This is a genomic window from Janthinobacterium sp. GMG1 (assembly GCF_034427795.1).
In the GTDB taxonomy this organism is placed as follows: domain Bacteria; phylum Pseudomonadota; class Gammaproteobacteria; order Burkholderiales; family Burkholderiaceae_D; genus Janthinobacterium.
On record NZ_JAXQNT010000004.1, the window covers coordinates 57,672 to 112,356 of the forward strand.

At 62.3% G+C, this 54,685-nt stretch carries 55 protein-coding genes and 1 tRNA gene (2 of these 56 only partly in view); 39 read left to right on the plus strand and 17 right to left on the minus strand.

Annotated elements, in window-relative coordinates:
• The 12 genes from SJI03_RS12140 to SJI03_RS12195 all read left to right on the plus strand — a co-directional run.
• Nucleotides 1-357: the 3' end of a LysR family transcriptional regulator gene (locus tag SJI03_RS12140; RefSeq protein ID WP_322427363.1), read on the plus strand. Its footprint begins 570 nt before the window's first position; only the last 357 of its 927 coding nucleotides appear in the window; its start codon lies off the left edge, out of view; its stop codon occupies nucleotides 355-357.
• Nucleotides 358-504: 147 nt separating this feature from the next.
• Complete coding sequence (locus tag SJI03_RS12145; protein ID WP_322427364.1) at nucleotides 505-1,176, plus strand: DUF4286 family protein; 672 nt, start codon at nucleotides 505-507, stop codon at nucleotides 1,174-1,176.
• Between the two features lie 108 nt (nucleotides 1,177-1,284).
• Nucleotides 1,285-2,613: an MFS transporter gene (locus SJI03_RS12150; RefSeq protein ID WP_322427365.1), complete on the plus strand. Its 1,329-nt coding sequence runs from the start codon at nucleotides 1,285-1,287 to the stop codon at nucleotides 2,611-2,613.
• 7 nt (nucleotides 2,614-2,620) lie between these two features.
• Nucleotides 2,621-3,298, plus strand: coding sequence for a DUF2848 domain-containing protein (locus SJI03_RS12155; protein WP_219311135.1), 678 nt, complete (start codon nucleotides 2,621-2,623; stop codon nucleotides 3,296-3,298).
• Between the two features lie 5 nt (nucleotides 3,299-3,303).
• Entirely contained in the window at nucleotides 3,304-4,653 is a 1,350-nt protein-coding gene (locus SJI03_RS12160) for an amidase (RefSeq protein WP_322427366.1), read from the plus strand.
• Nucleotides 4,654-4,781: 128 nt separating this feature from the next.
• Nucleotides 4,782-6,074, plus strand: coding sequence for a paraquat-inducible protein A (locus SJI03_RS12165; RefSeq protein WP_416208745.1), 1,293 nt, complete (start codon nucleotides 4,782-4,784; stop codon nucleotides 6,072-6,074).
• Nucleotides 6,067-7,698 (plus strand): intermembrane transport protein PqiB, encoded by a 1,632-nt coding sequence (locus tag SJI03_RS12170; RefSeq protein WP_322427367.1) that lies wholly within the window; start codon nucleotides 6,067-6,069, stop codon nucleotides 7,696-7,698. The genes SJI03_RS12165 and SJI03_RS12170 overlap by 8 nt, the downstream gene beginning before the upstream one ends.
• On the plus strand, nucleotides 7,695-8,291 hold the full coding sequence (locus SJI03_RS12175; protein WP_322427368.1) for a PqiC family protein: 597 nt from the start codon (nucleotides 7,695-7,697) through the stop codon (nucleotides 8,289-8,291). The genes SJI03_RS12170 and SJI03_RS12175 overlap by 4 nt, the downstream gene beginning before the upstream one ends.
• Nucleotides 8,292-8,338: 47 nt before the next feature.
• Nucleotides 8,339-8,749, plus strand: coding sequence for a DUF2946 domain-containing protein (locus SJI03_RS12180; RefSeq protein ID WP_233516250.1), 411 nt, complete (start codon nucleotides 8,339-8,341; stop codon nucleotides 8,747-8,749).
• Nucleotides 8,750-8,826: 77 nt separating this feature from the next.
• Entirely contained in the window at nucleotides 8,827-10,950 is a 2,124-nt protein-coding gene (locus tag SJI03_RS12185; RefSeq protein ID WP_322427369.1) for a TonB-dependent receptor family protein, read from the plus strand.
• 8 nt (nucleotides 10,951-10,958) lie between these two features.
• On the plus strand, nucleotides 10,959-12,293 hold the full coding sequence (locus tag SJI03_RS12190; RefSeq protein ID WP_322427370.1) for a PepSY-associated TM helix domain-containing protein: 1,335 nt from the start codon (nucleotides 10,959-10,961) through the stop codon (nucleotides 12,291-12,293).
• Nucleotides 12,294-12,383: 90 nt separating this feature from the next.
• The gene (locus SJI03_RS12195) at nucleotides 12,384-12,767 is read left to right on the plus strand and encodes a hypothetical protein (protein WP_099379345.1); all 384 of its coding nucleotides are present in this window, start codon (nucleotides 12,384-12,386) and stop codon (nucleotides 12,765-12,767) included.
• A 6-nt stretch (nucleotides 12,768-12,773) separates the two neighbouring features.
• Here SJI03_RS12195 and SJI03_RS12200 read toward each other — a convergent pair whose 3' ends face one another.
• Nucleotides 12,774-13,688 carry a LysR family transcriptional regulator gene (locus tag SJI03_RS12200; protein ID WP_225243502.1) on the minus strand — a complete coding sequence of 305 codons (915 nt, stop codon included), beginning with the start codon at nucleotides 13,686-13,688 and terminating at the stop codon, nucleotides 12,774-12,776.
• A gap of 102 nt (nucleotides 13,689-13,790) precedes the next feature.
• Here SJI03_RS12200 and SJI03_RS12205 point away from each other — a divergent pair, with 102 nt between their 5' ends.
• The 4 genes from SJI03_RS12205 (at nucleotide 13,791) to SJI03_RS12220 (ending at nucleotide 17,538) form a co-directional block, all read left to right on the plus strand.
• Nucleotides 13,791-14,900: a muconate/chloromuconate family cycloisomerase gene (locus SJI03_RS12205; RefSeq protein ID WP_322427371.1), complete on the plus strand. Its 1,110-nt coding sequence runs from the start codon at nucleotides 13,791-13,793 to the stop codon at nucleotides 14,898-14,900.
• Between the two features lie 9 nt (nucleotides 14,901-14,909).
• Complete coding sequence (gene catC / locus SJI03_RS12210) at nucleotides 14,910-15,200, plus strand: muconolactone Delta-isomerase (protein WP_322427372.1); 291 nt, start codon at nucleotides 14,910-14,912, stop codon at nucleotides 15,198-15,200.
• Nucleotides 15,201-15,211: 11 nt separating this feature from the next.
• Nucleotides 15,212-16,009, plus strand: coding sequence for a 3-oxoadipate enol-lactonase (gene pcaD / locus SJI03_RS12215; protein WP_099379348.1), 798 nt, complete (start codon nucleotides 15,212-15,214; stop codon nucleotides 16,007-16,009).
• Between the two features lie 131 nt (nucleotides 16,010-16,140).
• Nucleotides 16,141-17,538, plus strand: coding sequence for a sodium:solute symporter family protein (locus tag SJI03_RS12220; protein ID WP_099379349.1), 1,398 nt, complete (start codon nucleotides 16,141-16,143; stop codon nucleotides 17,536-17,538).
• Between the two features lie 2 nt (nucleotides 17,539-17,540).
• Here SJI03_RS12220 and SJI03_RS12225 read toward each other — a convergent pair whose 3' ends face one another.
• The 4 genes from SJI03_RS12225 to SJI03_RS12240 form a co-directional block, all read right to left on the minus strand.
• Nucleotides 17,541-18,464, minus strand: coding sequence for a Na/Pi symporter (locus SJI03_RS12225; protein ID WP_322427373.1), 924 nt, complete (start codon nucleotides 18,462-18,464; stop codon nucleotides 17,541-17,543).
• 34 nt (nucleotides 18,465-18,498) lie between these two features.
• Nucleotides 18,499-19,893 (minus strand): GntP family permease, encoded by a 1,395-nt coding sequence (locus SJI03_RS12230; protein WP_322427374.1) that lies wholly within the window; start codon nucleotides 19,891-19,893, stop codon nucleotides 18,499-18,501.
• 128 nt (nucleotides 19,894-20,021) lie between these two features.
• A tRNA-Pro gene (locus SJI03_RS12235) sits at nucleotides 20,022-20,098 on the minus strand.
• Between the two features lie 52 nt (nucleotides 20,099-20,150).
• Complete coding sequence (locus SJI03_RS12240; RefSeq protein ID WP_322427375.1) at nucleotides 20,151-22,244, minus strand: AsmA family protein; 2,094 nt, start codon at nucleotides 22,242-22,244, stop codon at nucleotides 20,151-20,153.
• 134 nt (nucleotides 22,245-22,378) lie between these two features.
• Here SJI03_RS12240 and SJI03_RS12245 point away from each other — a divergent pair, with 134 nt between their 5' ends.
• From SJI03_RS12245 to arsH, 3 genes are read left to right on the plus strand one after another with little or no spacing between them, the layout of a single operon-like run.
• On the plus strand, nucleotides 22,379-22,750 hold the full coding sequence (locus SJI03_RS12245) for a metalloregulator ArsR/SmtB family transcription factor (RefSeq protein ID WP_322427376.1): 372 nt from the start codon (nucleotides 22,379-22,381) through the stop codon (nucleotides 22,748-22,750).
• Nucleotides 22,747-23,169: an arsenate reductase (glutaredoxin) gene (arsC, locus tag SJI03_RS12250; protein ID WP_099379353.1), complete on the plus strand. Its 423-nt coding sequence runs from the start codon at nucleotides 22,747-22,749 to the stop codon at nucleotides 23,167-23,169. The genes SJI03_RS12245 and arsC overlap by 4 nt, the downstream gene beginning before the upstream one ends.
• Nucleotides 23,170-23,895, plus strand: a complete 726-nt coding sequence (gene arsH / locus SJI03_RS12255; RefSeq protein WP_099379354.1) for an arsenical resistance protein ArsH — start codon at nucleotides 23,170-23,172, stop codon at nucleotides 23,893-23,895. It abuts the gene before it with no gap.
• A gap of 59 nt (nucleotides 23,896-23,954) precedes the next feature.
• Here the strand turns inward: arsH and ispB are convergent, their stop codons facing one another.
• Nucleotides 23,955-24,944 carry an octaprenyl diphosphate synthase gene (ispB, locus tag SJI03_RS12260; protein ID WP_322427377.1) on the minus strand — a complete coding sequence of 330 codons (990 nt, stop codon included), beginning with the start codon at nucleotides 24,942-24,944 and terminating at the stop codon, nucleotides 23,955-23,957.
• A gap of 304 nt (nucleotides 24,945-25,248) precedes the next feature.
• On the opposite strand from ispB, the gene rplU reads away from it, so the two are divergent.
• The 5 genes from rplU (at nucleotide 25,249) to proB (ending at nucleotide 28,665) form a co-directional block, all read left to right on the plus strand.
• A complete protein-coding gene (rplU, locus tag SJI03_RS12265) occupies nucleotides 25,249-25,560 on the plus strand; it encodes a 50S ribosomal protein L21 (protein ID WP_034754730.1) in 312 nt (103 codons plus the stop codon).
• 40 nt (nucleotides 25,561-25,600) lie between these two features.
• Nucleotides 25,601-25,873, plus strand: coding sequence for a 50S ribosomal protein L27 (gene rpmA / locus SJI03_RS12270; protein ID WP_010395157.1), 273 nt, complete (start codon nucleotides 25,601-25,603; stop codon nucleotides 25,871-25,873).
• A gap of 113 nt (nucleotides 25,874-25,986) precedes the next feature.
• Nucleotides 25,987-27,096, plus strand: a complete 1,110-nt coding sequence (obgE, locus tag SJI03_RS12275) for a GTPase ObgE (RefSeq protein ID WP_099379356.1) — start codon at nucleotides 25,987-25,989, stop codon at nucleotides 27,094-27,096.
• 12 nt (nucleotides 27,097-27,108) lie between these two features.
• Nucleotides 27,109-27,519 carry a hypothetical protein gene (locus SJI03_RS12280; protein ID WP_099379357.1) on the plus strand — a complete coding sequence of 137 codons (411 nt, stop codon included), beginning with the start codon at nucleotides 27,109-27,111 and terminating at the stop codon, nucleotides 27,517-27,519.
• Nucleotides 27,520-27,546: 27 nt separating this feature from the next.
• Nucleotides 27,547-28,665: a glutamate 5-kinase gene (gene proB, locus SJI03_RS12285; protein WP_099379358.1), complete on the plus strand. Its 1,119-nt coding sequence runs from the start codon at nucleotides 27,547-27,549 to the stop codon at nucleotides 28,663-28,665.
• Between the two features lie 142 nt (nucleotides 28,666-28,807).
• Here proB and nth read toward each other — a convergent pair whose 3' ends face one another.
• Genes nth through SJI03_RS12300 form a run of 3 tightly spaced genes read right to left on the minus strand, consistent with a single transcriptional unit; the run spans nucleotide 28,808 to nucleotide 30,500 of the window.
• Nucleotides 28,808-29,455, minus strand: a complete 648-nt coding sequence (nth, locus tag SJI03_RS12290; protein ID WP_099379363.1) for an endonuclease III — start codon at nucleotides 29,453-29,455, stop codon at nucleotides 28,808-28,810.
• A complete protein-coding gene (gene rsxB, locus SJI03_RS12295) occupies nucleotides 29,452-30,183 on the minus strand; it encodes an electron transport complex subunit RsxB (protein WP_099379364.1) in 732 nt (243 codons plus the stop codon). The genes nth and rsxB overlap by 4 nt, the downstream gene beginning before the upstream one ends.
• Nucleotides 30,180-30,500 (minus strand): hypothetical protein, encoded by a 321-nt coding sequence (locus tag SJI03_RS12300; protein ID WP_158301286.1) that lies wholly within the window; start codon nucleotides 30,498-30,500, stop codon nucleotides 30,180-30,182. Before SJI03_RS12300 ends, rsxB begins: the two co-directional genes overlap by 4 nt.
• Nucleotides 30,501-30,543: 43 nt before the next feature.
• On the opposite strand from SJI03_RS12300, the gene SJI03_RS12305 reads away from it, so the two are divergent.
• The 3 genes from SJI03_RS12305 to SJI03_RS12315 all read left to right on the plus strand — a co-directional run bounded on the left by SJI03_RS12305 (nucleotide 30,544) and on the right by SJI03_RS12315 (nucleotide 34,695).
• Nucleotides 30,544-31,284, plus strand: coding sequence for a substrate-binding periplasmic protein (locus SJI03_RS12305; protein WP_099379365.1), 741 nt, complete (start codon nucleotides 30,544-30,546; stop codon nucleotides 31,282-31,284).
• A 126-nt stretch (nucleotides 31,285-31,410) separates the two neighbouring features.
• Complete coding sequence (locus SJI03_RS12310) at nucleotides 31,411-33,975, plus strand: TonB-dependent receptor (protein WP_322427378.1); 2,565 nt, start codon at nucleotides 31,411-31,413, stop codon at nucleotides 33,973-33,975.
• Between the two features lie 42 nt (nucleotides 33,976-34,017).
• On the plus strand, nucleotides 34,018-34,695 hold the full coding sequence (locus SJI03_RS12315) for a DOPA 4,5-dioxygenase family protein (protein ID WP_099379367.1): 678 nt from the start codon (nucleotides 34,018-34,020) through the stop codon (nucleotides 34,693-34,695).
• A gap of 65 nt (nucleotides 34,696-34,760) precedes the next feature.
• On the opposite strand, the gene SJI03_RS12320 is transcribed toward SJI03_RS12315, so the two are convergent.
• The 4 genes from SJI03_RS12320 to SJI03_RS12335 all read right to left on the minus strand — a co-directional run bounded on the left by SJI03_RS12320 (nucleotide 34,761) and on the right by SJI03_RS12335 (nucleotide 38,694).
• On the minus strand, nucleotides 34,761-35,981 hold the full coding sequence (locus SJI03_RS12320; RefSeq protein ID WP_070260064.1) for a polyhydroxyalkanoate depolymerase: 1,221 nt from the start codon (nucleotides 35,979-35,981) through the stop codon (nucleotides 34,761-34,763).
• 274 nt (nucleotides 35,982-36,255) lie between these two features.
• Nucleotides 36,256-36,579: a ferredoxin FdxA gene (gene fdxA, locus SJI03_RS12325; RefSeq protein WP_034782458.1), complete on the minus strand. Its 324-nt coding sequence runs from the start codon at nucleotides 36,577-36,579 to the stop codon at nucleotides 36,256-36,258.
• A gap of 332 nt (nucleotides 36,580-36,911) precedes the next feature.
• A complete protein-coding gene (locus SJI03_RS12330) occupies nucleotides 36,912-37,199 on the minus strand; it encodes a protealysin inhibitor emfourin (RefSeq protein ID WP_099379369.1) in 288 nt (95 codons plus the stop codon).
• A gap of 97 nt (nucleotides 37,200-37,296) precedes the next feature.
• A complete protein-coding gene (locus tag SJI03_RS12335; RefSeq protein ID WP_322427379.1) occupies nucleotides 37,297-38,694 on the minus strand; it encodes a hypothetical protein in 1,398 nt (465 codons plus the stop codon).
• 200 nt (nucleotides 38,695-38,894) lie between these two features.
• Between SJI03_RS12335 and SJI03_RS12340 the strand changes: the two genes are divergently transcribed.
• The 4 genes from SJI03_RS12340 to proX all read left to right on the plus strand — a co-directional run bounded on the left by SJI03_RS12340 (nucleotide 38,895) and on the right by proX (nucleotide 43,162).
• Nucleotides 38,895-39,179: a polyhydroxyalkanoic acid system family protein gene (locus SJI03_RS12340; RefSeq protein ID WP_322427380.1), complete on the plus strand. Its 285-nt coding sequence runs from the start codon at nucleotides 38,895-38,897 to the stop codon at nucleotides 39,177-39,179.
• Between the two features lie 579 nt (nucleotides 39,180-39,758).
• Entirely contained in the window at nucleotides 39,759-40,991 is a 1,233-nt protein-coding gene (proV, locus tag SJI03_RS12345; protein WP_099379417.1) for a glycine betaine/L-proline ABC transporter ATP-binding protein ProV, read from the plus strand.
• Nucleotides 40,988-42,094: a glycine betaine/L-proline ABC transporter permease ProW gene (gene proW, locus SJI03_RS12350; protein WP_035825112.1), complete on the plus strand. Its 1,107-nt coding sequence runs from the start codon at nucleotides 40,988-40,990 to the stop codon at nucleotides 42,092-42,094. Before proV ends, proW begins: the two co-directional genes overlap by 4 nt.
• 9 nt (nucleotides 42,095-42,103) lie before the next feature.
• Nucleotides 42,104-43,162: a glycine betaine/L-proline ABC transporter substrate-binding protein ProX gene (gene proX / locus SJI03_RS12355; protein WP_322427381.1), complete on the plus strand. Its 1,059-nt coding sequence runs from the start codon at nucleotides 42,104-42,106 to the stop codon at nucleotides 43,160-43,162.
• Between the two features lie 91 nt (nucleotides 43,163-43,253).
• On the opposite strand, the gene SJI03_RS12360 is transcribed toward proX, so the two are convergent.
• From SJI03_RS12360 to SJI03_RS12370, 3 genes are all read right to left on the minus strand, one after another.
• Nucleotides 43,254-43,724 (minus strand): GNAT family N-acetyltransferase, encoded by a 471-nt coding sequence (locus tag SJI03_RS12360; RefSeq protein ID WP_099379418.1) that lies wholly within the window; start codon nucleotides 43,722-43,724, stop codon nucleotides 43,254-43,256.
• A gap of 47 nt (nucleotides 43,725-43,771) precedes the next feature.
• Nucleotides 43,772-44,026 carry an acyl-CoA-binding protein gene (locus tag SJI03_RS12365; protein ID WP_034760268.1) on the minus strand — a complete coding sequence of 85 codons (255 nt, stop codon included), beginning with the start codon at nucleotides 44,024-44,026 and terminating at the stop codon, nucleotides 43,772-43,774.
• A 199-nt stretch (nucleotides 44,027-44,225) separates the two neighbouring features.
• A complete protein-coding gene (locus SJI03_RS12370; protein WP_034760263.1) occupies nucleotides 44,226-44,582 on the minus strand; it encodes an FKBP-type peptidyl-prolyl cis-trans isomerase in 357 nt (118 codons plus the stop codon).
• A 197-nt stretch (nucleotides 44,583-44,779) separates the two neighbouring features.
• On the opposite strand from SJI03_RS12370, the gene SJI03_RS12375 reads away from it, so the two are divergent.
• From SJI03_RS12375 to SJI03_RS12405, 7 genes are all read left to right on the plus strand, one after another.
• Nucleotides 44,780-45,751: a cytochrome D1 domain-containing protein gene (locus SJI03_RS12375; RefSeq protein WP_322427382.1), complete on the plus strand. Its 972-nt coding sequence runs from the start codon at nucleotides 44,780-44,782 to the stop codon at nucleotides 45,749-45,751.
• Between the two features lie 11 nt (nucleotides 45,752-45,762).
• Nucleotides 45,763-46,605, plus strand: a complete 843-nt coding sequence (locus SJI03_RS12380; protein ID WP_322427383.1) for a polysaccharide deacetylase family protein — start codon at nucleotides 45,763-45,765, stop codon at nucleotides 46,603-46,605.
• Entirely contained in the window at nucleotides 46,602-47,642 is a 1,041-nt protein-coding gene (locus tag SJI03_RS12385) for a sterol desaturase family protein (RefSeq protein WP_322427384.1), read from the plus strand. The genes SJI03_RS12380 and SJI03_RS12385 overlap by 4 nt, the downstream gene beginning before the upstream one ends.
• The gene (locus tag SJI03_RS12390) at nucleotides 47,642-48,469 is read left to right on the plus strand and encodes an EI24 domain-containing protein (RefSeq protein ID WP_322427385.1); all 828 of its coding nucleotides are present in this window, start codon (nucleotides 47,642-47,644) and stop codon (nucleotides 48,467-48,469) included. The genes SJI03_RS12385 and SJI03_RS12390 overlap by 1 nt, the downstream gene beginning before the upstream one ends.
• A 31-nt stretch (nucleotides 48,470-48,500) precedes the next feature.
• Nucleotides 48,501-49,286, plus strand: coding sequence for a competence/damage-inducible protein A (locus SJI03_RS12395; protein ID WP_322427386.1), 786 nt, complete (start codon nucleotides 48,501-48,503; stop codon nucleotides 49,284-49,286).
• Between the two features lie 363 nt (nucleotides 49,287-49,649).
• Nucleotides 49,650-52,766: a transglycosylase domain-containing protein gene (locus SJI03_RS12400; protein WP_322427387.1), complete on the plus strand. Its 3,117-nt coding sequence runs from the start codon at nucleotides 49,650-49,652 to the stop codon at nucleotides 52,764-52,766.
• Nucleotides 52,767-52,831: 65 nt separating this feature from the next.
• Nucleotides 52,832-53,212: a hypothetical protein gene (locus tag SJI03_RS12405; protein ID WP_322427388.1), complete on the plus strand. Its 381-nt coding sequence runs from the start codon at nucleotides 52,832-52,834 to the stop codon at nucleotides 53,210-53,212.
• Here the strand turns inward: SJI03_RS12405 and SJI03_RS12410 are convergent.
• Complete coding sequence (locus SJI03_RS12410) at nucleotides 53,209-53,814, minus strand: glutathione S-transferase (RefSeq protein ID WP_322427389.1); 606 nt, start codon at nucleotides 53,812-53,814, stop codon at nucleotides 53,209-53,211. The two genes, SJI03_RS12405 and SJI03_RS12410, sit on opposite strands and share 4 nt — an antisense overlap.
• 131 nt (nucleotides 53,815-53,945) lie before the next feature.
• On the opposite strand from SJI03_RS12410, the gene SJI03_RS12415 reads away from it, so the two are divergent.
• Nucleotides 53,946-54,685: the 5' portion of a TAXI family TRAP transporter solute-binding subunit gene (locus SJI03_RS12415; RefSeq protein ID WP_322427390.1), read on the plus strand. Its footprint extends 613 nt past the window's final position; only the first 740 of its 1,353 coding nucleotides appear in the window; it begins with the start codon at nucleotides 53,946-53,948; its stop codon lies beyond the right edge, outside the window.

Below are 54,685 nucleotides of genomic sequence, written 5' to 3' on the forward strand. Positions count from 1 at the left end.
ATCACCATGAACCGGGGCTCGCAGCCGCATTCCGCCTTGAAGGCGTTGTGCCAGGATGAGGGCGTGCAGTTGGGCCGCGTCCACTGCGTCAGCTCGATCTCCGCCATCGTGCGCCTGGTCAAAGCGGGTTTCGGCATCGCCGTGCTGCCGCTGGCACCTTTGCGCGAGGAAATCGAGCAGGGCCACATTGCCCTGATTCCCTGCACCAGCAGCCTTGCACCGCAGCGCATCGTCATCAGCTACAGCGAAGACCTCACGACGGAAGCGATCCAGTTGGTGGCCATGCTGGCGTGCGAGGAGGCGGCCAGGTTCACTCTGGGACTGGGTGAGGAATATGGCGCCGGTGCCCGGGCGTGACAATTAAATTGCTGTTATAAGTTGCTGCCACCTCGGCGACCCACAAGAAAAACTTATCAGTCGCGTTCAGAATAACCCGTTTGCCAAGTGATGGCGCGCCACCTATTCTGGGTTGGCACACCCCCCATAACGCAGAACGGAACCATCATGACGACGTCCCCCACCTTGCCAGGCATGCTGTTTGTCTGGACCAGCGCCGACCCCGAACACGAACGCGATTTCAACCGCTGGTACGACCGCGAACACGTGGAAGAGCGCGTGCGCATTCCCGGTTTTGTCAGCGGCACGCGCTACCAGAATGTGCGCGGTCCCCGCAAGTACCTGGGCCTGTACTGCACCGATTCGCTGGGCGCTTTCCAGACTCCCGACTATTTCAAGGCTTTCGGCCAGCAGACGCCATGGTCGCTGACGAATCTGCAGCGCATGGTTGACCCGATGCGCCGCGTCTGCGCCATCGAGGCGGAAACGGGCATGGGCACGGGCGCCTGGCTGGTCGTGCTGCGCCTGGGCGCGCCCGCCATTGGCCAGGATGCGCAAGCCGTGGCAGGCTTGGCGACGCTGGGAACAAAGCTGTTGCAGATCGACGGCGTCATTGCCACGCGCCTGCTGACACCTGACGCGAAGCTGTCCGGCCCCCTGCCTGCGGAGCAGAAGGAGGGCCGCGTGCTCGATCCGATTTTCCTGATCGACGCCTCGTCGGAAAGCGCCGCCGCGGCGGCCGCCGATGCCGCCAGCGCGGCGCTGGGCCTTGATGGCGCCGAGGCGGCCATCCTGCAACTGTCCTGGCAACTGCGCGAGGCCGACCTGCACGCGGCCTGACATCGCCGCGCGCATCTTGCCGGCACGGATAACACGAGACACGGGCCACGGCGCAGGGCAAAGCATCCTGCGCCGGGCCTGCAATAAAACTGACGAGAGAGGTAGGCAATGAGCACATATACGAACGCTGCGCATCCGGCGGCCCAGGCACCGGGCGAGAAGGCTACGACGGCCAAGACGGGCCGCCTGGCCACGGCCAGCATGGTCGGCACGACCCTGGAATGGTATGACTTCACCGTCTACAACACCATGGCCGCACTGATCTTCAACCACCTGTTCTTTCCCTCGTTCGACCCGCTGACGGGCACCATCCTGGCCTTTTCCACATATGCCGTCGGCTATATCTCGCGTCCCATCGGCGGCGTGATCTTCGGTCACCTGGGCGACAAGCTGGGACGTCGCTGGGTGCTGGTGGTGACCCTGATGCTGATGGGCGTGACAACGGGCCTGATGGGCCTCTTGCCGACTTATGCGACGGCCGGCATCTGGAGCCCCATCCTGCTGGTGGCGTTGCGCTTCGTCCAGGGCATCGCCTTGGGTGGCGAATGGGCGGGCGCCGTACTGATCTCCGTCGAACACGGCGCGCCGGACAAGCGGGGCCGCAACGCTTCGTGGACGCAGGTGGGACCATCGTTCGGCACCTTGCTGGCGACCGGCTGCATTGGCCTGATCACCTATCTGCTGCCGCATGAAGCATTCATGGACTGGGGCTGGCGCATGCCATTCATCGCCAGCCTGCTGCTGCTGGCGTTCGGCATGTGGATACGCAGCGGCATCGAGGAAACTCCGCTGTTCAAGGAACTCGATCAGCAGGATGCGAAGGCGGAAGCGCCGATCGGTGACGTGCTGCGCCTCTATTGGCGCCGTTTGCTGATCGCCGGCGGCGTGCGCATCGGCTCGGACGTGCTGTATGCACTGGTGGTGGTGTTCACCCTGACGTACGTGACGACGGTGCTGCACCTGTCGTCGACGCTGGCACTGACCGCCATCATGATCGGCACGGCCTGCAATGCATTGGCGGTGCCCGTGTTTGGCGCGCTGTCGGACAAGATCGGCCGCCGTCCCGTGTATGCGCTGGGCGCCATCCTGGGTCTCGTGTGGGCGTTTGCCTTCTTTACCTTGTTAGACACGGCCAGCCCGGCCGCCATCGTCACGGCCGTCGTCGTGGGCCTGGTCATCCACGCCATCATGTACGGTCCGCAGGCCGCCTTCGTCATCGAGCAGTTCCCTACCAAGGTACGCTATGCGGGGTCTTCGCTGGCCTACACCCTGGCCGGCGTCATCGGCGGCGGTTTCGCGCCGCTCGTCATCGCCAGCCTGTATCGCTCGTACAACAGCACCATGGCCGTCTCGCTGTATGTGGCGGCCGCCTTGCTGATCACCGGCGCCGCCGTCTTTGCGGCCAGAGAAACGGGCCGCGGCCCCCTTGAGGAATAAGAAAATCATGACCACCCATACCTTCAACCTGGCCGGCCACGGCCCCGTCACCTTCGACATCGATCACCTCATCATCGCCGGCTGGACGGGCCGCGACATGGCGATGGTGGAGCACCATATCGCCGAACTGGAAGCCATCGGCGTGGCGCGTCCGAAAAGCGTGCCGACGTTTTACCGGGTCTCTGCGGCCCTGCTCTCCAGCGACGCTGCCATCGAAGTGCCGGGCAGCGATTCGTCCGGTGAGGCGGAATTCGTGCTGTTTTCCACGGCATACGGCCTGCTGGTGGGCATCGGCTCCGATCATACGGACCGCAAGGTGGAAAGCTATGGCGTGACGGTGTCCAAGCAGATGTGCGGCAAGCCCGTAGGCGACACCCTGTGGCGCTATGCCGACGTGGCCGGCCACTGGGACCAGTTGCAGATGCGCTCCTGGCGCGAGCGCGCCGGCGTGCCGGCCCTGTACCAGGATGGTCCCGTGACGCGCATGCTGTCGCCGGAAGACCTGATCTTGCGCTACACGGGGCAGGCGACCCTGCCGGTGGGCAGCGCCATGTTCTGCGGCACGCAGCCCATCATCGGCGAGATGGGCCATGGCGACGCCTTCGAACTGGAGCTGTATGATCCAGCTTTGCAGCGCCGCCTGCAGCACCGCTATGCCGTGCAAACCCTGCCCGTGGAAGGATAAATGCAATGACCAAGACCATCCGTGAACTGGCCGCCGACCTGGCCGCCGGCCGCATCACCAGCGTGGAACTGACGCAACGCATGCTGGCACGCGCCGAGGCGCACCAGGCGCAGGGCGGCCATGCCTATGTCAGCCTTGATGGAGAGCAGGCGCTGGCCGAGGCCCGTGCCAGTGATGCGGCACGCGCCGCAGGCCTGGTGCCTTCGCCACTGGCCGGCGTGCCCATCTCGATCAAGGATCTGTTCGACGTCAGGGGGCAGGTCAGCAGCGCCGCCTCGCTGGCGCTGGCTGACGCCCCGCCCGCCGCTGCCGATGCGCTTGCCGTGGCGCGCCTGCGCGCGGCCGGCGCCATCCTGCTGGGCCGCACCAACATGAGCGAATTCGCGTTTTCTGGCCTGGGCTTGAATCCCCATTACGGCACGCCGCGCAATCCGCACGACCGCGAACGGGTCGCGGGCGGCTCCACCTCGGGCGGCGCCGTGACGGTGGCGTTGGCGATGGCGGCCGGTGCGCTGGGTACGGACACGGGCGGCTCGATCCGCATCCCGTCCGCCTTTTGCGGCCTGACGGGTTTCAAGCCGACGGCGGCTTCCGTGTCGCTGGCCGGCACGGTGCCTCTGTCGCGCTCCCTCGATTCGGTCGGCCCCATCGCGCACAGCGTCGACTGCTGCGCCATGTTGTACGCGGCCTTGTCTGGCCATGACATCGGCGCGCAGGCGCCAGCACTGAAAGGCTTGCGCTTCGGCTTTACCCTTGACTACGTCGGCACGCATGTGGCGCCGCAAGTACAGCAGGCTTTCGATGCCGCGCTGGACAAGCTGCGGCAAGCCGGCGCCCTGGTGGAGCAGTTCGACTTTCCCGAATTGCTGGAGCTACCGACGATCAATGGCGGCGGTGGGCTGGTGGCGGCGGAAGCCTGGCACTGGCACAAGGTGTTGCTGGAAGAGAAGGGCGCGCAGTACGACCAGCGCGTGGCGGCGCGCATCCGCCGTGGCCAGCAGCAGGGCGCGGCTGACTACATCGACTTGCTCGATGCGCGCGCGCGCCTGATCGCCATCGCGAAGCAGCGTCTGGCGCCATTCGACGCCTGGCTGATGCCCAGCGTGGCGATTCTCGCGCCGGAAGTCGCGCCGCTGGAAGCGGATGACGCCACCTTCTTTGCCACGAATGGCCTGGTGCTGCGCAACGCCAGCGTGATCAACTTCCTCGACGGCTGCGCGCTGTCCTTGCCATGCCATGCAGAGGGTGGGCTGCCCGTGGGCCTGGGCATCTGCGGCCTGGCGGGCGCCGACGATCGGGTACTGCAAATCGGCCGCGCCGTGGAGGCGCTGTTGCGGGGGAGTAAAAAAGAATAGTGCCGTAGTGCAGGAAAATGCCAACTCTGTCATGATGGCTGGCATTAACATGGGAAAGTCGCGCTTCGGGCGCCGGCAAACTTCATACTGTGCACCGATACGACCTGATTAGCTGTCATGACTGCGGCGTGCTGTACCGCAAACGTCCGCTGCGTCCACGCGAAAAGGCGCGCTGCATCCGTTGCCGCTCGGTGTTGTATCGCGGCGCCCACGCGCGGGGCGCATCGGCGGAATTGAGCAAGGTGGTGGCGCTGACCCTGGGCGCCGCCTTTGTCTTCCTGATCGCCCAGTTTTTCCCCATCGTCGAACTCGACGTCAACGGCCTCACTTCCAGCGCCACCTTGCTCGGTTCCATCCGCGTGCTGTGGTCCGAGCAGATGCACATCGTCGCGACGATGGTCTTCCTGTTTACCATCCTCTTTCCCGCCATCGAACTCGGTTCGCTGCTGTATGTGGCGCTGGGCTTGCGCGGCGGCGTCAAGGTGCCGGGCTTTAACCGCGTGCTGCGCGCCGTGCAGACGGCGCGCGAGTGGGGCATGACGGAGGTGCTGATGATCGGCATCCTGATCACCGTCGTCAAGATGACCAGCCTGGCCACGGTGCTGCCGCAACCGGGCTTGTTCGCGTTTGGCGCGCTGACCCTGATGCTGGCCATCGTCGTCTCGTTCGACCCCAAGGCCCTGTGGAACCTGGGCGACGACCTGACCCGCCAGGCGCTGCCCGGCATCCGCTACAAGGCCTTCGCACCGGGTGAAAAAGTGTTGCCCTGCCATGCCTGCGGGCTGGTGGCACCGCCCCGGAGCAAGGGCAAGCACCTGGCGTGCGTGCGCTGCGGCACGGCCCTGCACGTGCGCAAACCGGACAGCATCAACCGCACTTGGGCCCTGCTGATCGCCGCCATGATCCTCTACATTCCCGCCAACCTGCTGCCCGTGATGGTGACGCAATCGCTGTTCGGCGCGCAGGACGACACCATCATGAGCGGTGTGGTGCTGTTCTGGACCAGCGGCTCGAAAGGCCTGGCCATCATCATTTTCATCGCCAGCGTGGTCGTGCCGATGCTGAAACTGGGCGTGCTGGCGCTGCTGGCGTTTACGGCGCAGCGGCGCTCGCGGTGGCGGCCGCGCCAGCGCACCATCTTGTACCGCATGGTCGAATTCATCGGCCGCTGGTCCATGCTCGACATCTTTGTTGTCACCCTGACGGTGGCGCTGGTGCGCTTCAAGTCGCTGGCCGTGATCACGGCCGGACCCGGCGCGTTGGCCTTTGGCGCCGTGGTGGTGCTGACCATGCTGGCGGCGATGCAGTTCGACCCGCGCCTGATCTGGGACCCCGTCGACGACAAGGCGGCCGAGGATGAAAAACGCAGCAGTGCAGCAAATACCGGAAACAATACAGTGATTGGAGAACAGCATGGCTGACAAAGAAACGGGCGACCTTGCCGAAACCGGCGCGCGGCCTCTGCCCGAACCCGATGTGGACCCGGCCAGCCGCTGGCTGCCGTCGCTGGTATGGCTCATTCCGCTGCTGGCCGCGCTGATCGGCGCCGGCCTGGCCGCCAAGTCCATCCTCGACCAGGGACCCACGGTGACGGTCAGCTTCAAGAGCGCCGAAGGACTGGAGCCGGGCAAGACCAAGGTCAAATACAAGGATGTCGATATCGGCCAGGTGCGCGCCATCACCCTGGGCGAGGACTTGAGCAAGGTGCTGGTGACGATCGACATGAGCAAGGAAGCGCGCCGCTTCGCCACCGCCGATTCGCGCTTCTGGGTGGTGCGCCCGCAGATCGGCGCCAGCGGCGTGACGGGCCTGGGCACCTTGCTGTCGGGCGCCTACATCGGCGTCGATACGGGCAAGTCGGAAGCCAAAAAGGAGAATTTCCTCGGCATGGAGAGTCCGCCCGCCGTGGCCGGTGACCAGAAGGGCAAGCTGTACACCCTGCATGCGGACAGTCTCGGCTCCGTCGACGTGGGCTCGCCCCTGTTCTTCCACCGCCTGCGCGTGGGCAAGGTGGTCAGCTTCGCGCTGGACAAGGATGGCAACGGCATCACCATGTCCGTCTTCGTGAATGCGCCGTACGACCAGTTCGTCGGCAAGAATGCGCGCTGGTGGCATGCCAGCGGCGTCGACGTGCGCTTGGATTCCAACGGCTTCAAATTGAATACGCAGTCGCTGGCGGCGATGCTGGTGGGCGGCATCGCCTTCGAGGCGGAAAATGGCCGCAAGCCGGAGGAGCCGGCGCCGGCCAATACCAATTTCCGCCTGGCGGCCGACGAGGCCAGCGCCATGCGCGAACCCGATGGCGAGGCGATCACCACCGTGTTCTATTTCGACCAGTCGCTGCGCGGCTTGCAGCCTGGCGCCACGGTGGACTTCCGCGGGATCGTGCTGGGCGAGGTGCGTTCGGTGGGCATCGAGTTCGATCCTGTGAAGAAGAACTTCCGCATGCCCGTCACCGTCAATCTGTATCCGGCTCGCCTGGGCATGCGCTTCAAGGCCGCTGTCGACGATGAGGAAGGCTCGGCCGGTCACCAGCTGCTCGAACGCATGGTCAGCCGTGGCTTGCGCGCGCAGCTACGCACGGGCAACCTGCTGACCAGCCAGTTGTATATCGCGCTGGACTTCTTCCCGAAAGCGCCGAAGGTGACGCTGGAGTCGAACAAGTATCCGCTGGAAGTGCCGACCGTGCCGAATACCCTCGATGAATTGCAGACGCAGATCGCCAGCATCGCCCGCAAGCTGGACCAGGTGCCGTACGCGGAGATCGGCAGCAACCTGAACGCCACCATCAAGCAAGCCAATACCCTGTTCAAGCAGCTCGATGGCCAGGTGGTGCCGGAGATGCGCGATACCCTGACGGCGGCGAAACAGACCTTCGGTACGGCCGAACAGGTGCTGCAAAAGGATTCGCCGCTGCAGTCGGACGTGCGCCAGGCCTTGCAGCAGCTGACGCAAACCCTGCAATCGCTGAACGCGCTGTCGGACTACCTGGAACGTCATCCCGAGTCCCTGATCCGCGGTAAAAAAGGAGATGAAAAAAAATGATGAAGCCAATTTTTTCCGCGCTGCTGGCGGCCAGCCTGCTGGGCGCCTGCTCTACGCCACAGCCCGAGCATTTCTATACGCTCAGTGGCGGCGCCGACGCGCAGCCGGCCAAACCCGTCAAATACTATGTCGAGGTGCTGGCCGTCAGCGTGCCGCAGCAGGTGAGCCGCAACCAGTTTGTTGTGACGGCGCCATCGGGCCGCATCGAATTGCTGGAGCAGCAGCGCTGGGCGGGGCCGCTGGCCGGCGAGATCGGCCAGGCCCTGTCGACGGCGGTGACGAGCGATCTGGGCGCCATCGATGTATTCCGCACGCCGCATCCGGACAACTTGCCCGTGTACCGCATCAGTACCAACGTGCAGCGTTTTGAATCGGTGATGGGACAGTACGCGCTGATCGACGCCGTGTGGAGCGTGCGCCAGCTGGCCAGCAGCAAGGTAGTCACTTGCCGCACGATAGCCAATGAAAAAGTGGGTGCCGGCTACGATGAACTGGTGCTCGGTCATCGCCGCGCCGTGAGCCGCATCGCCGCCGATACGGCGAGCGTGGTGCGCGCTTTTGACAACGGCAACGCCGCCTGCCCGGCCGCCTGAGCCGCTTTCCGCTACCCAGTCCCGGCGGCCGCTGGTAAAATGCGGCCATGGGAATGACCTTGTTCACGCGCCGCTTCGCCGCCTGGATCGCCTGCTTTGCGATCCTGCTGGCGGCGCTCGCGCCATCGATTTCCCAGGCCGTCGCCAACGCCAAGCAGGAGTCCGGCTCCGGCTGGGCCGAAATCTGCTCGGTGGCCGGCATCCGCTTCGTTCAGCTTGTGCAGGCCGATGATGACGGCGCTGCCGACGAAAAATCCGGCGGCAAGGCCATGCAGATGGAGCATTGCGCCTTCTGTTCCACGCATGCGGGTTCCGTCGGCCTGCCGCCGACGAACCCCGTGCTGCCGCTGCCTGTGGCCAGCGGCACGGCCATTTTCCCGGCACTGTACTACCAGTCCCCATCCCCCCTGTTCATCTGGTCCACCGCGCAATCGCGCGCGCCGCCCGCCCTCGTTTAAGTTTTTGCATTTTCAATGTTGGCGCTGTCCACCTTGCGATGTGACGCGCCGCATCCGCACACTTAAACGAGAATCACATGAACAAGACATTATTGGTGCTGGCCGTCGCCATCACCGTGGCTTACCCCTGCGCGCGGGCGCAGCAAACTGATCAAGCCGACCACGCCATCGACACCGTCGTCGTTTCCGGCTCGCGCGCGCAATCGTGGCTGTCCGAGACGCCGCAGGCCATCGGCGTGGTCAACGCCAAAAACCTGGAACGCGACAAGCCCAAGACCATGGGCGATATCCTCAACCGCATCGCCGGCGTGTACTGGAATGACCTGGGCAACGAGCAGCACAGCATGAGCATCCGCCAGCCGATCGGCACGAATGCCGTCTATCAGTACCTGGAAGACGGCATTCCCATCCGCCCGCTGGGTGTCTTCAACCATAACTCGCTCAACGAGATGAACATGGCGGGCGCCAGCGGCGTGGAAGTGGTGAAGGGCGCCGCATCCTCGCTGTATGGCAGCAACGCCGTCGGTGGCGCCGTCAATTTTCTCACGGCCGGCGCCAGCGCGACGCCTACGGCCAAGGTCGGCGTGCGACGCGACAGCGTGGCTGGCTTTACCCGCTACGATACGTCCGCCAGCGATACCTGGGGGCCGCTGGGATTGCGCTTTTCCCACTACAGTTCGCGCCGCTCGCGCGACAACTGGCAAGAGTACAGCTATGGCGACAAGGATTCGTTCTCGCTGCGCGCCGACTATGCGCTCAGCCCCACCTCGCAGCTGCGCGCCACCATCGTCCACACGGATCTCGATGCGGCCATGACGGGCAGCCTGTTCGAGAATGATTACCGCAGCAATCCTGGCAAGAGCCTGAACACGTTCACCTACCGCAAGGACAAGACCACGCGCATGAATCTGGCGTGGGAAGGCGCGACGACGGCCAATGGCACGAGCACCGTCACCGTGTTTACGCGCAAGAACGACCATGGGCAGATTCCCGCGTACTCCATCGGCAGCTGCGCGGGCATGCTGTGCAAGGGCGTCATCAACAACAACCACGTCGATTCGCTGGGGCTGGACGTGAAACACCAGCAGGAATTCGCGTGGCTGCGTTCGCGCCTGATTGCCGGCGTGTATGTCGACAAGAGCGACAATCCCTTTGTCAGCGATAACCTGTCCATCGTGCGCGATGCGGCCACGGGCCGCTATCTGCGCTATTCGCTGGCCAATGCGAGCAACCCGCAGGGCGTGCGCGACTACCAGACGGATATCCTCAATACGGCCGTCTTCGCGCAATGGGAATTTACGCCGCTGGCCGGTACGCGCGTGGTGCTGGGCGGGCGCTCGGACGCCATCCGCTACGACTACCATAACAAGCTGGCGCCCGGCGGCAGCGTCAATTACGGTGCGCCCGACGAGTCGCGCAGCTTTTCGCATGTGAGCCCGAAGCTGGGCGCCACCTACGCCATTGGCCATGCGGGCAGCGCGTATGCGAACGTCAGCCAGGGCTTCACGCCGCCCGAGGTGAGCCAGCTGTATGGCAAGACGGGCATCGCCGATTTGCAGCCGTCCGTCTACAACAACTATGAACTGGGCTTGCGCTGGGCCTTTTTGCAGGGCCGCTTGAAACTCGACACGGCCCTGTACCGGCTCGACGGGCGCGACACCATCGTCAGCTACACGCTCTCGCCGGGCAACAGCGAAAACCGCAATGCGGGGCGCACGCGCAGCGAAGGCCTGGAGCTGGGCCTGAACTACGACAGCGGCCCGTTCGACGCGCGCTTCGCCACGGCCATCGCGCGCCACCGCTACCTGCGCTACCAGGTGTCGTCCACCCTCGATTACAGCGGCCGCACCATGCCGCAGGCGCCGCGCGACATCACTTCGATCGAGATCGGCTACAAGCCCGTGGCCGGCGCCCGTATCGCGCTCGAAGCCGTGCACCAGGGCCGCTACTGGATGAACAATGCCAACACGGTGGAGTACCAGGGCCACGCCTTGCTGAACCTGCGCGCCAGCTATCAGCTCGCGCGCGGGCTGGAAGCGTGGGCGCAGGTGCGCAACCTGGCAGATAAACGCTATGCCGATTCGGCCAGCAGCAGTTACGCGGGCACGGGCAGCTACGCGGCCAATACGCAGAACCAGTACACGCCCGGCGCGCCGCGCAGCGTGATGCTGGGCCTGGGCTATACCTTCAACGCACTGTGAGGATAGCCATGGACGATCACACCTTTCTTATCGCGCGGCGCAAAAGCCTGTACTGGCGCATCCACTTCTGGGCCGCGCTGATCGCCTCGCCGTTTGCCCTGGTGGCCACCCTGACGGGCATGTTGTATGTGTTCACGCCGCAGATCGAGGCAAGGCTGTACCAGCACCTCGATCATGTGGCGCCGCAGGACTCGATGCTGCCGCTGGACGCCGCCGTGGCGGCAGCGGAGCGGGCCGCGCCGCGCGGCTGGACGGTGCAGCACGTGGTGCCGCCGTTTCAACCGGATGACGCGGTGCAGGTGGCTTTTGCGCCGCCCGGCGGCGCGCAGGATGAACATGCGGGCCATGGCGGACATGCCGCGCCGGCCAAGCCGAAGTTTGGCCTGCCCGCGCAAGCCATCATCGTGTATGTGAATCCGTATGACGCGCGCGTGCTGGGCAGCCTGGCCAGCAGCGAGCGCTTTGGCAACTGGGCGAAAAAGCTGCATTCGCGCCTGCTGCAGAATGATGGCTGGCGCTGGATGATCGAGCTGGCGGCCAGCTGGCTGATGGTGATGCTGGTGACGGGTGTGGCCCTGTGGTGGCCGCGCGGCGCGCAATCGGGCTTGCCGAAGCGGGGCGCGCGGGGCCGCAATGGCTGGCGCCAGTGGCATGCTTTTCTTGGCGTGGCGCTCGGCATCGTCAGCGCCGTGATCCTGACGACAGGGCTGACGTGGAGCCAGCAGGCGGGCGGGCGCATCCGCGCGCTGCGCGATGTCAGCGGCCAGGCGCCGGCGCCCGCGCCGCGCGGTCTGCATTCGACCGAGGCGGGCGCTCCGCTCGACTGGCAGGATGCGTGGCAGGTAGCGCGCAGCCACGCGCCCGCCATCGCCGTGCAGCTGACGGCGCCGGCCAGCCAGGATGATGTGTGGCGCGCCACCATGGCCGACCGCAGCCAGCCCACCTTGCGCTTCGACCTGCAATTCGATGCCTACAGCGGCAAGCCTTTGTACTATGCAGGGTGGGAGGCGCAGACGGCGTTCGGCAAGGCGACGGCCATCGGCATTCCATTTCACCGCGGCGAATTTGGCTGGTGGAACCAGGCCTTGCTGCTGCTGTTCGGCGCCAGCGTGCTGTTCTCGCTGGTGTCGGGCTGGTTGATGTTTTTCAAGCGGCGCCTGCCAGGCTCGCTGGGTTTACCCAAGCTGCTGCCGGGCGCCTGGACCTCGCCTTCTGCGCTGGCCTGGCTGGCGGCGGCCGGCATGTGCGCGCTGATGCCGCTGCTGCTCGTCTCCGGCGGCATGCTGATGCTGCTCGAGCTGATCCTGGTGCGGCACGGCCGCTGGCGCCGGGCGGCAAGATGACGGGGCACATGGCAAATCGCTTGCTGGGCTAGAATGAAAGGGCGCGGCCAGGCTCGTTGCCATGGGCCGCCCCTTTGCATAGGCTGAACCATGGTATTCATCGACTTTCCCGCTTTGTCCGCACTGGCCGCCGCGTCGGCGCTGGTGACAAAAAAATGCAGCTGCTGCGCCGTCCCGCTGGACGCCTGGCAGCGCCTTCCCACTTCGCTGGAGCTGGACCGCTTTGAAGAAGTCGGCACCCTGCGCGAAGACCCGTACGAGGAACCGACGTTTGCCGAGTACCACCCGCACGGCACGCGCTACGACAGTGCGGATGCACCCATCGCCCCGCGCTACTATCCCGCCAATCTGAGCCAGGTGGCCCGCTGCCTGAACTGCGGCCGTTACTACCTGCGCTACAACGAGGCGGGCGGCTATTTCACGGAACTGCGCATTCGCGCGCTGCGCCCGACATTGCTGGCCGACGCGGCGTAGTCACTGCTACAGGCTTTCCTTGACGTGCGCGATGCCGTGTTCATCGTAGATCGAGTATACGGCGGCGAGGAGGTTTTCCAGTTCCGGCGAGCGGTCCATATGCCGCATGCTGAATAAAATGGGCGAGAACGCATGCTTGTCGTCCAGCTTGCGGTACACGACGTTCCGGTGGTGCATGGCTTGCACGCTTTCCGGCACGATGGAAATGCCTTGGCCGGCCGCCACCAGTCCCATGGAAATCTGCAGCTCGCGCACTTCCGTGACGGGGCCTGGCGTGACATTGCCTTCGCTGAACATGGCCAGCACCTGGTCGGCAAAGCTGGGACGGGGTGCTTTCGGATACACGAGCAGGGTTTCGTGCACCAGGTCAGTCAGGCGCAATCCGCCTTCCCCCTTGGCCAGCCGGTGGCCGGGCGGCAGCGCCACCACCAGGCGCTCTTCGCGCAGCAGGATGCGGCGGATACTGGGATCTTCGCTTTTCAATCGTCCGAATCCCACGTCGATGCGGCCTTCCTTCAGGGCCTTCAACTGCTGCACCGTCGTCATTTCATGCAGGCTCACGTCGACTTCGGGATGGCGCTCGCAAAAGCGGTGCACGATGTCGGGCAATTCCCCATACAGGGTCGAGGCGACGAAGCCGATCGACAGCGTGCGTTCCAGCTTGCCCACGCGCTGCGTCATCGCCTGCAGGTCGCGTACCTGATCGAGCAGGGGCCGCGCATGGGCGAGGAAAAACTCGCCCGCTTCCGTCAGCCGCAAGGGCCGTGACCCCTTTTCGATCAGCACCACGCCCAGGATTTCTTCCAGCTGCTGCATCTGTCGGCTCAGCGGCGGCTGCGCGATGTGCAGGCGCGCGGCGGCCCGCGTGAAGTTCCTTTCCTCCGCGACCGCAACGAAGTAGCGCAAGTGCCGTAATTCCATCTTCATACCTTTCAGGTATAGGTTTGATACCAACTCGGTGTTGGACGTGGGGAGATTCGGGGAATATCGTGTAACCACTCCACAGAATTATACGGAATAAATATGATTCAAAATATCGAGACCTACCTGGTCGATGTGCCAACCATTCGCCCGCACCGCATGTCCGTCGCGACCATGAATACGCAAACCCTGGTGCTGGTGCGGCTGCGCTGCGCCGATGGCATCACGGGCTGGGGCGAAGCGACCACCATCGGCGGCTTGGGCTACGGCGGCGAAAGCCCGGAAAGCATCAAGACGAATATCGACACCTATATCGCGCCGCTGCTGGTCGGCATGGAAGCGAGCGAAGTGGCCAAGGCCATGGCCAGGGTGCGCAAGCTCATCCAGGGCAACCGCTTCGCCAAGTGCGCGATCGAAACGGCCCTGCTGGACGCCCAGGCGCGCCGCCTGAATGTGCCGCTGTCGGAATTGCTGGGCGGCCGCGTGCGCGATGCGCTGCCCGTGGCCTGGGTGCTGGCCAGCGGCGACACGGCGCGCGATATCGCCGAAGGGGAAAAAATGCTGGAACTGCGCCGTCACCGCATCTTCAAGCTGAAGATCGGCTTGCGCGACGTGATGGATGACGTGGCCCACGTACTGGAGATCAAGCGGGCGCTGGGCGAACGGGCCAGCGTGCGCGTCGATGTCAACCAGGCCTGGAGCGAGACGGACGCCGTGCGCGGCATCGCCGCACTGGAAGCGGGCGGCATCGACCTGATCGAGCAGCCCGTGAAAGCCGGCAACCGCGCCGCGCTGGCGCGCCTGACGCGGCGCTTCGACGTGGCCATCATGGCCGACGAAGCCTTGCACGGTCCCGCCGACGCGCTGGCGCTGGCCCAGGCCGATGCGGCCGACGTGTTTGCGGTGAAAATCACCCAGTCGGGTGGCTTGCTGCCCGCGCTGGAAGTGGCCACCGTGGCGCGCCTGGCCGGCGTCGGCCTGTACGGCGGCACCATGCTCGAAGGCGGCGTCGGCACGGCCGCCACGGCCCACGTCTGCTCCACGTTTGCCGAACTGGCCTGGGGTACGGAACTGTTCGGGCCACTGCTGCTGACGCAGGAAGTCTTGCGCGAGCCGCTCGTGTACCGCGACTTCATGCTGCAGGTGCCGACGGGTCCGGGCCTGGGCGTCGAGATCGATACCGACAAGCTGCGTTCCATGCAGCGTCAATAAGGAGAAACCATGTTATTCCATGTACGCATGAACGTAAACCTGCCATTGAGCATGCCCACCGAGCAGGCGGCGCAGCTCAAGCAGACGGAAAAGGCACTGGCGCAGCGCCTGCAGCACGAGGGCAAGTGGCGCCACCTGTGGCGCATCGCCGGCCAGTACGCCAACATCAGCGTTTTCGATGTGGACAGCGTGGACGAGTTGCACAACTTGCTCACCTCCCTGCCTTTGTTCCCCTACATGCAGATCGACGTGATGCCGCTGTGCCGCCATCCTTCGTCCGTGCGCGACGACGATTCCTGAGGAGACATCTAATGATAGGCAACGACATTGTCGGGAAAACGTGCGCGGTGGATGGTATCGGCCTGCATTACCGCACGGATGGCGAGCGCCGCAAGCCTTGCCTGGTCCTGTCGAATTCCCTTGGCACGGACCTGTCCATGTGGGATGCGCAGGCGGCCGCGCTGGCCGGCGACTTTTTTGTCGTGCGCTACGATACGCGTGGCCATGGCCAGTCGGCGAGCGGCGGCGCGCCGTTCGGCATCGAGCGGTTGGGGCTGGACGTGGTGGCGCTGCTCGACCACCTCGATATCGAACGCGCTGCATTCTGCGGCATTTCCATGGGCGGCTTGACGGGCCAGTGGCTGGGCGTTCACCAGCCGCGACGTTTGACGCAGCTCGTGCTGGCGAATACGGCGGCGCGCATCGGCGGCGCCGCGCCATGGCAGTTGCGGGCGGAGCAAGTGCGCCGCGACGGCATGGCCGCGGTGGCCGATAGCGCCGCCGCGCGCTGGTTCACGCCGCAGTTTATCGCGCGTGAAGCGGACACGGTGGCGCGCCTGGTCGGCACCTTGCGCGGCCAGGATGCGGGCGGCTACGCGGCCTGCTGCGACGTGCTGGCCCAGGCCGACTTGCACGCTGGCGTCGGCACGATCACCGTGCCGACCCTGATCATCGCGGGCGAGCACGATCCCGTGACCACCATCGACGACGCGCGCTGGCTGCAGCAGCAGATCGCGGGCGCCCGCCTGGCAAGCCTGCCCGCCTCGCATATTTCGAACATCGAGGCGGCAGACCTGTTTACAGCGCAGTTGCGGAATTTTTTAGTGTGAGGCTTGCTGTACCGTATCGGTACGGCAGGAATGTAGTTTTTCCCTGAGCACCACCGCCGGCTGGTCCGGCATGCGGCAGGGGAAGCTTTCTTGAAAAATAATAATAAGAAAAGCAGACTTGGAGTAGACGGATGGAAAACAGATTGATCATTATCGCCGCGGTCACGGTGGGCTATTTCGCCCTCATGTCGTACATTACCTATAGCGTGCGCAAGCATGCCAACAGCGCCGAGGGCATGACGGCGGGCGGGCGCAACTATCCCGCCTACCTGATCGGCGCGTTGCTATTGTCGGAATTCATCGGCAGTTCCGTCAGCATCGGCACGGCCCAGAAGGGTTATGAACTGGGTATTTCCGCCGCCTGGAATCTGGTGGCGCTGTCGCTGGGCTTCTTGCTGCTGGCCATCGTGCTGGTGAAAAAATACAAGGAAAGCGGGCAGTCGACGATTTCCGGCATCCTTGCGCAAACCTACGGCGAACCCGTGCGCTATGCGGCCTCCATCCTCACCATCGTTGCGCTGAGCATCGTTGCCGTGGCCCTGTACGCGAGTGGCGGCGCCGTGCTGGCGGCCGTGCTGCACATCAACAAGACCGTGGCCATCTTGCTGGTGGGCGCCATCACCGTGATCTATGTCAGCCTGGGCGGCATGCGCTCGGTCGTGTACACCAATTTCGCCCACTCCATCGTCAAGTACCTGGGCGTGATCCTGGCGCTGGCGTATGCGCTGGAGGCAACGGGCGGCATCGGCGCGCTGCAGGCGCAGCTGCCGGCCAAGATGTTCAACTGGGTCGAGATCGGCTGGGGTCAGATCATCGCCTGGATGATCGGCGGCATCGGTTCCATCTTCGCCACGCAATACGTGATCCAGGCCCTGGTCAGCACGGACAACCCGGCCGTGGCCAAGCGCGCCTGCTATTACGTGTCGTCGCTGATGATCCCGTTCGGCCTGATGGCGGCCCTGATCGGCATGTGCAGCGCCGTGCTGTATCCGGGCATGAAGTCGATCGATGCCTTCCCGACCCTGATCGCCCACATGCCGGCGTTTTCCGCCAGCATCATGATCGTGGGACTGGCCGGCGCCCTGTTCGGCGGCATTTCCGCCACCACCCTGGCGTCGGCGACCCTGGCCATGAAGGATTTTTACGATCCCTGGTACAACAAGGCGAAGAATGACGCGAAATCGCTGATGTTCCTGCGCATCGCCATCGTCGTGGCGGGATTGCTGCCGCTGGTGCTGGCGCTGTATGCGGAAAAATTGCTGATGATCGCCTTCCTCGGCAAGGCCCTGCGCGCCACCCTGGCCGTGCTGGTGCTGATGGCCTTCTATGCGCCGAAATTCGGCACGCCGCGCGGCGCCTTTGTCGGCGTGATCGTCTCCGTGATCGCCACGATTGGCTGGTTCCTGGCGGGCAATCCGTACGGCGTGGACAGTTCCTACCTGGCGCTGGCCGGTCCGCTGCTGACCATGGGCATCAGCCATGTGTTCAAGCCGGCGCAGCCGGTGGGTACCGCGCCGGCCGTGAAATAGACTCAGGCGGGAGCCGCCTTCAGCCAGCGCATCAGGCGCGGCTGGAGGTAGGGCAGGAACACGAGGAAACACAGTCCAACGCACAGGTTGAAAATCAGGTGCGCGGCCGCCACGGCCGTGCCGGCCAGCGGCAGCAAGGCGTTCGACAGGGCGGGAATGAAGGGGAAGAAGGCCAACGCGCCAGCCAGGTTGAACAGGAAGTTGGCCTTGGCCGTGGCTTGCGCGTTGGCGCTCATCTGCAGGCTTGACAGCAGCGCCGTCGAGGTAGAGCCGACATTCGCGCCCACGACGATGGCGATGGCCGCTTCGGCCGGGATCAGCTGGTGCTGCGTCAGCACGATGGCCAGGCCGGTGGATACGCTGCTCGATTGCACCAGCGCCGTAAATAGCGCGCCCATCAGCAAGGCGATCCACGGTTCGCGCGCCTGCGCCAAGGTATCGACAAACCACGGTTGCGCCTGCAGCGGCTTGAGTTCGCTCGAGATCAGGTCCAGGGCGAAGAAGATCAAGCCAAAGTAAAACGCCGCCTTGCCCAGCGCCTGTATCTTGCTGGGCAGGCTGGAGACGAGGGCGCCGGCAATGATGAACAGCGGGCCGATGCCCGTCAGCTTCATCGACACCAGCCAGGCCGTGGCCGTCGTGCCGACATTCGCACCCAAGAGGATTGCCAAACTGCCCGCAAAGCTGATCACTTGTGCATCGACGAGGGCGACGGCCAGCGCCGTCGTGGCGCTGCTCGACTGCACCAGCGCCGTGGCGATGGCGCCGACGAGAAAGCCGTACCAGCGGTTGGTGGTGACTCGCGCCAGCCAGGCTTGCATGCCGGCGCCGCCCATCGCTTGCAGTTCACGGCTGAAAGCTTGCAAGCTGTACAAGAACAGCACCACGGCCGAGACCGCAGCGATCAATACCTGGAAATGATTCATGGAGCGGTGCGAGTGAGCGTCGGCGAAGACGCGATCATACCAGCCCTGTCAGGTAGTAAATACCGATCACTAAAAACACGGCCACCGTCTTGATGACGGTGATGCCGAAAATGTCGCGGTAGGACTGGCGGTGCGTGAGGCCTGTGACGGCCAGCAGGGTGATCACGGCGCCATTGTGCGGCAAGGTATCCATGCCGCCGCTGGCCATGGCCACCACGCGGTGCATCACTTCCAGCGGGATGTGCGCCTGCTGCGCGGCCTGGATAAAACTGTCTGACATGGCCGCCAGCGCGATGCTCATGCCGCCCGAGGCCGATCCCGTGATGCCGGCCAGGGTCGTCACGGACACGGCCGCGTTGACGAGCGGATCGGGCACGCTGCGCAAGGTGTTGCTGACGGCAAGGAAGCCGGGCAGGGCCGCGATGACGCCGCCAAAGCCATATTCGGACGCCGTATTCATGGCCGCCAGCAAGGCGCCGCCCACGGCCGCCTTGGTGCCTTCGGCAAAGGCGGCGCGGATGCGCCCGAAGGCCGTCGCGCAGACGAGCAAGATACCCAGCAGCAAGGCGCCTTCCACGGCCCAGATGCCTGTCACTGAGGCGATCGACGTCGACACGGGCGCGTGCAGTCCTGGCAACGCCTCGGCGGTGAGCATATAGCTGTCGCCATACCAGTGCGGGATCAGCTTGGTCAGCGCAAAGTTGGCCACGCCGACCAGCACCAGAGGCGCTACCGACAGCAGCGGATGGGGCAAGTCGCCCTCGTCGGCTGTGGCCTTGTCGGCCTCGGCCCCATAGCCCTCGCCCGTCGCCATGACGGAACGCCGGCGCCATTCGAGGAAAGCCAGTCCCATGATCACCGTCAGCACGGCGCCGATAGTGCCCAGCCACGGCGCGGCCCAGCCGGTCGTATTGAAAAAGGTGGTGGGGATGATGTTCTGGATTTGCGGCGTGCCGGGCAAGGTATCCATGGTGAAGGAAAACGCGCCCAGGGCGATGGCGCCCGGCATCAGCCGCTTGGGGATATTGCTCTGGCGGTACAGTTCAGCCGCAAACGGGTACACGGCAAACACCACCACGAACAGCGACACGCCGCCGTAAGTCAGGGCTGCGCACACGGCAACGATGACGGCATTCGCGCGCGCACTGCCGATATAGCGGATGGCGGCCACGACGATGGACTGGGAAAAGCCGGACAGCTCAATCAGCTTGCCGAACACGGCGCCCAGCAAAAAGACGGGGAAATACAGCTTGATAAAGCCGACCATCTTTTCCATGAAGATGCCGCTGAAGACAGCCGGCACGGCGGACGGATCGGTAAGCAGCACGGCGCCCAGTGCAGCGACAGGCGCAAACAGGATCACGCTGTAGCCGCGGTAGGCGGCCAGCATGAGGAAGGCCAGTGCGGCCAGAACTATCAGGAAAGACATCGGTCAAGCCCTTGCGCGAGAAGTGATTAGGAAATTAATGATGTAATTAATATCATATTTCCTGGCGGCACGCCAACGCGCAGGTCAAGGTGCAAGCAGTTCAAGCCGGCCCAGTGAGGGGAAAAGGCTGGTCGGGGTGAGAGGATTCGAACCTCCGGCCTCTGCGTCCCGAACGCAGCGCTCTACCAGGCTGAGCCACACCCCGCTCCTTCATTACAGCAGATGGCGGAGCGGCTTTCAAGCGGCTACATCAAGCCCTATTTCTTTTCCTGCTGGGCTTTCTTGATCTCCGCCTCGCTCACTTTCTTGGCGGGCGCATTTGTTGCCGGCGAAGTCGGGGCTTTGCGGGTGGCGTTGGCTTGCGCCATGACGGCGGCGCAGTCCGTGTCGGGGGCTTTGTCGACGTTGACCAGCGGCAGCAGGGCGGCCAGCGGCGTGACGACGGTGGCCAGGGCCACGGCGGCGCCGGCTTTCAGGGCCAGCGGGCCTTTTTGCGGGCCCACGTCCGGGTTCTTGAACGTGCCTTTCGCGTACAGCGGCGTGCGCAAGGTGATGATGCGGGCGCCCTTGGTACGGGGGCGCACGTCCAGGTCCAGGGTTTCGTGGGCCAGGTTGACGTTGCCCGTGACATTGACCACGGCCGTGTCCGTGTCGAGCACGAAGCGGCGCACGTCGGCCTGGCCATTCGTGACGGCGAAATCGCTGGCCAGGCAATTCAGGTGGACTTGCTTGTCGCCAAAGATTTTCACGAAGACGGCGTTGGCCAGGTTCAAGCCGGCCAGTTCCAGCATGAACTGGCTGACGGAGCCTTCGCTGACGGTGGCCGCCAGTTCGCCATTCGCGCTGGCCAGCATGGCGGAAACGGAATTGCCGTGGCCCGTGAGTGCCGCGTCGCCATACACTTCACCGAAACTCGCTTGCATCGATTGCAGCTTGGGAAACAGTTCGCGTATCTTGAGGTGGCGCGCTGCTACCTTGGCTTGCGCGGCGATGGTCTTTTGGCGGCCGTCGAGCGTGATGTTCGAGGTGATGTCGCCGCCGGCCATGCCGAAGTTGAGCGGCGTCAAACTCAGCACCTTGTCTTTCATGTGGATGTTGGCGACGATGTCGTTGAGCGGGATATCGTGCGTGCGCACGAGTTTTTTGCCCGTGAATTTCACGTCGGCATCGAGCGCATTCCATTTGGCCGTGTTGAACTGTTCCACGGGCAAGGCTTTGTTGTCCGGTTGCACGGGCGCCTTGCCGCGCGCCTGTTTTTGGGCATTGCTGTCGGCGCCGATGGTGGGACCCAGGTCTTCCAGGCGGAGTTGCTGCGACGTCACTTCGCCGCGCAGCAGGGGACGCGGCTGGCGCGGCAGGTATTGCAGGGTGCCGCCCAGGTCGCTCTGGCCCACCGTGCCCTTGAAGTTTTGATAGATCCAGTTCCAGGTGGCGCCGTCTTTCTTGCCCAGCAGGCGACCCTTGGTGGCGTAGTCCGGCGTTTCCGGCAGCAGCACGCCCGTCAGCGGATACAGATCCGCCATGCTGGCGCCGGCCAGGCTCAGCTGCAAATCGATGCCCGACAGCGAGCGTGGGTCCGTCAGTGTGCCGTCGATGCTGGCCTTGTTCTTGCCCAGCACGGCATGCGCCTGCACGGGATACACGGTATTGTTGTCAGTCAATGTCAGCACGGCGCCCGCCTTGCCGCCGCCCGTCACGGGTGCCTTGCGGTAGGTGCCGCCCAGGGTGAAGGCAATGCCGTATTTCTGCACGGGCGCATTGCCTGGCGCATCGCCCGGCGTGGCGTCGGGCGCGGTCGAGCTGACCTTGGCGTGCATGTCCAGCGCGATGCCCTCGTCGAGGTAGCGGATGAAGCCGTCACCGAAGGCCATGCGTTGGATTTCCACGTCCCATGCCGAAGGGCCATTGTCCTTCAAGGTCCAGCTGTTGCTGCCATCGGCGCGCCGCTGCAGGGCAATGTTGGGAGAGGCTAGGGCCAGATCCGTCAGCACCAGCCTGTGCTGCAGCAGGGGCAGCGGATGGATGGCCACGTCGATGCGTTTCGCGCTGGCCAGTTGCGGGCCGGCCGTCGCCCAGTCAGGGTTGCTCATGTGCACGTCCTGCGCGCTGATGATGGGGCGCGGCACGTAGCGGCGCCAGCCCGGCTCCGTTTTCAACCCTTGCTTCCATTTCACCTGTAAATCGCCGCCGATGACGAAGGTACGGCCCGTGCTTTCCGACACCTTTTCGTTGATGTAGGGGCGGGCGCGGTTCCAGTCGAAGGTCAGCACCAAGATGACCACGATGGCGACCAGGGCCAGCAGGGCGGCCAGGCTCCAGCCGAGGATTTTCAAGGGTGTCGAGCGTGTCATGGGAATGCCAATCGCAGTGATTTTTTCATCAAGGTAGACCGATTGATCATGACAGTCGGTGCGCTAGGTTACGTAAGATGGGTAGCCAAGACGTGTCGCTTGAAATGATTCAATAATTCGACTATTATTGAAATATGGAAAATACACAGACAATAGCGAGCGGGGCGGCGCCGCTGACGAATGTTGCCGCCATCGCGGCCTTGGCTGCGCTGGCACAGGAATCGCGGCTGGCCGTGTTCCGCCTGCTGGTGCAAGCGGGGCCGCAAGGCATGGCCGCGACGAAAATTGCCGAAGCGCTGGCGATTGCGCCTTCGTCCCTGTCGTTTCACTTGAAAGAACTGGCGCACGCCAATCTGGTGACGGCAAGCAAGGCGGGCCGTTCCATCATCTATGCGGCCAACTATGCGGGCATGAACGGCTTGCTGGCTTTCTTGACCGAGAACTGCTGCGCTGGCGCGCCTTGCTGCGTCACTGAATCTACTTTACCGAAGGACATCACGACATGACGATCACGATTTACCACAACACGGCGTGCGGCACCTCGCGCAATACCCTGGCCCTGATCCGCAACACGGGTGTCGAACCCGTCATCATCGATTACGTCAAACATCCGCCATCGCGCGAGGAACTGGTCGACCTGATCCAGCGTGCGGGCCTGTCCGTGCGCGCGGTGATGCGCGACAAGGGCGCCCTGTACGACGAGCTGGGCTTGGCCAATCCGGATTTGCCGGACGCAACCCTGCTCGACGCCATGCAAGCCCATCCTATCTTGATCAACCGCCCCATCGTCGTCACGGAACTGGGCGTGCGCCTGTGCCGGCCATCGGAAAAAGTGCTGGAGATCCTGCCGCTGCCGCAGCAAGGCGCGTTTGCCAAGGAAGACGGCCAGGCCGTGGTCGGCGCCGACGGCAAGCCGGTGGCATAAATGGAAGAGTTGCCGAATATCAGTGCCGCCCACCTGGACGTGCCCAGCCTGGATAAATTGGCGCCGGTCAATGTGTCCACGCATGCACCGCGTATCCTGTTGCTGTACGGTTCCTTGCGCGAGCGTTCGTACAGCAAGTTGCTGACCCTGGAAGCGGAGCGCATCCTGCGCCACTTTGGCGCCGACACGCGGGTGTTCGACCCGCATGGCTTGCCCATGGTCGACAGTGTGTCGCCCGAGCATCCGAAGGTGCAGGAGTTGCGTGAACTGTCGCTGTGGTCGGAAGGGCAAGTGTGGTGCAGCCCCGAGCGGCATGGCGCTGTCACGGGCGTGTTTAAATCGCAGATCGACTGGCTGCCGCTGGAAACGGGCAGCGTGCGGCCCACGCAGGGGCGGACCCTTGCCGTGATGCAAGTATCGGGCGGCTCGCAATCGTTCAATGCCGTCAATGGCTTGCGCGTGCTGGGACGCTGGATGCGCATGGTAACGATTCCGAACCAGTCTTCGGTGGCCAAGGCGTATCAGGAATTCGACGATGACGGCCGCATGAAGCCGTCGCCGTATTACGAGCGCCTGGTCGACGTGATGGAAGAGCTGTATAAATTCACCCTGCTGGTGCGCGACCGCCGCGAGTATCTGGGCAGCCGCTACAGCGAACGGCTGGAAGCGGCGCCGGCCATCGTGCAGGAGTTGGCGGGCGCGGCGATGGAGCATGAGCGCAAGTAGCAAAGCAATAAAAAAACGGCGCCATTGGCGCCGTTGTCTTTGCTCTAACCTAAACGCGATCAGTGATTGCGGTCCACGGCAAACGAGCACAGTTGCAGCATGGATTGCTTGTAGACGCTGTCCGGCCAGCCGGCGATGGCATCGGCGGCGCGCTGGCCGGCGATTTCCGCCTGCTTGCGCGTGTAGTCGAGGGCGCCACTATTGGTGATGGCGGCCAGGATGGCGTCGAAATGTTGTTCGTCGCCTTGCTCGATGCAGCTGCGCACCAGTTCGCGTTGCTCCGGCGTACCGTTTTCCATCAGCCAGATCAGCGGCATGGTCGGTTTGCCTTCGCGCAAGTCGTCGCCCACGTTCTTGCCGATTTCGGCGGCGTCGCCTGCATAGTCGAGCACGTCGTCGATCAGCTGGAAGGCCGTGCCCAGCGAGCGGCCGTATTCGGCAGCCGCTTCGATGTCGTCTTCGCTGGCGCCGGCGATCAGGGCGCCCAGTTGCGCCGACGCTTCGAACAGCTTGGCCGTTTTCGAGCGGATGACGTTCAGGTAGCTCTCTTGCGTCACGTCCGGATCGTGCATGTTCAGCAACTGCAGCACTTCGCCTTCGGCGATCACGTTGGTGGCGTCGGAGAGGATTTGCATGACGCGCATATTATTCAGCGACACCATCAGCTGGAACGAGCGCGAGTGCAGGAAGTCGCCCACCAGCACGGAGGCGGCATTGCCGAACAGGGCGTTGGCCGTCTGGCGTCCGCGGCGCATCGACGACTCATCGACGACGTCGTCGTGCAGCAGGGTGGCGGTGTGGATGAATTCGACCACGGCGGCCAGTTCATGGTGCGCCGTGCCGCGATAGGCGTGGGCATTGGCCACCAGCAAGATCAGCACGGGACGGATGCGTTTGCCGCCTGCGCTGATGATGTATTCAGCGATCTGGTTGATCAGAATTACATCGGAGTGCAATTTTTGGCGGATCACCGTATTGACTGCGTCCATATCGGCGGCAATCGTTTGCACGATGGTGTTTTGGTTAACGTGTTTGTTAGCGTCAGACAAGGCGAACCTGCATTAGATTGTGGGTGCCGCGATTATACGACAAGGCTTGCGCGTGCGTGACGTTTGCCTATGACTGTAGAGCAATTGATTGATCTTGTTGGCACTGGCGCGCGTTTTGCTGTCTGCCCGGCGCAAGCCTGACATGATGGTCAGGTTGTCGACATACCACGATCGTCAAGCTTTGTGAATACTTTTTGACGCAATTTATCAGTCCGTGTATAATCGCTGGTTCCCCCTGTTGTGCATGGCTTGCTTTTCATGGCAGTGGGACAAATTCTTTCAACATTTGATGAGGTTTCAAATCATGTACGCGGTCATAAAAACCGGTGGCAAACAATACAAAGTTGTCGCTGGCGAAAAACTTAAAGTAGAACAGATACCGGCAGACATTGGTTCCGAAATCACCATCGATCAAGTTCTCGCAGTAGGCGCGGGCGATAGCATCAAGTTTGGTGCTCCATTGGTCGAAGGTGCAACGGTACTGGTTACGGTTGTGGCGCATGGTCGCCATGATAAGGTCAAAATTTTCAAGATGCGTCGTCGTAAGCACTACCAAAAGCATCAAGGCCATCGCCAGAATTTTACCGAAATCCAAATCGTTTCGATCAACGGCTAATCGCCGCTGTTTGAATTAATCAGCTATCAAGGAGTCTTAAATGGCACATAAAAAAGGCGGCGGCACAACGCGAAACGGCCGTGATTCAGAATCAAAACGTCTGGGCGTTAAAGTCTACGGCGGCCAAGCTATCAATGCTGGCGGCATCATCATTCGTCAACGCGGCACCCCAGTGCGCGCCGGCGAAGGCGTAGGCATGGGCAAGGACCACACGTTGTTCGCGCTGATCGCGGGCAAAGTGAAGTTCGTTGTCAAAGGTGCTGGCTCGAAGCAATTCGTGACCGTTGTACCTAACGCAGCAGTACCAGCGTAATTCATCGCGGGGCGCCAGTTCGCTCCGCAATGATCGCATGATGTAAGGCGCAAGCCTTCAATCGAAAGGCTCTGCCCAAGGTAGAGCCTTTTTAGTTTTATGGCGGCAAAATTATGAAGTTTATCGACGAAGCAAAAATCGAAGTCATCGCGGGCGATGGCGGCAACGGCTGCGCCTCTTTCTGCCGTGAAAAATTCCGGCCTTTTGGCGGTCCCGATGGCGGCGATGGCGGCAAGGGCGGCACCATTTGGGCAGTCGCCGACCGCAATATCAACACGCTCGTCGATTTCCGCTTCTCCAAAATGCACAAGGCTCGCAATGGCGAGCCTGGCCGTGGCGCAGATTGCTATGGCAAGGGCGCCGATGATATCCACCTGCGCATGCCGGTTGGCACCTTGATCATCGACAACGCGAGCGGCGAAATCCTGGCTGATCTGACCGAGCACGGCCAGATCGAAATGCTGGCCAAGGGCGGCGAAGGCGGCTGGGGCAATATCCACTTCAAGTCCTCGACCAACCGCGCACCACGCCAGAAGGGCGAGGGCAAGGAAGGCGAACGCCGCGAACTGCGCCTGGAATTGAAAGTCCTGGCCGATGTTGGCCTGCTTGGCATGCCGAACGCCGGCAAGTCGACCTTCATTTCGGCCGTCTCGAACGCGCGTCCGAAAATTGCCGATTACCCATTTACCACCCTGCACCCGAACCTGGGCGTGGTGCGCGTATCGCACGAGAAGAGCTTTGTGATCGCCGATATTCCCGGCTTGATCGAAGGCGCTTCCGAAGGCGCGGGCCTGGGCCATCAATTCCTGCGTCACTTGCAGCGCACGGGTCTGCTGTTGCACATCGTCGACCTGGCGCCGTTTGAAACCAACGTCGATCCTGTCAAGGAAGCCAAGGCGCTGGTCAAGGAATTGAAGAAGTACGACGAGTCGCTGGTCGACAAGCCGCGCTGGCTGGTGTTGAACAAGCTCGACATGGTGCCGGAAGAAGAGCGCAAGAAGATCGTCAAGGACTTCCTCAAGCGTTTTGCCTGGAAAGGTCCCGTCTTCGAGATCTCCGCGCTGAACCATCAGGGTTGCCCGGAACTGGTGAATGCGATTTACCAGCATCTGGAAGAGAAGAAACACAGCGAAAGCCGTGCCGAAGAGACGCAGATGACCGAAGAAGCACGCGGTATCTCGTCGATCGACCCGGATGATCCGCGTTTCAAGATCCTCGACTAAGGCTTTACCCTGATGTCGGTACAGACGGCCGCTGCCGCGCCAGCGCGCAAGCAAGCGTGGCAGCGCCGTGTATTGCATCTGATCGCGTATGCTTACGGGCTGAGCGCGGTCGCCTGCCTGTTGTTCGCCGATGAAATGGCGGCCGGCATGGGCATCTTCCTCAATGGCGTCAATGGCTACAGCCAGTTCTACGCCACGCATGTCGGTGTCTGGGGTGCTACCGCGCTCCTGGCGCTGTTCGCGGCACGGCAGGGCGAACCGCCTGTCCTCGGCGATATCACAGCAATGTTGCTCCTGGCGCAGCCCGCCGGCCGTCTGTTCGCGGCCATCAGCTTCGGCTTGCCCCAGGGTTTTGTGTTGTTCATGTGCGCAATGGAGTTGACGGCGGGGCTGGCCTTGCTGCTGCTGCGTCCTGCGCGCTGACGTCTATTAAGTGAAGAGCGCCGCCCCATGGATTCCGTGATTCAAAAAGCTACCCGTATCATCATCAAAGTCGGCTCTTCGCTGGTCACCAACGATGGTCGCGGACTCGACCATGCCGCCATCGCGCGCTGGGCCGCGCAGATTTCAGGCTTGCGCGCCCTGGGCAAGGAAGTCGTGCTCGTCAGTTCCGGCGCCATCGCCGAAGGCATGCTGCGCCTCGGTTTCGAGCAGCGCCCCACCGATATCCACGAATTGCAGGCATGCGCCGCCGTCGGCCAGATGGGCCTGGCGCAAATCTATGAAAGCAGCTTCCGCGCCCACAGTCTCGGCACGGCGCAAGTGCTGCTGACGCACGCCGACCTGGCCGACCGCGAACGCTACCTGAATGCCCGCTCCACCCTGACGACCCTGCTGCGCCTGGGCGTGGTGCCGATCATCAATGAAAACGACACCGTCGTCACCGATGAAATCAAGTTCGGTGACAACGATACCCTGGGCGCGCTGGTGGCCAATCTGATCGAGGCCGACGCGCTCGTCATCCTGACGGACCAGCACGGCCTGTTCTCGGCCGACCCGCGCAAGGACCCGAACGCCTACCTGATCACGCAGGGCATCGCTGGCGATCCGGCCCTGGAAGCGATGGCCGGCGGCGCCGGCAGCAGCCTGGGACGTGGCGGCATGCTGACGAAAATCCTCGCCGCCAAGCGCGCCGCCAAGTCGGGCGCCCACACGATCATCGCCTGGGGCCGCGACAGCGACGTGCTCAGCCGCCTGGCCCAGGGCGAAGCGATCGGCACGGAGTTGCGGGCACAAACAGGGCAGTTGACGGCGCGTAAGCAGTGGATGGCCGATCATCTGCACACGGCCGGTGCCGTCGTGCTGGACGCGGGCGCCGTGCAAAAGCTGCGCCAGGAAGGCAAGTCGCTGTTGCCGATCGGCGTGACGGGCGTGAACGGCGAATTCGGCCGCGGCGCCGTGATCACCTGCGTCGATGCGGATGGCGTGTCAGTGGCGCGCGGCCTTTCCAATTACACGAGCGGCGAAGCGCGCCGCATCATGCGCAAGCCGTCCACCGAAATCGAGTCCATCCTCGGCTACATGGAAGGCCATGAGCTGATTCATCGCGATAATATGGTGTTGCTGTAGGTCGGATTAGGTGGGGCCACCGAGGCCCGAAGGGCCGTAATCCGACAACACCCCAGGCAGCAATAATGTGTCGGATTACGCGCGTAGCGCTAATCCGACCAACCACGCAACGACATCGGCCCACTCGGGCCGTTTTTTTTACCTACACCACGGCCGGCATCGGCGACTTGTCCTTGTAATCGCACAGGTCGGCAATCATGCAGTTCCAGCACTGCGGCTTGCGCGCCGTGCATGTGTAGCGGCCATGCAGGATGAGCCAGTGGTGGGCATCGTGCAGGAATTCCTTGGGTATGAATTTGAGCAGCTTTTGCTCGACGATATCGACATTCTTGCCTGGCGCGATGCCGGTGCGGTTCGAGACGCGGAAGATATGCGTGTCGACAGCCATCGTCGGTTCGCCAAACGCCGTGTTCATGACCACGTTCGCCGTCTTGCGGCCCACGCCGGGCAAGGCTTCCAGCGAGGCGCGGTCGCGCGGCACTTCGCCGCCGTGCTGCTCCAGCAGGATCTGGCAGGTGGCGATGACGTTCTTCGCCTTGGTGCGGAACAGGCCGATGGTGCGGATGTAGCTGGCCAGCTCGTCCACGCCCAGCGCCAGTATCGTGGCTGGCGTATTGGCGACCGGATACAGCAAGCGGGTCGCCTTGTTGACGGACACGTCCGTTGCCTGTGCCGACAGCAGCACGGCGATCAGCAGCTCGAACGGCGTCGTGTATTCGAGTTCCGTTTTCGGGGAGGGATTGGCGGCGCGAAAGCGCGTAAAGATTTCCAGGCGTTTGGCAGCGTTCATGCGTCTTTTTTCGGGGTGGTGGGGGCTGGCTGGGCAGTATCCGTGCTGGCGGCAGCAGCCTTGGCGCGCGCGCGCTCCATGGCGGCGGCGATGATGGCGCGCTTGCGCTCCTTTTCCGCCTGTTCATCGGGCGTGACGGGCACTTCCTGCGTCACTTCGCGCATCTTGGCGACAGCCTTGGCGGCCAGGCGCGCTTCGTTTTCCTCTGTTTCGCGGCGCAGGCGCTGCGTGCGGAAATCATGGCGCGCGCGCGCATCGTCGGCGTCCATCTGGCTCCAGGCGTCCCAGCCCGTGGCGTCGCCGCTGACCGGGTACATGACGATGCAGTCGACGGGGCAGGGCGCCACGCACAGGTCGCAGCCCGTGCACAGATCGGTGACCACTGTATGCATCTGCTTGGCGGCGCCGACGATGGCGTCCACCGGACAAGCCTGGATGCACAGGGTACAGCCAATACACAGCGATTCATCGATATAGGCGACAGATCGCGGACGTTCGAGGCCGTTGACGGGATTGAGCGGGATGACTTTTTTGCCCAGCAAGCCGGCCAGGCGCACGATGCCTTGCGCGCCGCCCGGCGGGCACTGGTTGATGTCGGCGCTGCTGGCGGCAATCGCTTCCGCATACGGGCGGCAGCCGTTGTAGCCGCATTTGGTGCATTGCGTTTGCGGCAGCAAGTCTTCGATCTGGTCGGCAAGTGAGGGAGGGGCAGGGTGCGGCACGGTCATCTTCCACGGTAAAACGCCATTATCGGCCATCCGGCGCGTGCACAAGTAAAAACCTGTTTCGTGAGAGGGGATAACCAGCGCCATGACAGGCCTGTTGCAGGCGCGCCGCAATCGTATTTTATTTCCTCTAGGAATGTCAAAGTGCAAATAAACAACTTTGCAATTTCTTTTTTTTGTGGGAGCATGATTTTTATCAAGCTAGTGATAAAAAAGCCGACCGCCAGTCCTGTTGCCGCCTGCATTGCATGGTGCGCCAGGCCATAGGAGCCAAACATGCGTTTCCTCCGGACAGTTGGTTTGCCCTTCTGTTTGTTCATGCACTCTGCACTTGCCCTTGCACACGGGCAGGCTGCAGCGCCCATGGCGGCGTCGGGCGCTGCCAGCTCGCGCATCGTCCGCTTCGCGGCGGAAGATTGGCCGCCCTTTATTTCCCGCAGCCTACCGGCCGATGGCATGTCGGGCGCCATGGTCAGCGCCGTCTTCGAGCGTCTCGGCTATGCGGTCAGATATGAATATTTCCCCTGGAAGCGCGCCATGCAGTTTGGCCTGGCCAGTTCCCGCTATGCCGGGTTCCTGGCCGTGTGGCGCACGCCCGAACGGGAAAAACTCTGCCACTTTTCTGTGCCGGTTGGCGGCACGCAGGGTGTGCTGGCCTACCTGAAGGAAGATGGCGTGCCGGGCGCCAGCCTGGCCGACCTGGGCCCGCTGCGCATCGGCACCGTGGCCGGCTACTCGAATGGGGAACAGTTCGATGGCATGGTGGCGCGTGGCGAGCTGAAGACGGAGGAGGGCTTGAACGACGCGACGAATCTGAAGAAACTGTTCATCAAGCGTTACCGTGTGATCGTCATCGAGCGCCATGTGCTGCAGCACTTGCTGATGGGACGCAACTTCAGCAAGGCCGATCGGGAACGTATCGCCATCATCGATACCGTCTTCAAGGAGCGCCCCGTGCATGTGTGCTTCCAGCGTGATGCTGAAGGTGCTGCGCAGCAAAAACGCTTCAACGACGCGGCACGCGATATCGATACGGCCCGGCTGGAACGCGATTACTGGAAGCGCCTCGACCAGAGCCTGGCGACCGCCCCGGCCGCTCCCTGACACGGCGCGTCGCTGTTGTTAGTTGCCAAAACGAAATATCTAAATACGAAACCATTCGTTCTTGTTTGTTTGTCCATCCTTTAGTCTGCAGCCACTGTGTTGACGACTTTGAAAGGATGTTTTCGTATGCTGGAATTGATTCACAAGCAAGACCCCGTCCCCCGTTTGCGGCAACTGGCACACGCCGTCTCGGCGGCCGTGCTCGTGCTGGGAGCTCCTGGCGTGGCGCATGCGCAAGCGGCGCCGGATGGCGCTGGCGCGTTGGTCGCCGCGCCGTTTGACACCGTCATCGTCACGGGCGCGCGCGGCACGGGCCGCACGGTGGCCAACAGCGCAGCGCCCATCGACGTGATCAGCGCGCAGCAATTGCAAGCCACGGGCAAGTTGAACTTGCTCGATGCGCTCGATACGGCCTTGCCATCGTTCAACTTGCCGGCCCGCGTGCAGCCCGACCTGGGCAGCATAGTGCGCGCGGGGCAGCTGCGCAACCTCGACCCCTCGCATACCCTGGTGCTGGTGAATGGCAAGCGCCGCCATACGACGGCCATCGTCAATGAGGATGGCTTTCCCGGTTCCGTCGCCACCGACCTGGCCCTGATTCCCACGGGCGCCATTGCTCGCGTGGAAATCCTGCGCGACGGCGCCTCGGCCATTTACGGTTCCGACGCCATCGCCGGCGTCATCAACATCATCCTGAAAGCGGATGACAAGGGCAGCTTCAGCACGCAACTCGGTTCCACCTACGCGGGTGACGGCACGAACGGTTCCGTGCGCATCAATGGCGGCACGCGCCTGGGCGAACACGGCTTTGCCCACTTCGGCGCCGAAGTCCAGCGCCAGGGCATCGCCGTGCGCAATTTCGGACTGAATCCCGCGTATCTGTCGTATCCGGCCGTGCGCAACAGCGATGGCCAGCCGGTGAAACTGGGAAGTAACAACAGCCTGCCGGCCGGCGCCTCGCCCAACCCGGCAGAAGCGAACCGCAACAGCAATCCGTGGCGCAATACGGGCGTGCCGCAAAGCACGACCGCCTCGCTCAGCGCCAACCTCGGCTATGACCTGTCGAACGAGGTGCAACTGTACGGCTTCGGCACGTATGCGCACCGCAATGCCCGCTCGGCGCAGAATTTCCGCCTGCCCAATACCATTTTCAATAACAACAAAGGCTTGCTGTCCGTGTATCCCGACGGCTTCACGCCGTATGAAACGACGAGTGAAAACGACTTTTCCTTGACGGGCGGCATCAAGGGCGAGACGGCGGGCTGGTCCTGGGACCTGAGCACGACGTATGGCCGCGACGATATCGACGTGGGCGTGGAGCACTCGGCCAATTACTCGCTCACTTATCCTGGCGGCAAGACGGATTTTGACATCGGCAATCAGCGCTACAGCCGCTCGACCACCAACGCCGATGTGCGCCGTCCCGTGCCGCTGGGCTTGAGCGAGCCGGCCGACCTGAGCCTGGGTCTCGAGTATTCGCATGAAACGCAGCAGCGCAGCCCGGGCGAACCCGCTTCCTGGCAGGGCAGCGGCTCATCGGCGCTGGCCGGCTACCTGCCCGTCGACGCGTCCGACACGGCGCGCCACAGCTATGCGGCGTACATCGGCCTGGGCGCGAAACTGACGCCGCAATTACTGCTCGACACGGCCTTGCGTGCCGAGAAATATTCAGATTTCGGCAGCAAGACGACGGGCCGTTTGTCCGCCCGCTATGACGTCACGCCCACGGTCGCCGTGCGCGGCACCGTCAGCAATGGTTTCCATGCACCGAGCCTGGTGACGCAATCGTATTCGAACACGTCCGACCATGCGGGCGTGCCGTATACCCTGGCGCAGCCGAACTCGGCCGCTGCGCGGGCACTGGGCGCGCAAGCATTAAAACCGGAAAAATCGACGAATCTGTCGGCCGGGCTGACCTTCAATCCTACGCCCACCTTGCGCCTGGGCGTTGACGCGTATCAAATCAAGGTCAGCGACCGCCTGGGTGTGTCGTCGAACATCGGCATCGACCGCAGTTCGGGCGTGGCGCTCGACGGCAGCGGCCGGCCGCTGACGGGGGCGCAAGCAACCGTCATTGAAAACCTGCTGCGTTCGGCGGGTTTGACGGTAGGCAATGGCCTCGTCGCGCATTACTTTGCCAACGTGGGCGACACGCGCACGCGTGGTATCGACTTGACGGCCGAAGATGTGCTGCACGTGGCCGAGGGCAAGCTGCGCTGGACGGCGGCCGCGAATCTCAACCACACGAGCCTAGTCGGCAAGGCGGCCCTGCCGGCCGTGCTGCAAGGCTTGCCGAATATCGGCACCCTGAGCAAGTCGGCCGAGTACGACCTGCTGTACCGGGCGCCGCGCGACAAGGAAATCGTCACCCTGGCGTATGAAAAAGCCGGTTGGACATTCAACCTGCGCGAGACGCGCTACGGCAAGCTCAAGCGCCTGAACGCCATCACGGGCGGCGATTACCAGTTGAAAGCCGCCTTCGTGACCGATGTCAGTCTCGGCTACGACGTCAGCAAGCACATCAACGTGACGGTGGGCGCCAACAATGTCTTCGACCAGAAACCGAGCCAGGTGCCGCGCGCAGCGCGCAGCGCCGCGAATCTGGCGCAATACACGGGCGCCTACGATAACTCGGGACCATTAGGCGTGCTGGGCGGCTATTACTACGCGCGCGCCACGGTGTCGTTCTGATTTTCCGTATCCCTCTATTGATCATCAACAACAGGAAATGCTATGCCTGACAACAATCAACACGCGGCCATCGACCTGGAATGGGCCAATCTCCTCTCGCCGCAGCGCCGCACGGTCTTGCGCGGCGGCGGCCTGGTGGCGGCATTGGCCGCATCGGGCCTGGCTGGCACAGCCTTGGCGCAGGAGGTAAAAACGGCGCGCGTAAAACCGGCACCCGGCAAGAGTCCGTGGGGCGAGCATACGGACACGGCGCCCACGCCGCGCCCCGCCAGCGTGCGGCCCGGCGAGGAAACCTTGCCGTCAAAACCGCGCGCCTACACGGATATCGAGAGCTATCACGCACATATCTATTTTGACGAAGACAGCTATCAAAAGGCGGCGCTGATACGTCGATGGGCTGCCGAGCGTTTCCAGATCGAGCTGGGCGACTGGAATCTGGAGCCGCGCGGCCCGCACGTGACGCCGTCGTTTTACTTTGGCTTCACGAATGATTTATTGCCCGTGATCGTGCCGTGGCTGCAGCTCAACAGCCTGGGCCTGACGATACTGATCCATCCGAACACGGAAGATCCGCGTGCCGACCACCTGTATTACGCGCTGTGGGTGAACCGTTCGCAACCCGTGAATGGCTATGCGATGAAGAAACCGGGGCCGGGCGAGCCGAGGGTCGAGCAGATCTTTGTCAATACGCGCCCGACGGTGAAAATCGAACGGGCATGAGCTGGGCATAAAAAAACGCCACGCCAGTGTGAGCTGGCGTGGCGTTTTGATGGATATACCGTGTATTAGCCGTGTTTCTGGATGAATTCACCGATTTTCGGGCAAATGATCTCGCGCCAGCGGCGGCCCGAGAAGATGCCGTAATGGCCACATTTTGGCGCCACGAAATCTTGTTGCATCTCGGCAGGGATGCCCGAGCACAGGTCATGCGCCGCCTGCGTCTGGCCAGCGCCGGAAATATCGTCCAGCTCACCTTCCACCGTGAACAGCGCCACATTCGTGATGTCTTGCGGACGCACCAGCTGGCCACCCACTTTCCACGTGCCCATCGGCAGGCTGAATTCCTGGAAAACCGTTTTAATGGTTTCCAGGTAGTACTCGGCCGGCATGTCCAGCACGGCGTTGTACTCGTTGTAGAACTGGCGGTGGCCTTCCGCCGGCTCGTCGTCGCCCGTCACCAGGTGCATATAGAACTCGCGGTGGCTTTGCGCGTGGCGGCCCGGGTTCATGGCGATGAAGCCGGCGTGCTGCAGGAAGCCCGGATACACCTTGCGGCCAAAGCCCGGGTAGTTCGGCGGCACCGCGTAGATCACGGTGTTTTCAAACCACGAGAATTTCTTTTCCGTCGCCAGGTTGTTCACTTGCGTGGGCGAACGGCGCGGGTCGATCGGGCCGCCCATCATCGTCATGGTTTTCGGCATGTGCGGATCTTTGGCCGTCGCCATCAGCGAGATGGCGGCCAGCACGGGCACGGTCGGTTGGCAGACGGAAATGACGTGCAAGTCAGGCGCCAGCAGGCGGATGAACTCTTGTACATAATAAATGTAGTCGTCCAGGTGGAACGGGCCTTCCGTCAGCGGTACCATGCGCGCGTCCGTCCAGTCGGTGATGTAGACATCGTGCTCGGCCAGCAAGCCGCGCACGGTATCGCGCAGCAGGGTCGAGTGGTGACCGGACAGGGGGGCAACCAGCAAAACTTTGGGCTGTTGCAAGCCAGTGGCTTCTTTTTTGAAGTGAATCAGGCGGCAAAACGGTTTTGTCACGACAACGTGTTCGCGGATGTCGACGCTCTCGCCTTGGACGAGAACGGATTGGATGTCGAATTGTGGTTTTTCGTAGTCTTTGCCAAGGCGGTACATCAGCTCGTAGCCGGCTGCGATGCGTTGCGAAAACGGGGTGTGGGCCAGTGGAGAAACCGGGTTGGTAAATAACTTGGAGGACATGTCTGCCCATTGCATCACCGGAGTGAGGAAGGAGCGTTGCAGTTCGTGCAGTTGGTAAAGCATATATAGTCCTTGTTTAATTCCAAGCGCCAATATCGGCTCAAATATCATAATCCAATTCTACGATATTTGTTGAGGACAAAATGTGCATTACCGCGCATAGGTCCACAGTTTGCGCTTTGGTGTGACAGCGCGCCACACTTGCGTGGATAGACCTGCAACGATGCTTTAAAAGCAAAAAAAGCAGCGTTTCCGCTGCTTTTTGTCTGTTTTTTTTGCCGCCACGCCCTGCGGAGAAGAGTCTCCCCGCCGGAACGGTCGCGGCATTGCCGTGCGTTTAGCGCACCAGCATGTCGAGCTTGTCCTTGACGTCCTTGAATTGCTCGGCTTCCGGCAAGGCCGCCTTCGTCTTGGTGATCGACGGCCAGTTACGGGCCAGGTCGACGTTGATCTTGATGAAGGCTTGCTGGTCGCCCGGCACGTCTTCTTCCGCGAAAATCGCGTTCACCGGGCACTCTGCCACGCAGACTGCGCAGTCAATACATTCGTCCGGATCGATCGCCAGGAAGTTCGGGCCTTCCCGGAAACAATCTACCGGGCAGACATCGACGCAGTCGGTATAGCGACAGGCGATGCAGGATTCGGTGACAACGTGGGTCATAACAGTCCTATCAATTTGGGGGGAGGTGCTGTAGCGCCTGCAGGAACCTCGGCGGCGCATACTAAAGCAAAGCATTGTATTTTAAGGCAATTCGCTATTTCTCACAAATCCCGCTTATATACAATACATATAAGCAAATTCATTTTTTGGCAGTGCCGTTGCCGCGCAGAGTGTGCAATTCAGCGACTATCCGGGACGTTGGCATGAAGAACGCGGCAAGAAAGCGACAGTCGCCCGATACTGCAAGGTGCAGGGCGGGCGAGGCAGGGGCTTGTCGTGTGGTGTTTTTGTTTTACCCAAATCAAGATCGGTAAAAATAAGTGCCAGAACAATCAGGCGCTGGCGCGTATTTGCGTCAGCAACTGTTGCCAACGTGCATTTTCAGCACTGCCATCCTCGGCAAACGTGATGGTGCGGCGCGTAGTGGGTGCCTCGACGGTGATCTGCCAATGGGGGATATCGGCGCCCACCTGTTCGCCCGTGCCCTGCGGGTGCGTAAAGAAGCCGCTGCTGGCCAGTGCTGCTTCCAGTCCGGGGCCGGCCGGGTGCGCCTGCGTATCGATGTCGTACTGTTCGCTGAGGCCGGCAAAGCCGCCGCTGCTGCGGGCTGAAATTTTCATGCTGCTCCTTCTTGAGGACGGTGGTGGGAACGTGATGCGGCAGCCGTCGCCTGCGGCTGACTGCTGGCGGGCCTGCGGCGTAGGGCGTAAGGTGTATCTATCGGGGCGCGTAACTGCGGCACCAGGCTGCCAGCGCTTCGCGCTCCGCTTCCAGCAATTGATCCGATTCGCTGTATTCCGCATGGTTCATGGTACCGCAGCAGGCGCGCCTGTCTTGCACTGCGCCCTCGTCATCGACGATGTCTGCGGCAAAGGTCATTTGCCCATCCTCCGTCATGGCATTGTCCTTGAGCACTTCGCGCACGGTAAAACTGTTGCGGATGAAATCGAGGTAGCTGGTAAAACCGTCGGCCTGCGCCAGGGTCAGCATCTGGCTGGCCACGTCGGCGTACGTGGCAGCATGGTCGGGAGACGCCACCAGGGCGCGCAAGACCAGGCTGCGCAGGTAGTCGCCGCAACGGTGCAGCACGGCCGCGTCATCTTCCAGCTGGGGCTGGCGTTCATGGGCAAAGATGTCGGCCAGGATGTCGTAGATGGCGCCGGTAAACACTTGCGAGATGGCGTGCACTTCCGTGCCAGCCTCCGACAATTTGATGTCATTGTCGGCATTGCGCAAACCGTTCGGCCGGCCCAGCGCCAGGCCGAACTGTTCCGCCAGGTCGGCCAGGAAGGTTTTATCGTGCAGGTCGGACTTGGTTTGCGCGATGACGGCTTCGACCTGGTCCAGCTGCGACAGGGCCAGGAAGATGGCCGTCAGGTCGCCGAACGATTCGTGCAAGCCGCCCGTCTGCGGTGGATTATTGTTGAGCAGCCAATTCGGCTTGAGGCCGTCGAGGATGGCGTGTCCTGTTTCATGCGAGACGATGTCGAGCGAACGGCAGGTGTAGACGCGCTCGGTGGCGCCGCTGGGAATGAAGTCGCCGAACTTGAGGGCCTTGTCGCTGCGGCTGTAATAGGCATTCATGACATTGGGCAAGCCGTGCGGGAACACGCGCAGCGGTGCCGTATTGCTGGCGCTATTCCATTGCCAGGGCAGGGGCGGCGCCGTGTCGTTACTGGCCATCGCGCGCTGGTACATGGTGAGCGTCATGCGCACGATGGCAAACGTGTGCACGGCGTCGAACTGGTCGGTGTTGGGCGAGACGATGAAGTCGCCAAAGGCGTTCGGGCTGACCTGGGCGATGCCCGGCTCGCCAAACGTGATGCGCGCGTCGCGCGGGCCTTGCAAAGTCAGGCCGGGCAAGAAGGTCTTGCGCGTGCCCAGTTCGCTGACGGACGGGTCTTGTTTCCAGATCAGCACGCGCGAACCGACGGGCACGGCGGCCAAGTCGCGGGCCGTTGCCTCGGTCAGGCGCGGCCGACCCGGCTGCAGGGTCAGTTGCGCATTCTTGCGGTGCACGCGGTAGGGCGCCGAGGGGGTAGGGACATAGCCGACGGGCAAGGACACGCATTTGGTCAGCACGGCTTCGACCGGCACGATGACTTTCTGGTCCATGGTAGCTCTCCAACACACTCGCAACTGGAATGGAGATAGTCGGCCTGCTTCGCTGGTTTCGGTTTGATGTGGCGCAAGCGCCGCGCAGGAAAGCGCGGTTTTTTCCATGTGCCGGCGTTCCCCATGGCTGCGGCTGCCGCGTGGCGGCTGGTATGATGCTGGCCGTACGGCACCCGTTTTAATAATAAAAGGATTGTTTGATGGCGGATATAAATATAGTTCAGCAACATAAGCTGACAGCAGCAAAGGCCCGCGAAGCGGCGCAGCAAGTGGCCGACAAGCTGGCCCAGGAATATGACCTGGCGTGCACCTGGGATGGCGACGTGCTGCGTTTCGAGCGCAGCGGCGTCGATGGGGCGTTGACCCTGGAAAAAGAGCAGGCGCAACTGCAAATCAAGCTGGGCTTCATGCTCAGCGCCTTCGCCTCCACCATTGAAGGCAAGATTGCCGAAAAGATGCGCAAGGTGTTTGCCGAGTCAGTTTGATGGCATTCCCCCCGCTTGTCTGGCGCCATGTTTGGTGCTAGGAACGTGTCGCAGTGATGGGCGAAAAGACGATGAAAACACATCGCTTTTCGCCTTTTTCACGTCTGACTGTACGCTGGCGAACATTGCTAGCACATTTCTATTTGGAAAGCCATTGGACTTTGGTGGCTTTTTGCGTTATACTTGAGTCATATTTACAACAGCTACACCGCGTTTCACCTTCTGCTTCGCAGTACTCTCCGCTCGCTGAGTGGTGAATAATTCTTCGGGTTTTACACCCGCATCCAGTTAAAAGTAGCTTGGTCGATTTTTTCGGTCAAATACATTTGGTGCCATGTATTTGCATGGCGCTAGCGTTGTTAAAAGTCCTGAACCACAGCCTCTTTTAGCACGCACACGGCACCCCGGCACCGGCTTTGGCCATCCGCTGGTCATTGCGTGTCACCCCCTGTTACCTGTCGCTCCCGTGCGCTTTTTGCGCCGTGGCGTAGCCGACGCAACAGGGTTTGCTGATTCCCGCCGCAAGCTGGCAGCTTGCTGGGTTTCATTCCATTCGTCAAATCGAGGGAGAACCACATCGTGGCAAAACAAATCATTATCGACCATGTGTTCAAAGTGTTCGGCGACAAGCCAGAAGAAGCACTTGAACTCGTCCATCAGGGCGCCAGCAAGCAGGATATCCTGGCCAAGACCGACTGCACCATCGGCGTTTTCGACGCTACCTTTACCATTGAAGCGGGCGAGATTTTCGTCATCATGGGCCTGTCCGGTTCGGGCAAGTCGACCCTGGTGCGCATGCTGAACCGCCTGATCGAGCCGACCGCCGGCCGTATCCTGATCGATGGCAACGACATCAATACCTTGCCTGACGCCCAGCTGCGCGCCCTGCGCCGCAAGGACATCAGCATGGTGTTCCAGTCGTTCGCGCTGCTGCCGCAAATTACCGTGCTCGACAACACTGCCTTCGGCATGGAACTGGCGGGCATGCCCAAGGCCGAGCGCCATGCGCTGGCCCAGCAAGCGCTGGAACAGGTGGGCCTGGACGGCTACGGCGCCAGCTATCCCGACGAATTGTCGGGTGGCATGCAGCAGCGCGTGGGCCTGGCCCGTGCGCTGGCGTGCGATCCATCGATTTTGCTGATGGATGAAGCGTTTTCCGCGCTCGATCCGATTATCCGTACGGAAATGCAATCGGAACTGCTGCGCTTGCAGCAAATCAAGCGCCGCACCATCGTCTTCATTTCGCATGACCTCGACGAAGCCATGCGTATCGGCGACCGCGTTGCCATCATGAAAGACGGCCACGTGGTGCAAGTGGGCACGCCGGAAGAAATCCTGCGTAAACCTGCCAACGATTACGTGCGCAACTTTGTGCGCGGCGTCGATGCGGCGGCCGTATTCAAGGCCAGCGATATCGCCCGCAAGAGCCAGATCGTCGTGTCCGAGTCGCCGAGCCGCGGTTCGCGCGCCGCGCTGTCGATGCTGGAAGAGCAGGATCGTGCGTTTGCGTATGTCGTCAATCCGCAGCGCAAGTTCCTCGGTGTCGTTTCGGCCGATTCGCTGCGCAGTGCGCTCGACGGCCATGTCGGCCCGCTGGGCCTGGCGCATGCCTATCTGCCCGACGTGCAGACCATCAATGCAGATGAGCCAGTCGCCGGCCTGTTCGGCCAGGTGGCGCAACTGCCTTACGCCGTCCCTGTGGTGGCCAATGACGGCAGCTTCCGCGGCGCCATCAGCAAGACAACCTTGCTGAAGTTCCTCGACCGCGACACGCCAGCCATAGCCGAACAACAACAGAAAGGACAAGCATGAACCCAAGCACCGTTTCCACAGTAGAAGCTGTTGTTGAACAGCCAGCCGCGCAAATCAATCCCTGGGCGCTGACGCCGCCGACCGACGCCAGCACTGCCTGGCTGGACGCCGCCGCGCCTGCCGTGCAGCCGGAACATGCGACCGGCTTTCACCTGACGCAGATTTTCGACGGTTCGCTGCCGCTGGAAAGCTGGATCAACCAGGGCCTGGGCTGGGTTGTCGCCCATTTCCGCCCTTTCTTCCAGGCAGTGCGCGCGCCGATCGATAGCACCCTGAACGGCGTGGAAGGCGTGCTGCTGGCGGCGCCGTCGCTGACGGTGATCGCCATCATCGGCTTGCTGGCGTGGCAATTTACCAGCCGCACCCTGGCCGTCGGCACCGTGCTGGCGCTGCTGGTCGTGTCGATGCTGGGCATCTGGCCCGAAGCCATGACGACCTTGTCGCTGGTATTGACGTCGCTGGCGTTCTGTCTGGCCATCGGCTTGCCGCTGGGTATTTTCCTTGCCAGCAGCGACCGCGCGCAGAATATCCTGCGCCCCCTGCTCGACGCCATGCAGACGACGCCTGCCTTCGTCTACCTGGTGCCCGTGGTGATGCTGTTTGGTATCGGTAATGCGCCAGGCGTGATCGTGACGATCATCTTTGCCCTGCCGCCGCTGGTGCGTCTGACCAACCTCGGTATCCGCCAGGTGCGTCCCGACCTGATCGAAGCGGCGCGCGCCTATGGCGCCTCGCCGTGGCAATTGCTGACCCGCGTGCAGTTTCCGCTGGCCATGCCATCGATCATGGCCGGTATCAACCAGTCGCTGATGCTGTCGCTGTCGATGGTCGTGATCGCCTCGATGATCGCCGTTGGTGGCCTGGGCCAGATGGTATTGCGCGGCATTGGTCGCCTGGACATGGGCCTGGCAACCGTCGGCGGCCTGGGCATCGTGCTGCTGGCCATCACCCTGGACCGTTTGACGCAAGCGATGGGCCAGCCACGCCGTGGCGTGCGCCACTGGTACCAGACGGGTCCTGCCGGTTTCGTGCTGCGCCTGGTGCGCGGCAATGCAGAGAAAAATAATGTTGAACAGCAAGCCACGCTGGCCAACGCACAATAAAGGAACCACATGCATCAAATTGACAATTTTAAAGTGACGCAAAAATCGCAACGCAAGTTCCAGCTGTTTTCCGCCCTGGCGATCGCCGCCATGGCCCTGACCACCAGCCTGGCCATGGCGCAGACGCCGGCCGCGGCCGCCGATGTGCTGCCCGGCAAGGGCGTCAAGGTGCAGCCGCTGCAAAGCTCGATCGCGGAAGAGACCTTCCAGACCATGCTGGTCGACAAGGCGCTGGAAAAGCTCGGCTATGAAGTGCAGCCGATCAAGGAAGTGGAGTATCCGACGGCGCATATCGCGATTGCCAACGGTGACGCCACCTTCATGGCCGTGCATTGGGACCCGATGCACAAGGATTTCTATAACAATGCGGGCGGCGACGCCAAGCTGTTGCGCACCGGCCAGTATGCGGGGCCTGCCGCGCAAGGTTATCTGATCGACAAGGCCACGGCGGAAAAGTACAACATCACGAATATCGACCAGTTGCGCGATCCCACCCTGGCCAAACTGTTCGACCATGACGGCGATGGCAAGGCCGACTTGACGGGCTGCAACCCTGGCTGGGGCTGCGAAGCGCTGATCGAGAACCACATGGATGCGTACAAATTGCGCAAGACGGTGACGCACGTGCAGGGCAGCTATGCGGCCCTGATCGCCGACACCCTGGGCCGCTACAAGCGTGGCGAACCGATCCTGTACTACACGTGGACGCCATACTGGGTCAGCGGCGTGCTGGTGCCGGGCAAGGACGTGGTCTGGCTGAAAGTGCCGTTCTCGGCCAATCCGGACAAGGTGAATACCCGCCTCGACGATGGCAGCGATTACGGTTTTGCCGTCAACACGGCGCGCATCGTGTCGAACAAGGCCTGGGCGGAGAGCAACCCGGCCGCGGCCAAGCTGTTCGAAGTGATGCAGTTGCCGGTGGCGGATATCAATGCGCAGAACGAGCGCATGCGCCGCGGCGAAAACACGCAAGCCGATATCGCCCGCCATACGGCTGGCTGGATCAAGTTCCACCAGCAAACATTTGACGGCTGGATCGCGCAGGCGCTGGCGGCGGCAAAAAAGTAAATTGCGGCTGATACCGGCGTAAAAAAAGTGGCTACCGATTCGGTAGCCACTTTTGCATTTACGGCCTGTTTTTGTGGTTTTTGGTGAGTTTTTAGCCGTTTTCGGCCAGTTTCAGGTGCAAAATGGGGAAAGGCTTGCCGAACGGGTCAAGCGGCGAGCGGTTTTCCACGATAAAGCCCAGGTGGCGGTAAAAGCCATGCGCCTGCGTGTTGTGTTCGTTGACATCGACTGCCGTGGCTTTCAGGCTGGCGATGGCGAACTGGACCAGCGCGCGGCCGGCGCCGCTGCCACGCCGGTCCGGATGCACGAACAGCATTTCGATCTTGGCGTGCTCGACGCACAGGAATGCATAGGCGACGCCGTCATCCGCGCGCAGCACGTGCAGCAGGCGTTCGGCCGTCACTCTGGCCAGCTCTTCGCGTACGAAGGGCATCAGGAAGGCGATATCGCTATCGGCGAGGAAATCGTGGGTGGCGCGTACGGACAGGTGCCAGACGTCGAACAAGCGGGGCAGGTCGTCGGCATGCGCCAGCGAAACCTGGGAAATCAGTGATGGTGTCATGCAGAAATTATACTGCCCCGACAGGCGCCGGGGCAGGGGAGGGACGATCAGTCCTTCAAGTCTTCGATCAGGTCGATGTATTGCTGTTGCGCATCTTCCTTCGAGGTGCCGGCCAGGGCCGCCCAGGCGTCGAACTTGGCGCGGTTGACGAAGTCGGTCATGCCAGGACGCTCGCCCGTGGCGTCGCCGCTCGACGCTTGCTTGAACAAGGCGTAGATTTTCAACAAGGTCATATTGTCCGGACGCTCGGACAGGGTCTTGGAATCGAGCTGCGCTTGTTCGAATTGCTCTTGTAAACTCATGATGGCTCCTGTGTGCTGATGGAATCGCTGGAAAAGTGCGGCAGGCCCGGCGGAGTGGCCACCGTGCGTGCTGCAGTGCCTGACATCATAGTGAAAAAAGCGTGCCGTGCATTAGAGGACACACTCAAAACAAAAACGCCGCCGCTGCGTGAACAGGGGCGGCGCCGGTACAGTCGCTTCAGCGCTGCGCAGTCGGTGCTTATACGCCCAGCAGTTCGACGTCGAAAATCAGGGTGGCGTTCGGTGGAATCACGCCGCCGGCGCCGCGTGCGCCATAGCCCAGTGCTGCAGGGATGATCAGCTGGCGCTTGCCGCCCACTTTCATGCCTTGTACGCCTTCGTCCCAGCCTTGAATGACGCGGCCGGCGCCCAGCGGGAATTCGAATGGGTCGTTGCGGTCCTTGCTCGAGTCAAATTTCGAACCGGCGCTGCCGTCGTCGTTCTGCAGCCAGCCCGTGTAATGCACGACAACATTGTTGCCGGCTTGCGCTTCAGCGCCTTCGCCAACGACGGTATCGATGTATTGCAGGCCGGAAGCGGTAGTGGTGGTGGTCATGATAATCCTTGTGTAGGCGATGAAAGCTTCAGATTGTAGAGCAATGAGTTGCAAAGCGCCATTCCAGGCCCGGCACAGGGAAAAAACGGAAATTATGGTGATGTGTGGCTGCCGGCAGCATTTAAGGGGGGATTTCACACAATAAATACAGTGTTCCACGTAAAATGCATGTTTTGTATTTAACAGTGATTTCTTCCATGTTCCGCAGTCTACGCCGCCTTGTTTTTTCCTCGCTGTGCCTGGTTTCCGCAATATCGACGGCGCAAGCCGAAGTGGTGGTGGTGCTCAATTCCCGTGATGCCACGGTGCAACTGCTGGACCAGAAAACGTATGCTCCCCTGTCCACCTTTGCCGTCGGCAAGGAACCGCACCATTTGATGGAAACGCCGGACGGCAAGTCGCTGATCGTCGCCAGTTCTGTCGGCAACGAACTGATCTTCCTCGACCCTGTGTCGGGCCAGATCCAGCGCCGTATCAGCAATATCCTCGACCCGTATCAGATCGGCTTTTCGCCGGACCAGAAGTGGTTCATCTCGAACTCGCTGCGCCTGGACCGCATCGACCTGTACCGCTACGACGGCAAGAACCTGACCCTGGCCAAGCGCATCCCGCTGCCAAAGTTGCCCAGCCACATGGCGTTCACGGCCGACAGCACCATGGCTTTCATCACGCAGCAGGGCAGCAACCAGGTCAGCGCCATCGATCTGGCCACGCAAACCGTCAAATGGACCATGCCTGTCGGCCCCGCGCCGGCCGGTATCACGATGACGCCCGATGGCAAGTATTTGCTGGTCGGCATCATGGGCAGCGATTACGTGGAAGTGATCGACTGGCGCACGCAAAAGACCGTCAAGCGCATCAAGGCGGGCGCCGGCACGCATAATTTCCGTGCGCTCGGTGACAACCGCATGACGTTCGTCTCGAACCGCGTGTCGAACACGATCAACATCATCGACCAGCAAACCCTGGAAAACGTGGGCACCATCAATGTGCCGGGCGGTCCCGATTGCATGGAAATCACGCCCGATGGCAAGACCATGTGGGTGACCCTGCGCTGGATCAAGAAAGTAGCCGTGATCGATTTGACCACGCGCAAGGTGATCAAGACCATACCGGTGGGCCGCTCGCCCCATGGCGTGTATTTCGCCACCCACTCGCCACGCATGTGATGGCGGGTGTGATGATGAAACGCCTCACTTTCGTGGGCCACGTGCCCGCCATGCTGCTGTGCGCCGGCGCCATGCTGTCGCCCGCCCATGCCGCCGCACCGGTGCAAGCTGCACCGACCCCGGCCGCATCTTCGACCCCGGCCGCCTGCAAGGGCACCATCTACATGACCTTCGACACGGGCAGCCAGTCGCAAGCGCAGCTGATCGCCGACGTGCTGAATCAGCGCCATGTGAAGGCAACTTTCTTCCTGGCCAATGAAAAGACCATGCGCGGTGACTATTCGCTCGATGCCTCGTGGGCGCCGTACTGGAAAGCTAGGGTCGCCGAAGGCCATGCATTCGGCACGCATACGTTTGACCACGTGTACTGGAAGAAGGATCTGGCCAACGGCTTGATCCAGGTTAAGCCGCAGTTCGGCAAGGATGGCGGCAAGCTGGCTTCCTTCACCGATAAGCAGTTCTGCGAGGAATTGCGCCGCGTCGATACGCGTTTCCAGGAGTTGACCGGGCACAAGCTTGACCCGTTCTGGCGCGCGCCGGGCGGCTACACGTCGCCGCGCACCCTGGCGGCCGGCAGCGCCTGCGGCTACCAGCATGCGGGCTGGGCGCCGGCCGGGTATTCTGGCGATGAACTGCCTAGCGACAAGTATCCGAACGCCATGCTGCTGAAAAAAGCCCTGGCGAACTTGCGCAGCGGCGACATTTTCATTGCGCACATGGGCATCTGGTCGCGCAAGGAGCCGTGGGCACCGGCCAACCTGGACGCCTTGATTTCCGGCCTGCAAGACAAGGGGTTCTGCTTTGCCACCCTGCGCGAGCATCCTGCCTACGCGCAGAAGAAGGGGCAGCCATGAGCGCCGCCGACATCCTCAGCCTCGTCACCCCCGTCATCGATGCCGTCGTCGACGCCTTTGGCGTGGCGCAAGGCTGGCTGTTCCAGACCATCGTCAACCCGCTCGTGTATCACCTGGGCTTTGGCGAATTCACGGAAGAGGCGTTCGAGGGCACGGAGTGGCTGCTGATCGGCCTGTGCGAACTGGTGCTGCTGTTTCTCGTGCTGCGCCCGCTTGAAGCCTGGATTCCCGCGCAAAAGATGACGGATCCGCGCGCGCGCTGGAACGATTTCATTTACACGGTGCTGCACCGCATCGGCCTGTTTTCTGTCGTGGTCTTCTTCACGCTCGATCCGCTGATGGATGCATTGGCGGGCGCCTTGCGTTTCGACAATATTCATCCCTTGAACCTGGAATCGCTGTTGCCCGGTATCAGTCCCTTGCTCAGTTTTATCATTTATTTTGTCATTCTGGATTTTGTCGACTATTGCTACCACCGGGCCTCGCACCATTTCGGTTGGTGGTGGGGCTTGCACAGCCTGCATCACAGCCAGCAAAACATGAACTTGTGGAGCGATGACCGCAACCACTTGCTCGATGACTTCCTACGCGACGTGGTGATGGCCCTGGTGGCCCTCGGTATCGGCGTGCCGCCGGGACAATACGTGCTGCTGGTGTCGATTTCGCGCATTCTGCAAAGCTTGCAGCATGCGAATGTGAGGATACACTTCGGCCGCATCGGCGAGCGGCTCTTGATCTCGCCCCGTTTCCATCGCACGCACCACGCCATCGGCGTGGGGCACGAGTCGAAGGGCAAGGGCAGCATGGGTGGTTGCAACTTCGGCGTCGTCTTGCCGATTTGGGATATGCTGCTGGGCACCGCGAATTTCTCGGCGGGCTATGCGCGCACGGGCGTGCGCGACCAGCTGGCCCGCATCGACAGCAATGGCGTGGGTCGGCCGGGACGCAACTATGGCCGCGGTTTCTGGCAGCAGCAATGGCTGGGCCTGCGCCGCATGGTGGAATTTGCAAGAGTTAAACGAAAAGGACGTCGTTGATGCGCAATGTGTTGAATTCGTATGGCCGTGCTTTCCTGTCGCAATTGCATGGCAGGATATTGCTGCTGAGCGTGGCGCCCTTCATCCTCTCGCTGGTGCTCTGGGGCGGATTGCTGTATGTGGGCTTGCAGCCGCTGATCGACAGCCTGCATGCGCTGTTCACGCAGTACGACTTCTTCCGCACCAGCGGCCAGGTGCTGTCCACCTTTGGCCTGGGCGTGCTGAAAGCCGTGATCGTGCCCCTGATCGCCATGTTCATGCTGCTGCCGCTGATGATCTTGACGGCGCTGATTTTCATGGGCCTGTTCGCCATGCCGGCCATCGGCCGCCATATTGGCGGACGGCATTTTCCGCAACTGGACAAGAAGCATGGCGGCAGCCTGCTCGGCAGCGTCGCCACCTCGCTGGCCACGTTTTTGCTGTTTATCCTGGTTTGGGTGCTCATGCTGCCTCTGTACGCGTTTCCGCCCGCCGCGCTGGTAGGGCAGGCCGTGCTGTGGGGCTGGCTGACGTACCGCGTGATGGCCTACGACGCCATGGCTGACTACGCCAGCGTGGAAGAGCGCCACGCCATCATGCGCGAACAGCGCTGGCCCTTGCTGGCCATCGGCATGGTGTCCGGCGTCGCCGGCGCCGTGCCGGGCATGCTGTGGATGGGCGGCGTGATGTCGGTGGTGTTCTTCCCCTTCCTCGCGGCGTTCGCCATCTGGCTGTATGTGCTGATCTTTATCTTTACGGGCCTGTGGTTCCAGTATTACTGCCTGGAAGCACTGTCGCGTTTGCGGGGCGTACGCGGCATGACCGACGTGGCGCCGGCGGACGCTTGAGTATTTTTATCGAATTCTACGAGGAAGCTTCATGGCTATCGGATTGATCATCATCGGCGACGAAATCCTGTCGGGCAAGCGCACGGACCAGCATTTCCCGAAAGTAGTACAAATGCTCAAGCAACGCGGCTTGCAGCTGAGCTGGGCGGAATACGTGGGCGACGAGCCGGCCCGCCTGGTTGCCTTGCTCAAGCGCAGCTTTGCCAGCGGCGACATCGTCTTCAGCTTTGGCGGCATCGGCGCCACGCCGGACGACCATACGCGCCAGGCGGCGGCCGATGCGCTGGGCTTGCCGCTGGTGCTGCATCCGCAGGGCAAGAAGAATATCCAGCAACGCATCACGGAAATGGGAGCAGAGGCGGGCGTGCCGGCCGATTTGAACTCGCCGGAAAACCTGCACCGCCTGAAAATGGCGGAATTTGTCGAAGGCGCCGAGCTGATTCCGAATCCGTACAACAAGATTGCCGGCTTTGCCGTGCGCGAGCATTACTTCGTGCCGGGCTTTCCCGTCATGTCCTGGCCCATGATCGAGTGGGTGCTCGACACGCATTACAGCCATTTGTTCAACCAGGTGCCGCACGCGGAACATGCCTTGCTCGTGTATGAAACGGCCGAATCCCTGCTGACGCCGCTGATGGTGCGCCTGGAGGCAGAGTTTCCGCTGATCAAGGTATTCAGCCTGCCCAGCGTGGGCGATGCGCAGACGCGCCGGCATATCGAACTGGGTGTCAAGGGCGAGCCTGCGCAGGCTGAAGCCGCCTTCGCGCAGATGTGCGCCGCACTCGATACCTTGCAGGCGGAATACACCACCATCTGAGCTGCCGCCAGCGCGGCGCCGGCGGCTTTTTCGCCGGCGTCCAGCCCGCCATGCATCTATGTACGCAAGCGTACATTCCAAGACGTTGTTTTTTTGCGAAAATCTTCAATGAAGCAAGATTTTTGTGTGCGCTCGTCAGTCGTTCTCATGCCGATGTGGTGGAATGGTGAACAGGGGCCTTGCGTGTCATTGCGGGGTCGCCTGCCTGTGCAGTAACGTGTTTTTTTGATTCACCGGTATGGACATCATGTTAAGCAAGCTTTGTTGTGACCGGCCCTGGCTGGCCCTCGTCTTATCCCGCGCGGAGCGGTATCGCTACCGCATTTCCCGCGCCGTCCAAACCCAACCTTATCCCAGCATCCCATGAAAGACACAGGCGTCAATCTGGCCGCGCAAGAGCGGCCCCCTTCTGATCCAGCTGCCGAGGCGCCGCCGCCGGCGAGCCCGCCGAAGAAGCGCCGTTCGCGCATCTGGCCCATCTTTGCCATTATTCTGCTGGCGCTGATCGCCGGCGTGGCGTGGTTCGTCATGCGCGAAGTGCGCACCTCGGCCCTGCAGGCAGAGTTTTTCACGCGCCTGGATCGCCAGCTGGCGTTCAAGGTCGAGCCTGGCCCCGCACCGGCGGGCGCCATCCGCTATCCGCAGCACGGCCCCTATGACGAGCGGCTCGGCTATGCCAGCTTGCCAGATTTTATTAGCAAGCTGAATGCGCGCGATTATGCCGTGACGGCGCAGGCGCGCATGTCGCCGAAAATGGTGCAACTGGTCGACCGGGGCATCTTTGCCACGTATCACGAGAAAAACCGCGCCGGTCTGACCATCCTCGATTGCCGCGCCGCACCGCTGTTCGCGGCCAGTTATCCCGAGCGCATGTTCGATGGCTTCGCCGAAGCGCCGCCCGCGCTCGTGCAAAGCCTGCTGTTCATCGAAAACCGTGAATTGCTGGACCCGGGCACGCCCGAGCGCAATCCGGCCGTGGAGTGGGACCGCCTGAGCAAGGCCGTTCTCGACAAGGCGCTGAACCTGTTTGGCGGCCACCGCGGCGGCGGCGGCAGCACCCTGGCCACGCAGATCGAAAAGTACCGCCATTCGGAAGACGGGCGCACCAGTTCCATGCAGGACAAGCTGATGCAAATGATTTCGGCCAGCCTGCGCTCCTACCAGGATGGCGAAAACACCATGGAAGCGCGGCGCAAGATCGTCGTCAATTACCTCAATACCGTGCCGCTGTCGGCAAAGAGCGGTTTTGGCGAAGTCAACGGCATTGGCGACGGCATGTGGGTCTGGTATGGCCGTCCGTTTGCCGAAGTGAAAACCTTGCTCAAGGGTAATATGGACCAGCCGGGCAGCGCGCTGGCCTACAAGCAGGCGCTGAGCCTGCTGATCGCGCAGCGCCGTCCCTCGCATTACCTGGTCGCCGGCGGCGCCGACCTGGAAGAATTGACCAACAGCCATCTGCGCCTGCTGGCGCAAGCGGGCGTGATCTCGCCGCAGCTGCGCAATGCGGCCATCGCCGAGAAGCTGCGCCCGTCGACGGCGTCTGGCGTGCAATCGGAGGCATCGACCTCGTTCGTCACGCGCAAGGCCTCGAATGCCGTGCGCAACCATCTGGCCAGCATGCTCGGTGATCCGCGCTTGTACAACCTCGACCGCCTGGACCTGAAAGTGGTCAGCACGCTCGACGCGCAGGCGCAAAACGCCGTCACCAAGGTCTTGCGCGAGCTGCGCGACCCGGAAGTGGCGAAAGCGGCCGGCCTGACGGGCAAGGGTATGCTGGGCAATGGCGACCCGGCGAACGTGGTCTACAGCTTTACCTTGCTGCAAAAGGGTGACCAGGCCAACTTGCTGCGCGTGCAGACCGATAACTACGACCAGCCGCTCGACATCAACGAAGGCGCCAAGCTGGACCTCGGTTCCACGGCCAAGCTGCGCACCCTGGTGACGTACATGGACATCATCGACCAGCTGCATCAGCGCTACAGCGGCATGGGCGCCGCCGAGCTGGGCAAGATTGCCGTCGATCCGAAGGATCTGCTGTCGCAGTGGGCGATTGCCTACCTGAAACCGTTGGCACTCGGCGAGGCGCGCAACCTGCCCGCCATGCTGGGGGCCGCCATGGAACGCAAATATTCGGGCAACCCGGGCGAAGGCTTCTTCACGGGCGGCGGCTTGCATCATTTCGGCAACTTCTCCAAGCTCGACGACAGTCGCATCATGACGGTGCAGCAGGCGCTGCGCCAGTCGACCAACCTGGTGTTCGTGCGCCTGATGCGCGACGTAGCCCGCTACTACATGTTCTCGCGTCCCGATTCCTCGGCCTCGCTGCTGGCGGACGCGGACGATCCGCGCCGCGCCCAGTACCTGAGCCGTTTTGCCGACAAGGAAGGGCGCGAATTCCTGCACCGCTTCTATCAGAAGTACCGCGGCAAGAGCGTCGACGAGCAGGAAAAAATCCTGTTGGCCAGCATCCGCCCGACGCCCGTGCGCCTGGCAAATATCTTCCGCACCGTCAATCCGAAGGGAACCGTCGCGGAATTCGGCGATTTCCTCAATGCCAACTTGACGTCGCAAAACGAAGTACCGCCCGAGCGCGTCGCCAAGATGTACCAGCAGTACGCGATGGAAAACTGGTCGCTGGCTGACCGCGGCTATCTGGCCAACGTGCATCCGCTGGAACTGTGGATGGTGGCGTACCTGCGCCAGCATGAAGGCTCCACCCTGTCGCAGATGGTGGCGGCCAGCGAGAAGGAACGCCAGGAAGTCTATAAATGGCTGTTCAATACGCACCGCAAGCACGCGCAGGACCGCCGCATCGCCAACTTGCTGGAAGTGGAAGGTTTCCTGGAAATCCACCGCCAGTGGAAGAAGATGGGCTATCCGTTCGACTCGCTCGTGCCGTCTTACGCGACGACCTTGGGCGCCTCGGCTGACCGTCCTGCCGCGCTGGCCGAGTTGATGGGCATCATCATCAACGATGGCGTGCGCAAACCGAGCGTGCGCATCGATTCCATGCATTTTGCCGCCAATACGCCGTATGACACCATGGTCAAGCGGGGCACGAAGGTGGAAGCGGAGCAGGTGCTGTCGCCGGACGTGGCACGCGCCGTCGCCAAGGCCATCCGCGAAGTGGTGTCGGATGGCACGGCGAAACGGGCGAAGACGGCATTTGTCGGCGCCGACGGCGTGCCGATCCCCATGGGCGGCAAGACGGGCACGGGCGACCAGCGTTTCGACGTGTATGGCGCCGGTGGCCGCCTGATCGAGTCGCGCTATGTGAACCGTTCGGCCACGTTCGTCTTCAATATCGGCGAGCGCTTCTATGGCAGCATGACGGCGTATGTGCGCGGGCCGGAATCGAAAAACTACGATTTCACCAGCGCCTTGCCCGTGCAACTGCTGGTGTCGCTGGCGCCGAGCCTGATGCCGCTGATCGAGCCGCCCGCGCCGGCCGAAGGCGTGGCGAAGCAATGTACGAATTAAATCGTTGCTGCAACTAAAAGCCGGCCTTCGCGGGCCGGTTTTTTTTTGCTGAGGAGAAAGCACCTATGGAACAAACGCAGCAAATCTTTGCGCAATACCACCGTTTCGACGATGGCGAGCTTGTTTCCATCGAGCAACTGTACCAGCCACGGGGCGTGCAGGCAGTACGCATCGTCTTGTACGCAAGAAATCATGGGCTGGAAGGCAACGTCTGGCGCCAGGTCGCCATCACCGTGGGCGCGGTGCGCGAAGTGCTGGTCAGGACCCCGGGCAACTTCATCAACCGCATCTGCTGCGGCGTGAAGCTGCTGCGTTTCGGCGATGTGTGGTGCGTGGATATCGACGGCACCTACACGCACGATGACCCGGCGACCCTGGATGAGGTGCGCCGCGATGGCGATTGCTACGTCATCGGCGGCACGGTCGAGGCAATCGAACTGGACTAACCGGCAAACACGGCCGTTTTATCTTCCAGGCGCGCGTGGTAGGCGGCGATGGCCGGATAGTCGGGGCGCTGCATCGGCGCCATCAGCCAGCGCTTGACGGACAGGCCCAGCACGATATCGGCCAGGGTGAACGTTTCGCCGCAGACGAAGGCGCCCGTGCGCTGCAACTGCTGTTCCAGCACGCCCATCATCTTGTTCCATCCGGCAATACCGGCCACCAGCTGCGCCGCATCCTGGTGCGCCGGGCTGTGGCGCACCAGCGACATGAAGGCGTAGCGCCAACTGTTGTTGAGGTCACCCATTTGCCAATCCATCCATTTTTCCACTTCCGCGCGGGCGCGGGGCGTGCTTGGCAGCAAGTCGTCGCGGCCCGCCTGGGCGCACAGGTAGCGGCAAATCGTGTTCGATTCCCACAGCACCAGGTCGCCATCGAGCAGCACGGGCACCATGGCGTTCGGGTTCAGGGCCAGGAAGGCCGGGTCGTCGGTGGCGCGAAAGCCGCTGCCCCAGTCTTCGCGTTCGTAGGGCAGGTCGAGTTCCTCGCACGTCCACAGGACTTTGCGGACATTGATCGAGGCGGCTTTTCCAAGAATTTTCAGCATGCGGGGCTCCAGAAGGCAGGTGGTTGATCTGCCACTGTAGCGGATTTGGCCACGCCGCGCATGTGAAAGTGCCTTGCATAGTTGAGGTTTTCTTGGCATCGTAGCCACCCATGAAACCTATGCGCCACCACATGTCCAAAATCCTCGCGTTCAGCCGCTTTTCCGTGCGCGATTTCCTCGCCACCGCCGGTCCCACCTTGCTGCTGGTCGGCGCATTTTGCGCGCTCGCTTACTGGCTGGTCGACCCGGCGCCGCCACGCCAGGTGAGCCTGTCGACGGGGCAGGACAATAGCGCCTATGAAGAGTTCGGAAAGAAATATGCGGCCACCCTGGCCAAACACGGCATCAAGGTGACCTTGCAGCCGTCGCTGGGCTCGCAGGAAAACCTGCAGCGCCTGAACGCGGGCAAGACCGATATTGCTTTCGTGCAAAGCGGCTCGACGGAACACGACGATGCCGAGCGCCACGGCTTGATTTCCCTGGGCAGCCTGTTTACGGAACCCGTCTGGCTCTTCATGCGCGAAGACAAGGCCGTGACGGAGCTGACGCAATTGAAGGGCCTGAAGATCAACCTGGGACCGGAAGGCACGGGCGTGCCCGGTCTGTTCCGGCAGTTGCTGTCTGTGAATGGCGTCGAAGCGAAGGAATTGACGGTGAGCGACTTGCAGAACACGCCCGCCACGGTGGAGTTGCTGGAAGGGCGCATCGACGGACTCGTGTTCAGCTCGGCGCCGGAAGCGCCGTTGATCCAGATGCTGCTGCAAACGCCGGGCATCAAGCTGTTTGATTTTTCGCAAGCGGAAGCCTACACGCGGCGCTTGCCTTTCCTCACGCATGTTGTCTTGCCACGTGGCATCGTCGACCTGGGGCA

What these genes read in the sequence shown, in the direction of transcription:
- proX (WP_322427381.1), top strand. Translation starts at nt 42,104, where the DNA reads ATGCATCAAATTGACAATTTTAAAGTGACGCAAAAATCGCAACGCAAG.
- SJI03_RS12395 (WP_322427386.1), top strand. Translation starts at nt 48,501, where the DNA reads ATGGCTATCGGATTGATCATCATCGGCGACGAAATCCTGTCGGGCAAG.
- SJI03_RS12335 (WP_322427379.1), bottom strand. Translation starts at nt 38,694, where the DNA reads ATGGACCAGAAAGTCATCGTGCCGGTCGAAGCCGTGCTGACCAAATGC.
- SJI03_RS12300 (WP_158301286.1), bottom strand. Translation starts at nt 30,500, where the DNA reads ATGAACAAACAGAAGGGCAAACCAACTGTCCGGAGGAAACGCATGTTT.
- obgE (WP_099379356.1), top strand. Translation starts at nt 25,987, where the DNA reads ATGAAGTTTATCGACGAAGCAAAAATCGAAGTCATCGCGGGCGATGGC.
- SJI03_RS12195 (WP_099379345.1), top strand. Translation starts at nt 12,384, where the DNA reads ATGGTATTCATCGACTTTCCCGCTTTGTCCGCACTGGCCGCCGCGTCG.
- SJI03_RS12385 (WP_322427384.1), top strand. Translation starts at nt 46,602, where the DNA reads ATGAGCGCCGCCGACATCCTCAGCCTCGTCACCCCCGTCATCGATGCC.
- SJI03_RS12190 (WP_322427370.1), top strand. Translation starts at nt 10,959, where the DNA reads ATGGACGATCACACCTTTCTTATCGCGCGGCGCAAAAGCCTGTACTGG.
- SJI03_RS12180 (WP_233516250.1), top strand. Translation starts at nt 8,339, where the DNA reads ATGGGAATGACCTTGTTCACGCGCCGCTTCGCCGCCTGGATCGCCTGC.
- SJI03_RS12145 (WP_322427364.1), top strand. Translation starts at nt 505, where the DNA reads ATGACGACGTCCCCCACCTTGCCAGGCATGCTGTTTGTCTGGACCAGC.
- nth (WP_099379363.1), bottom strand. Translation starts at nt 29,455, where the DNA reads ATGAACGCTGCCAAACGCCTGGAAATCTTTACGCGCTTTCGCGCCGCC.
- SJI03_RS12205 (WP_322427371.1), top strand. Translation starts at nt 13,791, where the DNA reads ATGATTCAAAATATCGAGACCTACCTGGTCGATGTGCCAACCATTCGC.
- SJI03_RS12400 (WP_322427387.1), top strand. Translation starts at nt 49,650, where the DNA reads ATGAAAGACACAGGCGTCAATCTGGCCGCGCAAGAGCGGCCCCCTTCT.
- SJI03_RS12330 (WP_099379369.1), bottom strand. Translation starts at nt 37,199, where the DNA reads ATGAAAATTTCAGCCCGCAGCAGCGGCGGCTTTGCCGGCCTCAGCGAA.
- SJI03_RS12160 (WP_322427366.1), top strand. Translation starts at nt 3,304, where the DNA reads ATGACCAAGACCATCCGTGAACTGGCCGCCGACCTGGCCGCCGGCCGC.
- SJI03_RS12220 (WP_099379349.1), top strand. Translation starts at nt 16,141, where the DNA reads ATGGAAAACAGATTGATCATTATCGCCGCGGTCACGGTGGGCTATTTC.
- SJI03_RS12370 (WP_034760263.1), bottom strand. Translation starts at nt 44,582, where the DNA reads ATGACCACCACCACTACCGCTTCCGGCCTGCAATACATCGATACCGTC.
- SJI03_RS12380 (WP_322427383.1), top strand. Translation starts at nt 45,763, where the DNA reads ATGATGAAACGCCTCACTTTCGTGGGCCACGTGCCCGCCATGCTGCTG.
- SJI03_RS12170 (WP_322427367.1), top strand. Translation starts at nt 6,067, where the DNA reads ATGGCTGACAAAGAAACGGGCGACCTTGCCGAAACCGGCGCGCGGCCT.
- SJI03_RS12230 (WP_322427374.1), bottom strand. Translation starts at nt 19,893, where the DNA reads ATGTCTTTCCTGATAGTTCTGGCCGCACTGGCCTTCCTCATGCTGGCC.
- rpmA (WP_010395157.1), top strand. Translation starts at nt 25,601, where the DNA reads ATGGCACATAAAAAAGGCGGCGGCACAACGCGAAACGGCCGTGATTCA.
- proB (WP_099379358.1), top strand. Translation starts at nt 27,547, where the DNA reads ATGGATTCCGTGATTCAAAAAGCTACCCGTATCATCATCAAAGTCGGC.
- arsH (WP_099379354.1), top strand. Translation starts at nt 23,170, where the DNA reads ATGGAAGAGTTGCCGAATATCAGTGCCGCCCACCTGGACGTGCCCAGC.
- catC (WP_322427372.1), top strand. Translation starts at nt 14,910, where the DNA reads ATGTTATTCCATGTACGCATGAACGTAAACCTGCCATTGAGCATGCCC.
- SJI03_RS12340 (WP_322427380.1), top strand. Translation starts at nt 38,895, where the DNA reads ATGGCGGATATAAATATAGTTCAGCAACATAAGCTGACAGCAGCAAAG.
- fdxA (WP_034782458.1), bottom strand. Translation starts at nt 36,579, where the DNA reads ATGACCCACGTTGTCACCGAATCCTGCATCGCCTGTCGCTATACCGAC.
- proW (WP_035825112.1), top strand. Translation starts at nt 40,988, where the DNA reads ATGAACCCAAGCACCGTTTCCACAGTAGAAGCTGTTGTTGAACAGCCA.
- SJI03_RS12245 (WP_322427376.1), top strand. Translation starts at nt 22,379, where the DNA reads ATGGAAAATACACAGACAATAGCGAGCGGGGCGGCGCCGCTGACGAAT.
- SJI03_RS12390 (WP_322427385.1), top strand. Translation starts at nt 47,642, where the DNA reads ATGCGCAATGTGTTGAATTCGTATGGCCGTGCTTTCCTGTCGCAATTG.
- SJI03_RS12310 (WP_322427378.1), top strand. Translation starts at nt 31,411, where the DNA reads ATGCTGGAATTGATTCACAAGCAAGACCCCGTCCCCCGTTTGCGGCAA.
- SJI03_RS12240 (WP_322427375.1), bottom strand. Translation starts at nt 22,244, where the DNA reads ATGACACGCTCGACACCCTTGAAAATCCTCGGCTGGAGCCTGGCCGCC.
- pcaD (WP_099379348.1), top strand. Translation starts at nt 15,212, where the DNA reads ATGATAGGCAACGACATTGTCGGGAAAACGTGCGCGGTGGATGGTATC.
- SJI03_RS12280 (WP_099379357.1), top strand. Translation starts at nt 27,109, where the DNA reads ATGTCGGTACAGACGGCCGCTGCCGCGCCAGCGCGCAAGCAAGCGTGG.
- SJI03_RS12175 (WP_322427368.1), top strand. Translation starts at nt 7,695, where the DNA reads ATGATGAAGCCAATTTTTTCCGCGCTGCTGGCGGCCAGCCTGCTGGGC.
- SJI03_RS12155 (WP_219311135.1), top strand. Translation starts at nt 2,621, where the DNA reads ATGACCACCCATACCTTCAACCTGGCCGGCCACGGCCCCGTCACCTTC.
- SJI03_RS12225 (WP_322427373.1), bottom strand. Translation starts at nt 18,464, where the DNA reads ATGAATCATTTCCAGGTATTGATCGCTGCGGTCTCGGCCGTGGTGCTG.
- rsxB (WP_099379364.1), bottom strand. Translation starts at nt 30,183, where the DNA reads ATGACCGTGCCGCACCCTGCCCCTCCCTCACTTGCCGACCAGATCGAA.
- SJI03_RS12320 (WP_070260064.1), bottom strand. Translation starts at nt 35,981, where the DNA reads ATGCTTTACCAACTGCACGAACTGCAACGCTCCTTCCTCACTCCGGTG.
- SJI03_RS12365 (WP_034760268.1), bottom strand. Translation starts at nt 44,026, where the DNA reads ATGAGTTTACAAGAGCAATTCGAACAAGCGCAGCTCGATTCCAAGACC.
- SJI03_RS12315 (WP_099379367.1), top strand. Translation starts at nt 34,018, where the DNA reads ATGCCTGACAACAATCAACACGCGGCCATCGACCTGGAATGGGCCAAT.
- SJI03_RS12410 (WP_322427389.1), bottom strand. Translation starts at nt 53,814, where the DNA reads ATGCTGAAAATTCTTGGAAAAGCCGCCTCGATCAATGTCCGCAAAGTC.
- SJI03_RS12360 (WP_099379418.1), bottom strand. Translation starts at nt 43,724, where the DNA reads ATGACACCATCACTGATTTCCCAGGTTTCGCTGGCGCATGCCGACGAC.
- SJI03_RS12375 (WP_322427382.1), top strand. Translation starts at nt 44,780, where the DNA reads ATGTTCCGCAGTCTACGCCGCCTTGTTTTTTCCTCGCTGTGCCTGGTT.
- SJI03_RS12405 (WP_322427388.1), top strand. Translation starts at nt 52,832, where the DNA reads ATGGAACAAACGCAGCAAATCTTTGCGCAATACCACCGTTTCGACGAT.
- arsC (WP_099379353.1), top strand. Translation starts at nt 22,747, where the DNA reads ATGACGATCACGATTTACCACAACACGGCGTGCGGCACCTCGCGCAAT.
- SJI03_RS12185 (WP_322427369.1), top strand. Translation starts at nt 8,827, where the DNA reads ATGAACAAGACATTATTGGTGCTGGCCGTCGCCATCACCGTGGCTTAC.
- rplU (WP_034754730.1), top strand. Translation starts at nt 25,249, where the DNA reads ATGTACGCGGTCATAAAAACCGGTGGCAAACAATACAAAGTTGTCGCT.
- SJI03_RS12305 (WP_099379365.1), top strand. Translation starts at nt 30,544, where the DNA reads ATGGCGGCGTCGGGCGCTGCCAGCTCGCGCATCGTCCGCTTCGCGGCG.
- SJI03_RS12200 (WP_225243502.1), bottom strand. Translation starts at nt 13,688, where the DNA reads ATGGAATTACGGCACTTGCGCTACTTCGTTGCGGTCGCGGAGGAAAGG.
- SJI03_RS12150 (WP_322427365.1), top strand. Translation starts at nt 1,285, where the DNA reads ATGAGCACATATACGAACGCTGCGCATCCGGCGGCCCAGGCACCGGGC.